This window comes from Thermotoga petrophila RKU-1 (assembly GCF_000016785.1).
Classification (GTDB): Bacteria; Thermotogota; Thermotogae; order Thermotogales; family Thermotogaceae; genus Thermotoga; species Thermotoga petrophila.
This window is the reverse complement of record NC_009486.1, coordinates 632,478-690,148: the sequence shown is the minus strand read 5'-3', so window position 1 is coordinate 690,148 and position 57,671 is coordinate 632,478. Positions and strand designations below refer to the sequence as shown.

General features: G+C 45.5%; 56 protein-coding genes (1 of these 56 only partly in view). 45 read left to right on the top strand and 11 right to left on the bottom strand.

What is annotated here, in order from left to right; genetic code table 11:
- Positions 1–60 precede the first annotated feature (60 nt).
- From TPET_RS03470 to hup, 29 genes are all read left to right on the top strand, one after another.
- Positions 61–603, top strand: a complete 543-nt coding sequence (locus tag TPET_RS03470; RefSeq protein WP_011943291.1) for a hypothetical protein — start codon at positions 61–63, stop codon at positions 601–603.
- A 39-nt stretch (positions 604–642) separates the two neighbouring features.
- Positions 643–1,755 (top strand): glucose-1-phosphate adenylyltransferase subunit GlgD, encoded by a 1,113-nt coding sequence (gene glgD / locus TPET_RS03465; RefSeq protein WP_012310694.1) that lies wholly within the window; start codon positions 643–645, stop codon positions 1,753–1,755.
- Between the two features lie 11 nt (positions 1,756–1,766).
- Positions 1,767–3,038, top strand: coding sequence for a glucose-1-phosphate adenylyltransferase (locus tag TPET_RS03460; protein ID WP_011943289.1), 1,272 nt, complete (start codon positions 1,767–1,769; stop codon positions 3,036–3,038).
- Between the two features lie 3 nt (positions 3,039–3,041).
- On the top strand, positions 3,042–4,067 hold the full coding sequence (locus TPET_RS03455; protein ID WP_011943288.1) for a DUF4899 domain-containing protein: 1,026 nt from the start codon (positions 3,042–3,044) through the stop codon (positions 4,065–4,067).
- Between the two features lie 95 nt (positions 4,068–4,162).
- Positions 4,163–4,336, top strand: coding sequence for a hypothetical protein (locus tag TPET_RS03450; RefSeq protein ID WP_012896198.1), 174 nt, complete (start codon positions 4,163–4,165; stop codon positions 4,334–4,336).
- A complete protein-coding gene (locus TPET_RS03445) occupies positions 4,333–5,184 on the top strand; it encodes a LipS2 family lipoyl synthase (RefSeq protein ID WP_011943286.1) in 852 nt (283 codons plus the stop codon). Before TPET_RS03450 ends, TPET_RS03445 begins: the two co-directional genes overlap by 4 nt.
- Before the next feature lie 4 nt (positions 5,185–5,188).
- Positions 5,189–6,496 carry an electron transport complex subunit RsxC gene (gene rsxC, locus TPET_RS03440; protein WP_011943285.1) on the top strand — a complete coding sequence of 436 codons (1,308 nt, stop codon included), beginning with the start codon at positions 5,189–5,191 and terminating at the stop codon, positions 6,494–6,496.
- On the top strand, positions 6,493–7,449 hold the full coding sequence (locus tag TPET_RS03435; protein WP_004082949.1) for an RnfABCDGE type electron transport complex subunit D: 957 nt from the start codon (positions 6,493–6,495) through the stop codon (positions 7,447–7,449). The genes rsxC and TPET_RS03435 overlap by 4 nt, the downstream gene beginning before the upstream one ends.
- Positions 7,446–8,120, top strand: coding sequence for an RnfABCDGE type electron transport complex subunit G (locus TPET_RS03430; protein WP_004082950.1), 675 nt, complete (start codon positions 7,446–7,448; stop codon positions 8,118–8,120). Before TPET_RS03435 ends, TPET_RS03430 begins: the two co-directional genes overlap by 4 nt.
- The gene (gene rsxE, locus TPET_RS03425; RefSeq protein WP_011943284.1) at positions 8,117–8,719 is read left to right on the top strand and encodes an electron transport complex subunit RsxE; all 603 of its coding nucleotides are present in this window, start codon (positions 8,117–8,119) and stop codon (positions 8,717–8,719) included. Before TPET_RS03430 ends, rsxE begins: the two co-directional genes overlap by 4 nt.
- Entirely contained in the window at positions 8,716–9,291 is a 576-nt protein-coding gene (rsxA, locus tag TPET_RS03420; RefSeq protein WP_004082952.1) for an electron transport complex subunit RsxA, read from the top strand. Before rsxE ends, rsxA begins: the two co-directional genes overlap by 4 nt.
- A 13-nt stretch (positions 9,292–9,304) precedes the next feature.
- Positions 9,305–9,598 carry an RnfABCDGE type electron transport complex subunit B gene (locus TPET_RS03415; RefSeq protein WP_048810860.1) on the top strand — a complete coding sequence of 98 codons (294 nt, stop codon included), beginning with the start codon at positions 9,305–9,307 and terminating at the stop codon, positions 9,596–9,598.
- Positions 9,585–10,598 carry a DNA-processing protein DprA gene (gene dprA, locus TPET_RS03410; RefSeq protein ID WP_011943282.1) on the top strand — a complete coding sequence of 338 codons (1,014 nt, stop codon included), beginning with the start codon at positions 9,585–9,587 and terminating at the stop codon, positions 10,596–10,598. Before TPET_RS03415 ends, dprA begins: the two co-directional genes overlap by 14 nt.
- Before the next feature lie 4 nt (positions 10,599–10,602).
- Entirely contained in the window at positions 10,603–10,854 is a 252-nt protein-coding gene (csrA, locus tag TPET_RS03405; RefSeq protein ID WP_011943281.1) for a carbon storage regulator CsrA, read from the top strand.
- Complete coding sequence (gatC, locus tag TPET_RS03400; protein ID WP_004082956.1) at positions 10,817–11,107, top strand: Asp-tRNA(Asn)/Glu-tRNA(Gln) amidotransferase subunit GatC; 291 nt, start codon at positions 10,817–10,819, stop codon at positions 11,105–11,107. The genes csrA and gatC overlap by 38 nt, the downstream gene beginning before the upstream one ends.
- The gene (locus TPET_RS03395) at positions 11,104–11,430 is read left to right on the top strand and encodes a YraN family protein (protein WP_004082957.1); all 327 of its coding nucleotides are present in this window, start codon (positions 11,104–11,106) and stop codon (positions 11,428–11,430) included. The genes gatC and TPET_RS03395 overlap by 4 nt, the downstream gene beginning before the upstream one ends.
- Before the next feature lies 1 nt (position 11,431).
- Positions 11,432–11,884, top strand: a complete 453-nt coding sequence (gene smpB / locus TPET_RS03390; RefSeq protein WP_011943280.1) for an SsrA-binding protein SmpB — start codon at positions 11,432–11,434, stop codon at positions 11,882–11,884.
- Between the two features lie 50 nt (positions 11,885–11,934).
- A complete protein-coding gene (gene rpmB, locus TPET_RS03385; RefSeq protein ID WP_008193812.1) occupies positions 11,935–12,147 on the top strand; it encodes a 50S ribosomal protein L28 in 213 nt (70 codons plus the stop codon).
- Between the two features lie 159 nt (positions 12,148–12,306).
- Entirely contained in the window at positions 12,307–12,564 is a 258-nt protein-coding gene (locus TPET_RS03380; protein WP_238374317.1) for a hypothetical protein, read from the top strand.
- Positions 12,551–13,561 (top strand): 3'-5' exoribonuclease YhaM family protein, encoded by a 1,011-nt coding sequence (locus TPET_RS03375; RefSeq protein WP_011943277.1) that lies wholly within the window; start codon positions 12,551–12,553, stop codon positions 13,559–13,561. The genes TPET_RS03380 and TPET_RS03375 overlap by 14 nt, the downstream gene beginning before the upstream one ends.
- A complete protein-coding gene (topA, locus tag TPET_RS03370) occupies positions 13,554–15,455 on the top strand; it encodes a type I DNA topoisomerase (protein ID WP_011943276.1) in 1,902 nt (633 codons plus the stop codon). Before TPET_RS03375 ends, topA begins: the two co-directional genes overlap by 8 nt.
- Entirely contained in the window at positions 15,370–16,281 is a 912-nt protein-coding gene (locus tag TPET_RS03365) for a D-alanine--D-alanine ligase (protein WP_011943275.1), read from the top strand. Before topA ends, TPET_RS03365 begins: the two co-directional genes overlap by 86 nt.
- On the top strand, positions 16,278–16,946 hold the full coding sequence (locus TPET_RS03360; protein WP_011943274.1) for a DUF47 domain-containing protein: 669 nt from the start codon (positions 16,278–16,280) through the stop codon (positions 16,944–16,946). Before TPET_RS03365 ends, TPET_RS03360 begins: the two co-directional genes overlap by 4 nt.
- A gap of 12 nt (positions 16,947–16,958) precedes the next feature.
- Complete coding sequence (locus TPET_RS03355; protein WP_011943273.1) at positions 16,959–18,167, top strand: inorganic phosphate transporter; 1,209 nt, start codon at positions 16,959–16,961, stop codon at positions 18,165–18,167.
- A gap of 13 nt (positions 18,168–18,180) precedes the next feature.
- Complete coding sequence (gene dnaN, locus TPET_RS03350) at positions 18,181–19,281, top strand: DNA polymerase III subunit beta (protein WP_011943272.1); 1,101 nt, start codon at positions 18,181–18,183, stop codon at positions 19,279–19,281.
- Between the two features lie 10 nt (positions 19,282–19,291).
- Positions 19,292–21,172: a tRNA uridine-5-carboxymethylaminomethyl(34) synthesis enzyme MnmG gene (mnmG, locus tag TPET_RS03345; protein WP_011943271.1), complete on the top strand. Its 1,881-nt coding sequence runs from the start codon at positions 19,292–19,294 to the stop codon at positions 21,170–21,172.
- On the top strand, positions 21,169–21,888 hold the full coding sequence (locus TPET_RS03340) for a pseudouridine synthase (RefSeq protein WP_011943270.1): 720 nt from the start codon (positions 21,169–21,171) through the stop codon (positions 21,886–21,888). The genes mnmG and TPET_RS03340 overlap by 4 nt, the downstream gene beginning before the upstream one ends.
- Complete coding sequence (uvrC, locus tag TPET_RS03335) at positions 21,848–23,521, top strand: excinuclease ABC subunit UvrC (protein WP_011943269.1); 1,674 nt, start codon at positions 21,848–21,850, stop codon at positions 23,519–23,521. Before TPET_RS03340 ends, uvrC begins: the two co-directional genes overlap by 41 nt.
- A 180-nt stretch (positions 23,522–23,701) precedes the next feature.
- Entirely contained in the window at positions 23,702–23,974 is a 273-nt protein-coding gene (gene hup, locus TPET_RS03330) for a DNA-binding protein HU (RefSeq protein ID WP_011943268.1), read from the top strand.
- Positions 23,975–24,002: 28 nt separating this feature from the next.
- Here hup and mnmE read toward each other — a convergent pair whose 3' ends face one another.
- The 4 genes from mnmE to TPET_RS03310 are packed head-to-tail and all read right to left on the bottom strand — an operon-like array spanning position 24,003 to position 29,090.
- Positions 24,003–25,355 carry a tRNA uridine-5-carboxymethylaminomethyl(34) synthesis GTPase MnmE gene (mnmE, locus tag TPET_RS03325; RefSeq protein WP_011943267.1) on the bottom strand — a complete coding sequence of 451 codons (1,353 nt, stop codon included), beginning with the start codon at positions 25,353–25,355 and terminating at the stop codon, positions 24,003–24,005.
- 4 nt (positions 25,356–25,359) lie between these two features.
- Positions 25,360–27,666 carry a homocysteine S-methyltransferase family protein gene (locus tag TPET_RS03320; RefSeq protein WP_011943266.1) on the bottom strand — a complete coding sequence of 769 codons (2,307 nt, stop codon included), beginning with the start codon at positions 27,664–27,666 and terminating at the stop codon, positions 25,360–25,362.
- A complete protein-coding gene (locus TPET_RS03315; protein ID WP_011943265.1) occupies positions 27,650–28,258 on the bottom strand; it encodes a vitamin B12 dependent methionine synthase, activation region in 609 nt (202 codons plus the stop codon). The genes TPET_RS03320 and TPET_RS03315 overlap by 17 nt, the downstream gene beginning before the upstream one ends.
- Positions 28,245–29,090, bottom strand: coding sequence for a methylenetetrahydrofolate reductase (locus tag TPET_RS03310; RefSeq protein WP_011943264.1), 846 nt, complete (start codon positions 29,088–29,090; stop codon positions 28,245–28,247). The genes TPET_RS03315 and TPET_RS03310 overlap by 14 nt, the downstream gene beginning before the upstream one ends.
- 64 nt (positions 29,091–29,154) lie before the next feature.
- Here TPET_RS03310 and TPET_RS03305 point away from each other — a divergent pair, with 64 nt between their 5' ends.
- From TPET_RS03305 to TPET_RS03285, 5 genes are all read left to right on the top strand, one after another.
- The gene (locus TPET_RS03305; RefSeq protein ID WP_011943263.1) at positions 29,155–30,387 is read left to right on the top strand and encodes a hypothetical protein; all 1,233 of its coding nucleotides are present in this window, start codon (positions 29,155–29,157) and stop codon (positions 30,385–30,387) included.
- A 74-nt stretch (positions 30,388–30,461) separates the two neighbouring features.
- A complete protein-coding gene (ppdK, locus tag TPET_RS03300; RefSeq protein WP_011943262.1) occupies positions 30,462–33,107 on the top strand; it encodes a pyruvate, phosphate dikinase in 2,646 nt (881 codons plus the stop codon).
- 47 nt (positions 33,108–33,154) lie between these two features.
- Positions 33,155–34,096: a class II fructose-1,6-bisphosphate aldolase gene (gene fba, locus TPET_RS03295; protein ID WP_011943261.1), complete on the top strand. Its 942-nt coding sequence runs from the start codon at positions 33,155–33,157 to the stop codon at positions 34,094–34,096.
- Between the two features lie 12 nt (positions 34,097–34,108).
- On the top strand, positions 34,109–35,320 hold the full coding sequence (gene ackA / locus TPET_RS03290) for an acetate kinase (RefSeq protein ID WP_011943260.1): 1,212 nt from the start codon (positions 34,109–34,111) through the stop codon (positions 35,318–35,320).
- Positions 35,321–35,337: 17 nt separating this feature from the next.
- Positions 35,338–36,393 (top strand): GntR family transcriptional regulator, encoded by a 1,056-nt coding sequence (locus TPET_RS03285; protein ID WP_083756013.1) that lies wholly within the window; start codon positions 35,338–35,340, stop codon positions 36,391–36,393.
- Between the two features lie 18 nt (positions 36,394–36,411).
- Here the strand turns inward: TPET_RS03285 and araA are convergent, their stop codons facing one another.
- Positions 36,412–37,902 (bottom strand): L-arabinose isomerase, encoded by a 1,491-nt coding sequence (gene araA, locus TPET_RS03280; protein WP_011943258.1) that lies wholly within the window; start codon positions 37,900–37,902, stop codon positions 36,412–36,414.
- Positions 37,903–38,094: 192 nt separating this feature from the next.
- Between araA and TPET_RS09590 the strand changes: the two genes are divergently transcribed.
- From TPET_RS09590 to TPET_RS03260, 5 genes are all read left to right on the top strand, one after another.
- Positions 38,095–38,421, top strand: coding sequence for a type 2 periplasmic-binding domain-containing protein (locus TPET_RS09590; protein ID WP_011943257.1), 327 nt, complete (start codon positions 38,095–38,097; stop codon positions 38,419–38,421).
- The gene (locus TPET_RS03275) at positions 38,418–39,398 is read left to right on the top strand and encodes an extracellular solute-binding protein (protein ID WP_011943256.1); all 981 of its coding nucleotides are present in this window, start codon (positions 38,418–38,420) and stop codon (positions 39,396–39,398) included. Before TPET_RS09590 ends, TPET_RS03275 begins: the two co-directional genes overlap by 4 nt.
- Positions 39,399–39,432: 34 nt before the next feature.
- Positions 39,433–40,317, top strand: a complete 885-nt coding sequence (locus TPET_RS03270; protein ID WP_048810857.1) for a carbohydrate ABC transporter permease — start codon at positions 39,433–39,435, stop codon at positions 40,315–40,317.
- Positions 40,317–41,168, top strand: a complete 852-nt coding sequence (locus TPET_RS03265) for a carbohydrate ABC transporter permease (protein ID WP_011943254.1) — start codon at positions 40,317–40,319, stop codon at positions 41,166–41,168. Before TPET_RS03270 ends, TPET_RS03265 begins: the two co-directional genes overlap by 1 nt.
- 120 nt (positions 41,169–41,288) lie before the next feature.
- On the top strand, positions 41,289–43,151 hold the full coding sequence (locus TPET_RS03260; RefSeq protein ID WP_011943253.1) for a glycoside hydrolase family 127 protein: 1,863 nt from the start codon (positions 41,289–41,291) through the stop codon (positions 43,149–43,151).
- 24 nt (positions 43,152–43,175) lie between these two features.
- Here the strand turns inward: TPET_RS03260 and TPET_RS03255 are convergent, their stop codons facing one another.
- The 6 genes from TPET_RS03255 to TPET_RS03230 are packed head-to-tail and all read right to left on the bottom strand — an operon-like array spanning position 43,176 to position 49,121.
- The gene (locus tag TPET_RS03255; protein ID WP_011943252.1) at positions 43,176–43,919 is read right to left on the bottom strand and encodes a LamG domain-containing protein; all 744 of its coding nucleotides are present in this window, start codon (positions 43,917–43,919) and stop codon (positions 43,176–43,178) included.
- Positions 43,920–43,924: 5 nt separating this feature from the next.
- Positions 43,925–44,701 (bottom strand): LamG domain-containing protein, encoded by a 777-nt coding sequence (locus TPET_RS03250; protein WP_011943251.1) that lies wholly within the window; start codon positions 44,699–44,701, stop codon positions 43,925–43,927.
- Between the two features lie 15 nt (positions 44,702–44,716).
- Positions 44,717–45,469 (bottom strand): LamG domain-containing protein, encoded by a 753-nt coding sequence (locus tag TPET_RS03245; protein ID WP_011943250.1) that lies wholly within the window; start codon positions 45,467–45,469, stop codon positions 44,717–44,719.
- A 16-nt stretch (positions 45,470–45,485) separates the two neighbouring features.
- Positions 45,486–46,913, bottom strand: coding sequence for a glycoside hydrolase family 43 protein (locus tag TPET_RS03240; protein WP_011943249.1), 1,428 nt, complete (start codon positions 46,911–46,913; stop codon positions 45,486–45,488).
- Positions 46,914–46,922: 9 nt separating this feature from the next.
- The gene (locus TPET_RS03235; protein WP_011943248.1) at positions 46,923–47,675 is read right to left on the bottom strand and encodes a LamG domain-containing protein; all 753 of its coding nucleotides are present in this window, start codon (positions 47,673–47,675) and stop codon (positions 46,923–46,925) included.
- Positions 47,676–47,705: 30 nt separating this feature from the next.
- A complete protein-coding gene (locus TPET_RS03230) occupies positions 47,706–49,121 on the bottom strand; it encodes an arabinan endo-1,5-alpha-L-arabinosidase (RefSeq protein WP_011943247.1) in 1,416 nt (471 codons plus the stop codon).
- Between the two features lie 251 nt (positions 49,122–49,372).
- Between TPET_RS03230 and TPET_RS03225 the strand changes: the two genes are divergently transcribed.
- The 6 genes in view from TPET_RS03225 to TPET_RS03200 are tightly spaced (at most 21 nt apart) and all read left to right on the top strand, a layout consistent with a single transcriptional unit that may run on beyond the window.
- On the top strand, positions 49,373–50,620 hold the full coding sequence (locus tag TPET_RS03225) for an extracellular solute-binding protein (RefSeq protein WP_011943246.1): 1,248 nt from the start codon (positions 49,373–49,375) through the stop codon (positions 50,618–50,620).
- A gap of 21 nt (positions 50,621–50,641) precedes the next feature.
- Positions 50,642–51,586 (top strand): carbohydrate ABC transporter permease, encoded by a 945-nt coding sequence (locus TPET_RS03220; RefSeq protein ID WP_011943245.1) that lies wholly within the window; start codon positions 50,642–50,644, stop codon positions 51,584–51,586.
- Position 51,587: 1 nt separating this feature from the next.
- The gene (locus TPET_RS03215; protein WP_011943244.1) at positions 51,588–52,442 is read left to right on the top strand and encodes a carbohydrate ABC transporter permease; all 855 of its coding nucleotides are present in this window, start codon (positions 51,588–51,590) and stop codon (positions 52,440–52,442) included.
- Positions 52,443–52,458: 16 nt separating this feature from the next.
- Positions 52,459–54,363 (top strand): alpha-L-arabinofuranosidase C-terminal domain-containing protein, encoded by a 1,905-nt coding sequence (locus tag TPET_RS03210; protein ID WP_012310660.1) that lies wholly within the window; start codon positions 52,459–52,461, stop codon positions 54,361–54,363.
- Positions 54,363–56,804: a GH39 family glycosyl hydrolase gene (locus TPET_RS03205; RefSeq protein ID WP_238374316.1), complete on the top strand. Its 2,442-nt coding sequence runs from the start codon at positions 54,363–54,365 to the stop codon at positions 56,802–56,804. Before TPET_RS03210 ends, TPET_RS03205 begins: the two co-directional genes overlap by 1 nt.
- A 14-nt stretch (positions 56,805–56,818) precedes the next feature.
- Positions 56,819–57,671, top strand: partial view of an alpha-N-arabinofuranosidase gene (locus tag TPET_RS03200; RefSeq protein ID WP_011943241.1) — the 5' portion only. It continues 602 nt past the right edge of the window; the window shows 853 of its 1,455 coding nt (coding positions 1–853); the start codon lies at positions 56,819–56,821; its stop codon lies off the right edge, out of view.

Genomic DNA, 57,671 nt, shown 5'->3' with positions numbered 1-57,671 from the left:
CCACCTCTGAAGGAATTTTAACACTTTATTTAAAGCTTTTCCAGACAGGGGGTAGGAAAAATGATTCTAACTTATCATCTTGAAAAATGGAGAGACAGAGAAATTGTGAAGTTAGAACTGATGGAAGATGAATTCAAGGGAGGATCGACCATAGTTCCCGAAAGATCGCTGGGAGAGCATTACAAGATTTTTGTGGCCGTTCTTGAAGAATATGAGGGGATTCTCAAGGAAGCAAAATCAAGTCAGATTTTTGGTCTCTTCGAGAGACTCGAGGCGCATTTTCCAGAACATCCGAAAGTGCTTTTCTCGTTATCGTGTGCCATGTTAGAACTCTTTTCCAGACGTTATGGAGTAAAGCTCAAGGAAATGTTCGATCTGCCGGACTTCGAGCCAGAAAAGCTTGATTTTCCTTCTGGTGATTTTCTGATCTTCCCCGAAATGATCGGTCACGTTCTCAGGGTGATGGGATTCATGTCTGCCATGAGAAGTTTTGGAGAGAGAGTTTATCTTGTCGTGAGGGAATATCCGGATTCTAACACCAATTTCATTGTAGATTTACTGAAAAAACTTTCGGACGGTTTTATAGAAGAAGAGTGGAGGTGATAGAATTCTTTAGTGAACGAAGGAAGAGAGGTGTTAAGAATGAGGGTGCTTGGATTGATTCTTGCTGGGGGAAAAAGTGATCGTTTGTGGCCTCTGACGAAGGTGAGAGCCAGTGCGGCGGTTCCTGTGTTTGGAAAGTACAGGGCTATAGACTTCACTTTGAGCAACATGGTGAATTCCGGCATCAGGAAAGTGGGTATCCTTACTCAGTACAATCCAAGGAGTTTGATGGACCATCTGGGTTCTGGAAAGGAATGGGACCTCGATCGGAAAAGCGGAGGATTGTTCATTCTCCAGCCCTACGTTGGGCCGAACAGAGAAGTTTGGTACAGGGGAACGGCGGATGCCATCTTCCAGAATATGACCATTCTAAGAAGGGGCGAGGAAGATCACGTTTTGATAGGTTCGGGAGATCACATCTACAAGATGATCTATAGAGATCTTTTCAACTACCATCTAAAAAAGGGAGCGGACATAACTCTCGTAGTTAAAGAACTCGATGAGACGTACAACTTGAGTGAATATGGAATAGTTCAGCTCGACGATGATATGAGAGTGGTGGAGATAGAAGAAAAACCTGCGCATCCAAAAGGGAACATCGCGTTTCTTGGGGTTTACTTCATGAACAAAGAACTGCTCAAGGAACTTCTTTATGCAACAGTTCCCCAGGGGAAGTACGATCTCCTTCTCGACATAGTGATTCCCAACCTTGATAGATTGAAGGTCTACGCTTACAGGTTCGATGGTTACTGGAGAAACGTGAAGAAGGGAATAAAAGAGTATTACAGGATAAACATGGATATATTGAAAAAAGAAGTACGCGATGAGCTCTTCTACAGAAACGGGAAGGTTTATACGAAGCTGAAGGATCTCCCCCCTCCAAAATTCACGACCACGGCTGTTGTTGAGAATTCTTTGATCGCAGATGGGAGCATAGTTTCCGGTACGGTGAGAAATTCTGTCATTTTCAGAAACGTGCGAATAAAAGTTGGGGCAGTAGTGGAGAATTCTATCATCATGGAAAGCACTGTCGTGGAAGAAGGCGCAGTTCTGAGAAACGTGATCCTGGACAAGAACTGTATCGTGAGAGAAGGTCGTGTCATCGAAGGAGACACAGAGTTACCTGTTTTCGAAAAAAGAGCAGTTTTGTGAGGTGAAATCTTATGGGAAATACCGTTGCGATGATACTGGCAGGTGGTCAGGGGACGCGGCTCGGAGTTCTCACGGAAAGAGTAGCGAAGCCTGCTATCCCTTTTGGAGGGAAATACCGTCTGATAGATTTTACTCTGAGCAACTGTGTGAATTCTGGAATCTATAGGGTAGGAGTTTTGACCCAGTACAGACCTCATGTTCTTTCGAAACACATAGGTATCGGAAGACCCTGGGATTTGGACAGGAAAGATGGAGGGGTCGAAATTCTTCCGCCTTACGTGGGTAGGCATGAGTCTGACTGGTACAAAGGAACCGCCAACGCTGTCTATCAGAATCTTGAATTTCTCGAAGAAAACGACGCGGAACTCGTTCTCATTCTCTCGGGAGATCACGTGTACGCTATGAATTACAACGATCTCATAGATTATCATCTGCTCAAAGAGGCGGATGGAACGATAGCCTGCATGGAAGTGCCCATCGAAGAGGCAAGCAGGTTTGGTATCATGATAACGAATGTGGATGGGAAAATAGTAGATTTTGAAGAAAAACCGGCAAAACCCCGATCGAATCTGGCGTCTCTGGGAATCTACGTCTTCAATTATGAATTCCTGAAGAAAGTTCTCATCGAAGACGAAAACGATCCGAACAGTTCTCATGATTTTGGAAAAGACGTGATTCCAAGAATTTTGAGAGAAAATCTCGGTTCTCTCTACGCGTTCAGATTCGATGGATACTGGAGGGACGTTGGTACGCTCAGATCTTACTGGGAAGCCAATCTGGAGCTTGTTCTTCCAGTGCCGCCTTTCAACCTCTACGATCCGAACTGGAGGTTTTTCACCCATACCGAGGAGATGCCACCCGCTTACGTGGCTCCTGGTTCGAAGGTTTCCACCTCTCTCGTGAGTGAAGGAGCAGAGGTGTATGGTAATGTTTTCAACTCTGTTATTTTCCAGGGTGTGAAGATCGGTAGAGGAACGGTGGTGAAGAACTCAGTCATAATGACCAGAGCTGAGATAGGAGAGAACTGCTATCTGGAAAACGTGATAATAGCAGAAAGTGTAAAAATAGGAAACAACGTCAGGATGGGAGTGGGTGAAGACGCTGAGAACAAACTGGATCCAAAGGTGTACTCTGGTCTCCTGACGGTGGTGGGGATGAATTCGGTGATTCCCGACGACATGGTAATAGGAAAGAACTGTGTCATAGGCATTGGTGTAGGACCTGAAGATTTCAAATCGAAAACTCTGGAATCGGGAGATTATGTGATACCCAGGGAGGAGTAGTGAGTGGATCTCTATTTTGTGAAGTTCAGGGTCACATCGAAGCTCACATCCGAGATCGTTCAGGGATATTTCCTCGGCAAACTCAATCAGATCCCTGAGTACGATTTTTTTGTGATGCCGGGTCGGTATGTTCGAAAGTATTCGGTAGATCTGAATCTCGGATTTGAGGAGTTCCTTGAAGATTTTAAAGCAAAAAAAGAACTGGCCTTGAAAGAAGTCTCAGAAGCTTCTGTCATAACGGATGAATTCCTCAATTTCTGGCTGATTCAAACCAGAAAACAGAATCTTAGACTGGTTGGGAGCGAGTTTTTCAGGCTCGTTGAAAGTGGTGATCACGAGGCACTCAAGGTCTTCATGGCCGACCTCTTCAGGGAGTGGTCTGAAAAACTGGAAGTGGAAGCGGTAGGAACCCCGCTGGACTATGAAGATGTTTCTCTTGAAGTGGTGAAAGAACATTTTGAAGAACTTTCGACTGATGAAGTTTTCAAATTGTTTCAGAGAGAAGATTTGAGAAATCTCCCAGAAGTGTTCCCAGTTCTTGATCCTTTGAACGGTGTGACCATAAGAGAGATAGAGGTAGAAGAGAAGATAGATTTTGTTATCCTGAACTACGGAAACGAAGAATTTTCGGAGAAGTTCAAAAGGTTTCTGAAGGAAAAGTTCGGAACGGAAAATGTGGCGAGTCTTCCTGGGAAGATCCTCTCGAAAGAGGTTGTAAAGACCAGAGAAGGAAATCTTTATCTTTTGAAAGTGGAATTTGAAGAAGGGATAATTGGAAAGGCCATAGTATCCCCGAATCTGAAGATAAAACGTGGTGAAAGCAGGGTGAAGATTTCCGATGAAGAGTGGATGGAAAAAATAGGAGAGATGCTCAGGGAGGGGGAAGAATCAAACCAGGAGAAATTGAAACTGAGAAAATCTCCTCAACCCGTTCAGAAAGCGGCGAGTTCAGATTTTCTTCTGGCTTTCGTACTAGCGCTTCTCGTCATGGGAATTCTTCTAATACTCTCTTATCTTCTTTTCAGTTAGGATCTCTTGTCATAGAGGTTCTTTTCGCTCTTTTCATCGTTACAATGGTCTTTTTCACGGTTTGCAGTGTTTCCATTCACGCAAGGAGGATCTTTTTGCTTTACAGAGAAAAAGGAGTGGCCGAGAGAACCGCGGATGGTGTGTTCATGAGGTTGGAAGCAAAACAGCCGATTCCTGAGTTCTTGAACGGCTTCGAGATCAGTGTGGAAGGGAGCAAGGTTCACCTGAGAAACCAAGAAAGAGAATACGAGTTTGAGGTGGAGAAATGATACTCAGAGCATCTTACGGAACGATTCAGAAAGTGAATGGAAAATCGTCTTTAGAAATGGACACCGCTTATTTCATGCTTGGGGAAAGGTGCGTTTACAACTGTCTGTACTGTGCTCAGTCACGCTCTTCCACAAGCCCGTCTCATTTTCTCTCCAGGGTTATCTGGAAAGAGATTCCGGAAGATCTACTCGACGAATTGAACGATTGTTTCAAGAGGATCTGTATCCAAGTCGTTTCTTATGCTGGGTACAGAGAAGACCTCAGATCGATCATTCCGAGGTTTCGAATACCGGTTTCGGTGAGCGTCAGAGCTATCAGTGTGGAGGAGGTTACAGAGTATTTCAAACTGGGAGCCGACAGAGTGGATATCGCTGTGGATGTTCCCAACGAAACTCTCTTTGAAAAAATCAGAGGAGGAAAATACGAGAGACATCTCCATATTCTCGAGAAAGCAGCAGAAATGTTTCCCGGAAAAATCACGACACATGTGATAGTTGGATTGGGTGAAAGTGATAAAGACATTGTTGATTTCACGGTGTGGGCAAAGGAAAGAAACATCGTGGTTTCTCTGTTTGCTTTTACACCAATCAGGGGAACGGCGTTTGAAAACAGAGAAAGACCTTCCCTAGAGCGTTACAGGAAAATCCAGCTGGCAACTTACCTTCTCGAGAAAAACCTGATAAAACCGGAGAATATAATTTTCGACTCAAATGGTAAAATTATTGACGTTGAATGGAACGGCGAGTTTCCAGAAGAGGCTTTAAGAACCCGCGGATGCCCTCACTGCACGCGCCCCTACTACAACGAAAGTCCAAGAGGCCCTATTTACAACGTTCACTGGAGGTGAAAATGTGCTCACTTTTAAGGGAGGGGTTCATCCCCCGGAATTGAAGGAGTGGTCGAAGGATAAACCCATTGAAAGGGCACCTCTACCTCAGAAGGTTTTCGTCTTTCTTTCTAATCACGCGGGAAACCCGGCGAAGCCTGTAGTTTCTCCCGGTGATGAAGTGAAGACCGGTCAGGTCATAGGAGAGCCTGAGGGTTTCATTTCCGCTTATCTTCACTCTCCCGTGACAGGAAAGGTGATCGAGATAAAAAAGATCCTTCATCCAATTCTCGGAAAGCCCATCGAGGCGATCGTTATAGAAAGAACCTCTGACGATGAGTGGGTTCACATGGAAACTGGAGATTTTGAACGTATGTCGAAAGAGGAAATCCTGGAAATCATCAAAAAAGCAGGAATTGTTGGTCTGGGTGGAGCGATGTTTCCCACCCACGTTAAACTCTCACCTCCTCCCGAGAAAAAAGTTGATACCTTGATCATCAACGGGGCAGAGTGTGAACCCGTTCTCACGATAGATCACAGACTCATGCTGGAAAGAGCCGAGGACATCCTCCAGGGAATCCTGATAATGATGAAGGTCCTGGGGGTTCAAAAAGCCGTAGTCGGTGTGGAGAGCAACAAGATGGATGCGTACCACAATTTGAAGAAGGTTTTCAAGGGGTATCCCGTCGATGTTGCTCTTCTCAAGACCAAATATCCGCAGGGTGCAGAAAAGCAGCTCATATACGCGATAACCGGAAGGGTGGTACCGAGGGGAGGCCTTCCAATGGATGTCGGGGTGGTGGTTCAGAACGTCGGTACCTGCGTCGCAGTGAAGGAAGCGGTTGTCGATGGAAAACCGCTCGTGGAAAGAGGTATGACAGTCAGCGGTGATGCCGTGAAAAATCCGAAAAATCTGGTCGTCAGGATAGGGACACCTGTGAAGGATGTTATCGATTACTGTGGTGGAATAGATGAGAACACGGAGCGTGTCATCCTTGGTGGTCCAATGATGGGAATATCCATCACAAATCTGGACATCCCAGTTATGAAAGGAACTTCTGGAATAACAGCGTTTCTTCCTGAGAAACCTCAACCCCAGAAACCCTGTATTAGATGCAGTGAATGTGTTCAGGTGTGTCCGATGAACCTTCAGCCTTATCTTCTCTATCTCCTCTCCACGAAGAAAAAGTATGACGAAGCGGTGGAGAACGGTTTGATGGACTGTATAGAGTGCGGCTCGTGTACCTACACCTGTCCTTCGAAGATAGAACACGTAAGGTACATAAAACTCGCAAAAACAGTGTATCGCGCCACAAGGAGGGGTAGAAGATGAAGCTGATAAGCGCTTACGCTCCACACCTTCGAGAAGAGGATGATGTGAGAAAGATCATGCTGGATGTGCTCATAGCCCTATCACCAGCGGTTATTGGGGCGGCTTATTTCTTCGGATGGTATGCTCTATTTCTCTGTATCGCAGGAGCGGTGATAGGTGAGCTGTTCGATATATTCGTCATGAGATACCTGAGAGGAGTGAAGGATTTCGTCCCGGATGGCAGCGGGGCAGTGACAGGACTGCTTCTGGCGATGAACGTGAGCACAAGGCTTCCTTTCTGGGCTTTTTTGTTGGGACTCGTTTTCGCTCTGGGGATCGGGAAACACGTGTTCGGAGGACTCGGCCAGAACATTTTCAACCCTGCGCTCGTCGGAAGAGCGTTTCTGCTCATTTCTTTTCCCACTTACATGACCACCTGGGTTGTACCCGGGGCAGGATTCTGGAAATCTCCAGCGGATGTGGTAACGGCAGCAACTCCTCTTGCACTTTTCAAGGAACACGGTGTTTTCACACCCTATTGGGATCTGTTCATAGGTAAGGTTGGAGGATCCTTAGGTGAAACGAGTGCACTTCTTCTCATAATTGGTTTCATCTATCTTCTCTTGAGAAAGAGAGTGAAGATATTCATTCCTGTCTCCTATATAGGAACTGTTCTTGTGTTTTCTTCGATAGCTTATTTGATGAATCCAAGGTACGGTGATCCTCTCTTTCACCTCCTCAGTGGTGGTCTCATGCTCGGTGCACTTTTCATGGCCACCGATATGGTGACGAGTCCCATCACCGCGAAGGGACAGGTGATCTTCGGGATTGGATGTGGCGTTCTCACGATGGCTATAAGACTCTTTGGAGCGTATCCTGAAGGCGTTTCATTTTCGATCCTTTTCATGAATGCACTGGTTCCCCTGATAGACAGGTACACCAGACCGCGCATCTTCGGTGAGGTGAAAAAATGAAGGATATCCTGAAGACTGGATTGATTCTGATGGTTTTCACGGCTATTTCTGGACTCTTTCTTGGACTCGTGTATGTGGGAGTCAAAGGAAAGATCCAGGAAGCGGATAACGCAGCTAAGTTGAGCGCCATCAAATTCGTTCTGAAAGATCCCCTCACGGGAGATTATCTGGTGGATGAAAAAGAAATCGAGGAAATCGTCAAAAAAACAGGCATAGAAACGGTTGTTCTGAAAGAGTACAAAGAAGGGGTAGTCCTTGGTCCCTTGTATGAATTCGTGACGAAGGATGGCAGAAACGCATACGTTCTGTCGGGATACGCACCCGGTTTTGGAGGAAACGTGACCGTTGTAGCCTGTTTTATAAAAACGGAAGATGGATTCATGCTCAATTCCGTGAGAGTAATAGATTATTCTCAGGAGACGCCTGGACTCGGCGCAAAGATAGGAGAAGAAAGTATACAGAGGCGTTTCTTTCCAGTTCCACCCGAAGGACTGAAGAACGGCCTGAGGGTCGACAAAGATGCGGGACTTCCGAAGGGTTCTCCTGAGGAGTTGAAAAAGCAGGGTATTGTGAAGGTAAGCGATGTAATGACGGGAGCAACGATCACACCAAGGGCCGTGGTGACCGCTCTGAATCTCATGTACAGGTACCTCGAGGAGGTGTCGAAATGAGCCGCTTGAGAGAATTAACTAAGGGGATCATAAAAGAAAATCCCACTTATGTTCAGGTTCTTGGAATGTGTCCCACACTCGCCGTCACCACGAGTGCCATCAACGGTCTGGGGATGGGGCTTGCTACGACAGCCGTTCTCACCATGTCAAACGTGGTTATTTCACTGATAAGAAAGATCGTTCCTGATAAGATCAGGATTCCCATATTCATCGTTGTTATCGCGTCTTTCGTTACCATGATAGATCTCCTCATGCACGGTTTTGCCTACGATCTGTGGAAGACCCTGGGACTTTTCATTCCTCTCATAGTGGTGAACTGTATCATAATGGGAAGGGCGGAATCGTTCGCTTCCAAGCATGGTGTTCTGGATTCCATGCTCGATGGCCTGGGAGTGGGTCTCGGTTTCACAGGTTCACTGGTTCTTCTTGGAAGCATCAGAGAACTCTTCGGTAACGGTACGATCTTCGGTTACAAAGTGTGGGAGTTGAAGATATTTCTTGAAATTCTTCCACCGGGAGCCTACATAACACTCGGTCTTCTCTCTGCACTCTTCACCTACATCGGCATCAGGAGAAAGAAAAGAGGTGAAGCGAAATGAAGGTGTTTTTGCTCTTCTTTTCTGCCATATTCGTGAACAACTTCGTTCTGGCGAGGTTTCTCGGGATTTGTCCCTTCCTGGGGGTCTCCAAAAGGTTGGAAACGGCAACAGGAATGGGTATAGCCGTTACGTTCGTTATGACGGTTTCTGCTGCCATCAGCTGGTTTCTGGACAAGCTCCTTATCTCCACAGGACTTGAATTTCTGAGAACGATCGTCTTCATACTCGTCATCGCTTCTTTCGTCCAGTTCGTCGAACTGTTTTTGAAGAAAACCAGCCCGGATCTCTACGAAGCGCTTGGTATTTTCCTGCCTCTCATCACCACAAACTGTGCGATCCTCGGTATGGTGCTTTTGAACAGTCTCATGAAGCTCAACTTTGTTGAGGCGGTCTTCCACGCACTGGGATCTGGTCTTGGATTCGCTCTTGCTCTTGTGATATTCGCCGGAATAAGGGAAAAAATGGATCTCTACGATCTGCCGGAGCCTTTCAAAGGCACCGCCATAGCCCTCATCACCGCGGGACTTCTTTCGCTTGCTTTCATGGGATTCCAGGGAATGGTGAAGCTGTGAGGAGGTGAAGGAGTTGGAAGTCATCTACTCGACGCTCTTGCTCGCTGTTCTGGGTTTTGGGTTCGGGGCTTTTCTTGCTTATTCTGCGCAGAAATTCAAGGTGGAAGAAGATCCACGTGTGAAGATGATAACGGAGGTTCTTCCTGGAATAAACTGTGGCGCGTGCGGTTTTGCCGGGTGTGAAGCCTACGCGAAGGCGATCGTGAAGGGTCAGGCGGAAACGAACAGGTGTCTCCCCGGAAGACCTCAGGGTGTCGAAGAGAAGATAAAGAAGATTCTCGAGGAGTACAAGAATGTCTCCTCTTGAGATGGCTCTGCTCGTTCATCGTGGTGAGTTCCATCTTCGGGAACTGGAACCGGAGTTACCTCTCGAAAAATTTCTGAAGAACGCGGATCCAAAAAAGACGAGGAAGTTTCTTGAAAAGTGCGGAAAAGAAGAATTAGAAAGGCAAAAGGAACTGATAAGGAAACACAATGTGAAGCTCGTTTCGTTCTGGGAAGATGACTACCCCCAGCACTTGAGGGAGATCAGGTATCCGCCAGCTGTTCTTTTTGTGAGGGGCAACACGGAACTCTTGAAAGAAAAATGTGTGGGAGTTGTAGGAACAAGGAGACCCACAAGTTATGGAGTGAACGTCACAAAGCGCTTTGTTAAACTGCTGAGCGAATACTTTGTGATCGTTTCCGGCATGGCGTTTGGAATAGATTCCGTTGCACACAAGGAAGCCCTGAGTTCTGGAGGAAAGACGGTGGCGGTTCTCGGCACAGGAGTGGATGTTGTTTATCCGCGATCGAACGAACGACTCTTCCATGAAATTGTGAAAAACGGGTGTGTTGTCAGTGAGTATCCAATGGGAACTCGTGCTCGAAAACATCATTTTCCAGCGAGAAATCGAATCATAGCGGGTCTTTCTGATGCGATCATCGTCACAGAGGCTCCCATCAAAAGCGGTGCACTCATAACGGTGAAGTTTGCTCTGGAAAGCGGTCGTGATGTGTTCGCCGTTCCCGGTGATATAGATAGGAAGACCAGCAAAGGTACGAACTATCTGATAAAGTCGGGTGCCTATCCCCTCACCGACGAGGAAGACCTTGAAACTCATTTTGGAATCAGAAGAATCGCTTCCCCATCGCTCGATGATGACAAAAAGAAGATCTACGATCTGTTGAGAAGTTCGCCAAAAACAGTCGATGAGCTTGTTGAAGAATTGGGGTGGAGCGTTTCGGAGGTCCTCAGGGTGATATCGGAGATGGAACTGATGGGAATGATCTGGTTCGACGGCGGTGCATACAGATTGCTGGGGTGATAACGTGCTGGTTCTCACTAGAAGAGTAGGGGAAAAGATCGTGATTGGTGAGGACATAGTGATTACTGTCCTGAAGATAGAAGGAAATTCTGTTAAAATTGGTATAGAGGCACCAAGGCATGTGAAGATTCTTCGTGAGGAACTCTACGAAGAACTCAAGAGTGAGAACATAAAAGCTTCTGAAGTTTCAAAAGATGACCTGAAGGGGGTTTTAAAAAATGATAAAGGTTACAAAGGACCTGGTACTTCATCTTGAAAATCTGGCAAGGTTAGAACTCTCCGAAGACCAGAGAGAAAGTCTGATGAAAGATTTTCAGGAGATACTCGATTACGTGGAGCTCCTCAACGAAGTCGACGTGGAGGGTGTGGAGCCAATGTACACACCCGTTGAGGACAGCGCCAAACTCAGAAAAGGAGATCCGAGGTTCTTTGAAATGCGGGACCTCATAAAGAAGAACTTCCCGGAAGAAAAAGACGGTCACATAAAAGTCCCCGGAATCCACAGATGATGGACTGGAAGGAAGCGGAAGAACTCGCATGTAAATTTTTGAAGAAAAAAGGTTACAAAATTCTTGAAAGAAACTACAGAACGAAGTACGGTGAGATAGACATAGTGGCGCGCGATGGGAGAGAGATAGTTTTCGTGGAAGTCAAAAGCGGAAGTGGGAAAGTGGATCCTCTTGAAAGAATAGATCTCAAAAAGGTGAGGAACCTGGAACAGACAGCGAGATTTTACATGATTCAGAACAAATTAAAAGGACCAGCGCGGGTTGATTTTGTGAGGGTGACCCCGGAAGGAATAGACCATTTTGAAGGTATCTGGCTGGGGTGAGATGGTGAAGGTTGTTGCCACGAACAAAAAAGCCTACACGGACTACGAGATCCTGGAAACTTACGAAGCGGGAATCGTTCTCACAGGAACGGAAGTGAAATCCCTGAGGAACGGCTCAGTCAATTTCAAGGATTCCTTCTGTAGATTCAAGAACGGGGAGCTTTACCTTTTGAATTTACACATTCCACCCTACAGTCACGGTGGAGTTTACAACCACGATCCTGAAAGGCCGAGGAAACTGCTTCTTCACAAAAGAGAACTGAAGAGACTCATGGGTAAGGTACAGGAAGAGGGAGTAACGATAGTTCCACTGAAGATATACTTCAACGATCGCGGGATTGCAAAAGTGGAGATAGCCGTTGCTCGAGGAAAAAAGAAGTATGACAAGAGAGAAGCGATAAAAAAGAGGGAAATGGAAAGAAAGATCAGGGAGTACATGAAGTATTCGAGATAGTTATGGTATACTCTTGGAGAGAGAAATCAGACTCACGGGAGGGCATGATCATGGCAAAGAGATGTGAAGTGTGCGGAAAAGCTCCTAGATCCGGAAACACCGTTAGTCACTCAGACAAGAAGTCAGGAAGATGGTTCAGACCCAATCTCCAGAAAGTAAGAGTGGTGCTTCCAGATGGAACGATTAAAAGGATGAGAGTCTGTACATCCTGTTTGAAGTCTGGGAAAGTGAAAAAGTACGTTGGACAAGTTTCGGAGGTGTGAGCGGGCTGTTGGCCCGCATTATTTATGGCTGTAATAAGATTCAGGGTCCCTTTCTGGTATAAGTTCATCATGATTCTGCTATGGGTTGTGAGCTTTGACCTCACAATTTTCCTTTTTTATAAACCTCTCCACTTGATTTTGAGGATTTTCTTCCTGATTTTGGATATAATCTTTGGTGTATGGGTGCTCACTCTCTTCAAGAAAGAGATAGTGATCGATGTAGAAAAAAACAGAGTGGTTCTGGAGAGGAAATCTTTTGATTTTTCTTCGATTGAGAGAGTCGAAAGGTACGGGATGTCGATTGTTTTCTATTTGAATGATGGAACACGTCGTGTTTTCTCTCATCCCGTGGAGGATTTTGAACTTTTGAAGAAATTGATTGACGAGAAGGGAAGTGGTTGTTTTGAAGCTCGGTGATTTGATGCCAAGAGATCTGTTAAAACAGGAACTGTTTGTTCAGGATTTGAAGAGTCGTATCAACGACAGCGTTGAAATCATCCTGAAGGTTAGGAGTAAAAAACTCCAGGAGACGAAAGACAGTAAGAAATTCCTGATCATGACGCTGGAAGACAGGACGGGAACCGTCAGGGCTGTAGACTGGTACAATGCTGAGCTCAACGATCAACGCTTGAAAGAAGGGACCGTCGTCAGGGTGAAAGGCAGAGTGGTATTTTTTGAGAACAGAATACAGATAAACGTGGATAACGATTACGGTGCTATAAAGATCCTGAAGAACGACGAGTACGATTACACAAAATTCGTCGCACAGTCGAAGAAAGACCTGGAGGTTTTGAAGAAAAAACTTTTTGTTCTTTTGGATCAAGTAAAAGATCAGCACTACAAAAAACTCTTGAAGGCTTTCTTTGAAGATAAAGAGTTCTCTGAAAAATTCTTCAGATCACCGGCGGGTATGAGAGTTCATCACGCCTACATAGGCGGTCTTCTGGAACACAGTGTCACGGTCGCTGAGATCTGCAGAGAGATCAGCAAATATTACTCTCTCGATAGAGATCTTCTCATAACTGGAGCCCTTCTTCATGATGTTGGGAAGGTGGAAGAGTACAAGATCACAGAATCCGGGATCGAAGTGACCACTGAAGGGGAGTTGAAGGGGCATATAGCGATAGGGGCGGCTATGATCAGCGAAATGGGGAAAAAGTTGTCTATTCCAGAACACAAGATCCTCGAGTTGGAGCACATAATCCTTTCTCACCATGGAGAACTCGAGTGGGGATCACCCGTGGTTCCAAAAACGATAGAGGCTTTAATAGTTCACCACGTTGAGAACTTGGATTCCAAGATAGCTCGATTCATTGAGGTTATTGAAAGTTCCGAAACGGATCAGGGATGGACAGAGTACGATAAGAATCTGGGAAGGAGAATCTTTTTAAGAGGTGAAGTAACTGATGAATAGGAAAGTGAAGAAATACATCGTCGTTGAGTCTCCTGCCAAGGCGAAGACGATCAAGAGTATTCTTGGAAACGAATACGAAGTCTTCGCTTCGATGGGTCATATCATAGATCTTCCCAAAAGTAAATTTGGGATAGATCTGGAAAAGGATTTCGAACCGGAATTCGTGGTAATAAAAGGGAAAGAAAAAGTGGTCGAAAAGCTGAAAGATCTTGCAAAAAAGGGAGAACTGCTCATCGCTTCTGATATGGATAGGGAAGGAGAAGCTATAGCCTGGCACATAGCCAGAGTGACGAACACTCTTGGGAAGAAGAACAGAATTGTGTTCTCTGAGATCACTCCTCGCGTGATAAGAGAAGCCGTTAAAAATCCTCGAGAAATTGACATGAAGAAAGTTCGAGCACAGCTTGCAAGGAGAATTCTGGATAGGATCGTTGGTTATTCTCTGAGTCCGGTACTCTGGAGAAATTTTAAAACCAACCTGAGCGCTGGCAGGGTCCAATCGGCTACACTGAAGCTCGTTTGTGATAGAGAGAGAGAAATCCTCAGGTTTGTACCAAAGAAGTACCACAAGATCACCGTCAAATTCGATGGTCTCACGGCAGAAATAGATGTGAAAGAAAAGAAGTTTTTCGACTCTGAAACGTTGAAAGAGATCAAGAGTATAGACGAACTCGTCGTAGAGGAGAAAGAGGTTTCTTTGAAAAACTTTTCACCTCCAGAACCCTTCAAAACCAGTACCCTCCAGCAGGAGGCGTATTCCAAACTGGGTTTCTCCGTTTCCAAAACCATGATGATCGCCCAGCAGTTGTATGAAGGTGTAGAAACGAAAGATGGGCATATCGCGTTCATAACCTATATGAGAACAGATTCAACGCGTGTATCGGATTACGCGAAAGATGAAGCCAGGAATCTGATAACAGAAGTCTTTGGAGAGGATTATGTTGGTGCGAAAGGAGCAAAGAGAAAAGGCAACACAAAAATACAGGATGCGCACGAAGCGATTCGTCCCACGAACGTTTTCATGACACCCGAGGAAGCGGGGAAATACCTGAATCCTGACCAGAAAAAACTCTACGAGTTGATATGGAAGAGATTTCTCGCTTCTCAGATGAAGCCTTCTCAATACGAAGAAACTCGCTTTGTCCTGAGAACAAAAGACGGAAAGTACAGATTCAAAGGAACGGTGTTGAAAAAGATTTTCGATGGATACGAAAAGGTGTGGACGACGGAAAGAAACACAGGGGAGTTTCCTTTCGAAGAAGGAGAATCTGTGAAACCGGTGGTTGTAGAAATAGAAGAACAGGAAACCAAACCAAAACCAAGGTACACTGAAGGTTCACTCGTGAAGGAAATGGAAAGGCTTGGTATAGGTCGTCCCAGCACCTACGCATCCACGATAAAGCTCCTGTTGAATAGGGGTTACATAAAGAAGATCAGAGGTTATCTCTATCCTACTGTCGTTGGAAGTGTTGTCATGGATTATCTGGAGAAAAAGTACTCCGACGTTGTTAGCGTTTCTTTCACGGCTGAGATGGAGAAGGATCTCGATGAAGTCGAACAGGGCAAGAAGACAGACAAGATCGTCTTGCAAGAGTTTTATCAATCCTTTTCCAGTGTGTTCGATAGGAACGACAGGATTGTGATCGATTTTCCAACGAACCAGAAATGTTCGTGTGGAAAAGAAATGAGACTCTCTTTTGGGAAATACGGCTTCTATTTGAAATGTGAGTGTGGTAGCACCAGAAGCGTGAGAAACGATGAAATTGCAGTCATAGACGATGGAAAAATATTCCTGGGGAGGAAAGACAGTGAGAGTGGCTCTCCTGATGGGAGGAGTATCAAGGGAAAGAGAAATCTCCCTGAGAAGCGGAGAAAGGGTAAAAAAAGCTCTTGAAAAACTTGGGTATGAATACACCGTTTTTGATGTTAAAGAGGATTTTCTCAAAGAAGTGGATCAGTTAAAAAGTTTTGATGTGGTCTTCAATGTTCTCCATGGAACTTTTGGTGAGGATGGAACGCTTCAAGCAATTCTGGATTTTTTGGGAATTAGATACACCGGGTCCGATGCGTTTTCAAGTATGATTTGCTTTGATAAACTAGCAACTTACAGGTTTTTAAAAGACATCGTCGAGATACCTGATTTCATAGAGATCAGGGAATTCATGGAAACTTCTCCCCTCGGGTATCCCTGTGTGGTAAAACCGAGGAGGGAGGGTTCAAGTATAGGAGTGTTCATTTGTGAATCGGATGAAGAGTTTCAACACGCGCTCAAAGAAGATTTACCACGATATGGGAGTGTGATTGTTCAAAAGTACATCCCTGGCAGGGAGATGACCGTGTCTATTTTAGAGACAGAAAAAGGTTTCGAGGTCCTTCCCATTCTTGAGTTGCGACCGAAGCGTCGGTTCTACGACTACGTTGCGAAGTACACGAAAGGTGAAACTGAGTTTATTCTTCCTGCTCCTTTGAATCCTTCGGAAGAACGACTCGTCAAGGAAACAGCCCTCAAAGCATTTGTGGAAGCTGGTTGCAGAGGTTTTGGAAGAGTGGATGGTATTTTCAGCAATGGTAGGTTCTACTTTCTGGAAATCAACACAGTGCCAGGTTTAACAGAAACCAGTGATCTTCCAGCAAGTGCGAAAGCGGGGGGGATCGAGTTCGAGGAACTCGTTGAAATCATCTTAAAAAGCGCCTTTTTGAAGGGAGAGGTGAGAGCATGAAATTTATAGAAAGAATGCTCCCGGAGGAGTCTCCTATTGATCTTCTCATAAATCTTTCCAGAAGAGGCGAATCGGCTGTTGTACTTCTCAAGGATGCTATCGAGGATTACTTCGCCGGAAAATTCGGGGAAGGCCACCTCAATCGTGTGATCTCTCTGGAGCGAGAGTCGGATGAGATCAAGTCAAAGCTGAAGAGGATGTATCTCAAAATGAAGTACACCTACTTCGAGAAAGATGACTTTCTTTACATAGTTCACAAAGCAGATGAGATTCTCGACCTTGTCAGGGATATCGTCATTATGCTCGATATGAACAGGGTTGAAAATGTGCCGGAGAATATCAAAGAGTTGTTCGGGGAACTCGTTGAAAACGTATTGGATACTATCAGAGAAACCACCGAAGTAATCGAACAGCTCCGCGTACTCGCGGAGAGCGATTTTTCACCTTTTGAAAAAGAAAAGGAAGAAAGAGAAATATTTGACGTGTCCATGGAGGAGAGGGAAGTCGACGCAATATCAAGAAATCTTGGTAAAAAACTCTATTCCCTCAAGAACAGTATGAATCCAATAGATCTGATGTTCCTGAGCAAAGTGGCAAGACTTATTTCGAAGATCGCCGATCAGGGCAAAGATATCACAAAGAGGATAAATTCCATCCTTAGATGAGGAGGGAATAACGTGACAATACTTATCGTAGCTGGCATACTTGGTTTCATCATGGCTTTCTCCATAGGAGCCAACGATGTGGCGAATTCCATGGCGACAGCCGTTGGGGCAAAGGCCATAACTGTACGACAGGCAGCAACTATAGCGATGTTTCTCGAGTTTCTTGGGGCAATTATGTTCGGCTCTCATGTCTCCCAAACGATCGTCAAAGGAATAGTGGAAGTGGAGAAAGTTCAACCGGTGGAACTAATGTATGGTTCGCTGTCGGCACTGATTGCAGCTTCACTGTGGATCCTTATAGCGACCAACTGGGGTTATCCTGTTTCCACAACTCATTCCATAGTCGGAGGAATGATTGGATTCGGTCTTGTGGCAGTGGGCGTAGATGGTATAAACTGGAAAACATTCCTATTCATAGTACTTTCCTGGATTGTTTCCCCTGTTTTCGGCGGTTTGATCTCTTTTGTGGTATTCAAGCTGATCTCTCTCTCAGTGTTCCACACAAAAAATCCGAAGAAATCTTCCACTATAGCTATCCCGTTTTTCATATCCCTCGCGGTTTTCACAATGACATCTCTTTTTGTAAAAAAGACGCTCAAACAGTCTCTCAGTGAATCCCTTATTCTTGGTATCATTTTTTCCATTGTAACATTTTTTGGAATTCACTTCACTGTGAGAAAACTGGTGAACAAAACAAAGAATGTGTACGATGCGGTTGAGAACGTGTTCAAACGCGCTCAGATTCTCACTTCCTGCTACGTTTCTTTCTCCCATGGGGCCAACGACGTCGCCAATGCTGCGGGTCCTGTAGCAGCGGTCATGATCGTTGCGTCAACGGGTGTTGTTCCAAAAACCGTGGAGATACCGTTTCTGGCACTTCTTCTTGGAGGAATTGGGATCTCATTGGGAGTGTTCTTCTTTGGGCAAAAAGTGATGGAAACGGTGGGGGAGAAAATAACGACGCTCACAAATTCCAGAGGATTCACCGTGGATTTTTCCACAGCAACGACTGTTTTGCTTGCTTCGTCACTTGGTCTTCCTGTCTCCACGACACACGTTGTGGTGGGAGCTGTCACGGGTGTTGGCTTCGCCAGAGGACTCGAAATGGTGAACGTTGGTGTGTTGAAAAACATCGTTATATCCTGGCTTCTCATAGTACCAACGGTGGCAGCGACTTCTGCAGCTGTTTACTGGGGTTTGAAGCTGATATTAAAATTCTAATGGGGGTGTGATGATGAAAATAACCGTTACGACTCTTGAATTGAGAGACAAAATAACCATTGCTTCAAAAGCACTTGCTAAAAAATCTGTGAAACCCATTCTTGCCGGATTCCTTTTCGAAGTGAAAGATGGAAATTTCTACATCTGTACGACCGACCTTGAAACGGGAGTCAAAGCAACCGTGAACGCCGCTGAAATCTCCGGTGAAGCACGTTTCGTGGTACCGGGAGACATCATCCAAAAGTTGGTCAAAGTTCTTCCGGATGAAATCACAGAACTTTCTTTAGAGGGTGATGTTCTTGTTATAAGTTCTGGAAGCACCGTTTTCAGAATTACCACCATGCCCGCGGATGAATTTCCTGAGATAACACCGGCTGAATCTGGAATAACTTTCGAGGTCGATATTTCGCTCCTCGAAGAGATGGTTGAAAAGGTCATCTTCGCTGCCGCCAAAGATGAATTTATGCGAAATCTGAACGGAGTCTTCTGGGAACTCCACAAGAATCTTCTCAGGCTGGTTGCCAGTGATGGGTTTAGACTCGCACTTGCAGAGGAACAGATAGAGAATGAGGAAGAGACGAGTTTCTTGCTCTCTTTGAAGAGCATGAAAGAAGTTCAAAATGTGCTGGACAACACAACGGAGCCGACTATAACGGTGAGATACGATGGAAGGAGGGTTTCCCTGACGACAAACGACGTGGAAACGGTGATGAGAGTAGTCGACGCTGAATTCCCCGATTACAAAAGAGTAATCCCCGAAACTTTCAAAACAAAAGTGGTGGTTTCCAGAAAGGACCTTATGGAATCGTTGAAAAGAGTGATGGTAATCGCCAGCAAGGGAAGCGAATCTGTGAAGTTCGAAATAGAAGAAAACGTCATGAGGCTCGTGAGCAAAAGTCCAGATTATGGAGAAGTGATCGATGAAGTTGAAGTTCAGAAAGAGGGGGAAGACCTCGTGATCGCTTTCAACCCGAAGTTCATCGAGGATGTTTTGAAGCACATTGAGACTGAAGAAATAGAAATGAACTTCGTGGATTCCACCAGCCCCTGTCAGATCAATCCACTCGACATTTCTGGATACCTCTACATAGTAATGCCCATCAGATTGGCGTGAGGTGGTTGATTTGAGACCTGAGGACGATCGTGTCTACGATGTGATCGTTGTGGGAGCTGGTCATGCAGGAATAGAGGCGGCTCTTGCGGCCGCGCGGATGGGTTTCAGGGTACTTGTTCTCGCGGTTAATCCAGACACCGTAGGATGGGCCCCGTGCAATCCCGCCATAGGTGGTCCGGCAAAGGGTGTTGTGGTTCGCGAAATAGACGCTCTTGGTGGAGAGATGGCCAAAACCACCGACGAGACGATGATAAACATACGAATGCTGAACGTGAGTAAAGGACCCGCTGTGAGGGCTTTAAGGGCTCAGATAGACAAGATCTTGTACAGCAGAACGATGAAAAGAAAGCTGGAAACGAATCCGAACATAGTACTAAGGCATGGCATCGTTGAAAAGATTCTGACGGAGAAAGGAAAGGTTAAAGGGGTTGTAGACAATTACGGGATAGACTACCTGGGAAAGGCTGTGATTGTGACAACAGGGACTTTTCTGAGAGGAAAGATATTCATCGGTCGTTCCACGTTTCCAGCAGGTCGGATGGGAGAGTTTCCGGCGACAAAACTCACGGAGAGTCTCATAGAACTGGGATTCGAGGTTGGTAGATTCAAGACAGGAACGCCGGCTCGTGTGTTGAAACGCTCTATAAACTTTTCTGTCATGGAAAGGCAAGACACTTCGGATGAACCCCTTGCTTTTTCCTTCTTTGACGAACCGAGAGTGCTTCCGAAGGATTACCCCTGCTGGCTGACCAGAACGAACCCGGAGACCCACAGTATAATAAGACAGTATCTGGAATTTTCGCCCCTGTATGGAACGGTCAAACTCATAGAAGGAGTAGGACCAAGGTACTGTCCTTCCATAGAGGACAAGGTTGTCAAATTCAAAGACAAAGAATCGCATCAGGTCTTCGTGGAACCGGAAGGAAGAGACACAGAAGAGTACTACCTGAACGGTTTGAGTACGAGTCTTCCCTATGAAGCACAAATAAAGATGATAAGAAGTGTGAAAGGGTTGGAAAACGCTATCATCACTCGTCCTGCCTATGCGATAGAATACGACTATATAGATCCCAGACAGCTCTATCCCACGCTTGAATCCAAACTTGTGGAGAATCTCTACTTCGCAGGTCAGGTGAATGGGACGAGCGGATACGAGGAAGCGGCTGGGCAGGGTATAATCGCCGGTATAAACGCTGCTCTCAAACTCCGTGGAGAGTCTCCCCTCATTTTGAAGAGATCCGAGGCTTACATTGGTGTTCTGATAGACGACCTGGTAACAAGGGGAGTGGATGAACCGTATCGACTTCTCACTTCGAGGGCCGAGTATCGTCTCCTTCTCCGACACGACAACGCTCATCTGCGACTGGCAAAGTACGGTTATCGAGTGGGACTGATTCCCAAGTGGTTTTACGAAAAGGTACTGAGTCTTGAACGTAGAATAAACGAAGAGATCGAACGTTTGAAGAAGGTCGCTGTGAAACCTTCTGACAGGATCAACGATCTTTTAACTTCTCTGGGAACCAGTCCTCTCAAAGAGTCGGTCTCTCTATATCATCTTTTGAAACGTCCTCAGTTGAGTTACAGTACGCTGAAGTTTCTGGATCCAAACCCCATGGATGATCCAGAAGTCGTGGAGCAGGTGGAAATAAACGTGAAATACGAGGGATACATCCAGAAGATGTTTGAAGAGGTCGCTGTCTTTGAAAAGTATGAAAATTACGAGGTACCGTACGATTTAGATTACGACGCGGTTCCAAATCTCTCCACAGAAGCGAAGGATAAATTGAAGAAGATCAGGCCAAGATCCATCGGTCAGGCTATGAGAATCCCGGGAATAAACCCTTCCGATATTTCGAACCTCATAATCTACCTGGACAAGAAGAAACAATGAGACTGGACAGGTATCTTTCGAACAGTGGTGTGGGAACAAGAAAAGAAGTGAAAAAACTGATAAAACAGGGCAGGGTGACCGTTAACGGGAGAGTGGTGCTCGATCCTGGTCATTCTGTGTCGGAGAACGATGTTGTTGTACTCGATGGTGAGACGGTGAACTTTCACAGAAAGGTTTACATTCTCTTCCACAAGCCTTCAGGATACGTGACCAGCACGAAAGATCCCCATTCGGAAACCATCATGGAATTTCTTCCCCCATTGAAAGGAATTTTCCCCGTTGGAAGGCTCGATAAAGATGCCGAAGGTCTCCTGATAATAACTAGCGATGGTGATTTCGCTCATCGTGTGATTTCGCCGAAATGGTCTGTAGAAAAAGAGTACATTGTGAAGGTAGAAGGAGAAGTCACAGAAGACAAGATAGAAAAGTTGAAAAATGGTGTGACTTTAAGGGACGGTTTTTTCGCAAAAGCGAAGTGTGTGGAGAAGCTGTCGAACGACACGTTGAAGATAGTTATAACGGAGGGTAAATATCATCAGATCAAACGGATGACGGTTGCTGTGGGTCTAAGAACAGTGCATTTGAAGAGAACTAGAATTGGCAGACTCGTTCTACCCGAGGACATGAAACCTGGAGAGTACAGATTCTTGAGTGAAGAGGAGGTGAAGAAGGTTTTTGAAAGAGAAGATCAGAAAGAAGATACTCCTCGCTCCTGAAGAACCTGGTGTTTACATCTTCAAGAACAAAGGTGTTCCCATCTACATAGGAAAAGCAAAGAGATTGTCCAGTAGATTGAGGAGTTACCTCAATCCCCAGACGGAGAAAGTGTTCAGAATTGTCGAAGAGGCCGACGAACTGGAAACGATCGTTGTGATGAACGAAAGGGAAGCGTTCATACTCGAGGCGAATCTCATAAAGAAGTACAGGCCAAAGTACAACGTTCGTCTCAAAGACACGAATTTCTATCCTTACATCAGGATATCCGATGACGAAATACCGTACGTTGAAATCGTGAAGAGAAAACTGAGGGATGGAACGTACTTCGGCCCCTACACCAGTGTTCAATTCGTCAGAAATCTGCTGGAAATACTCCAAAAAATAATGGGATTCAGAACCTGTAAATCTGATTTGAAAAGAATAAAGAGGCCCTGTTTTCTTTATCACCTCGGTAGGTGCACCGGCCCGTGCATTGGAAATATAGAATCGCATGGAGAAGCGGTAAGAAGGCTGAAAGAGTTCCTCTCGGGGAACATGGAAGAAGTCTTCGATTATCTGAAAGAAAAGATGGAAACTCACAGCAGAATGCTCGATTTCGAGAACGCTGCAAAGTACAGGGATCTTCTTTTGAATCTGTCGAATGTTCTGGAATCTCAGGGAGTGGTTTTTGAAGAAAGTATCAGCTGTGATGTTCTGGTCCACGCACACGATCTGTTCGTGGTTCTGAGAGTCAGAAATGGTTACCTGGTAGGGAAGATCTCCTTTGAAATGGAAGGGGGAAATGTGGAAGATTTCATCAGAGAATACTACGTATCCGGGAGAGGTGATATCCCGAAAACTCTCATTCTGGAGAGTGATCTGGATGAAATGGATTACTCGTCTCTCGGTTTTGAGTATGTAGGACCGCCGCGTTCCACCACAGAAGAAGATCTCCTTGAGAAAGCAAAGAAGAACCTGGAAAACGAGTTAAAAATGAGAGGATTGAGAAAGGAAGCGCTCGAAGAATTGATGAAGCTCCTGAACATGAAGGATTTTCCGTACAGGATAGAAGGGATCGATATTTCTCATCTTCAAGGAAAATACACCGTGGCTTCTCTGGTGGTGTTCGAAGATGGATTTCCCAAAAAGAGCGATTACAGACGTTACAAGATCGAACAGGATCATCCAGATGATTACGAATCGATAAGAACAGTCGTGAAAAGAAGATATTCGAAACACCCGCTTCCAAATCTTCTGTTCGTGGATGGAGGAATAGGGCAGGTGAACGCCGCTGTCGAAGCGTTAAAGGAAATAGGAAAGGACTGTCCCGTGGTTGGACTCGCGAAGAAGGAAGAGACCGTTGTCTTTGAGAACAGAGAAATAAAACTTCCACACGATCACCCGGTTTTAAGACTCCTCGTTCAGATAAGAGACGAAACACACAGATTCGCTGTGAGTTACCACAGAAAGCGGAGGGAGAAAGAATCACTCAGGTCTGTTCTTGACAGTGTGCCCGGAATAGGTCCCATTAGAAAGAAAAAGCTCATTGAATACTTTGGTTCTCTGGAGAATATTCGTTCTGCCTCTCTGGAAGAAATAGCAAGGGTCATTGGTAGTGCTGAGATAGCGAAAAGAATCCTGGATGTTTTGTAAATTTTCTGTAACCAATTCTAAATTTTATCTTATATTTCGAAATTCCGCTTTTTATGGGGATTTTAGAACTTTCAGGCTTCGAAGTGCTTTTGTAAAGGGACTTGCAACACCCCACTGTAAAATGGTATATTTACAAGCAGTGAGAAGGATGCTTTACAACCCTAGAAAGGAGGGGGTTTCATGAACAAAAAGGAACTCATCGACAGGGTGGCGAAGAAAGCAGGTGCGAAGAAGAAGGATGTAAGAGTGATTCTCGACACCATTCTTGAAACGATCTCAGAAGCTCTCGCAAAAGGGGAAAAGGTTCAGATCGTTGGGTTCGGAAGCTTTGAGGTGAGAAAGGCTGCTGCAAGAAAAGGCGTGAATCCTCAGACAAGAAAACCCATCACCATTCCCGAAAGAAAGGTTCCGAAGTTCAAACCCGGAAAAGCTCTCAAAGAGAAGGTCAAGTGATAGGGGAAGGGGAACCCCTTCCCCTTATTCATTTTCCAACGCAGAAATTGGAGAATATGGTATCAAGCAGGTCCTCCCTGAAACTCCTTCCCGTCACTTCATCGAGAAGACTGAGAGCTCTTTCCAGATCTATAGAAGCCATATCAACCGGCATTCCTTCCTTCAAAGACTTTATAGCGTCTTCCAGATGTCCTTTAACGTTTTCAAGCAACTGCTTTTGTCGAAGGTTCGTTATAAGGGAATCAGAACCTCTTTCAAAGATCTCCTGAGTTTCTCTGTAGATGGCTTCCTCCAGTTTTTCAAGTCCTTCTCCTTTCAGGGCAGATATCTTCACCATGTGTCTGTCTGTTCCGAGTTTGTTTTTTATCTCCTCTTCATTTATCTTCTCCACCACATCCACTTTGTTTATCACCACAAGATAGCGTTTGTTCTTTATCCTTTCGAGGATTTTTCTGTCTTCTTCGTCAAGCGGTGAAGAAGCGTCGAGCACAAACAGTACTATGTCGGCTTTCTCTATTTCCTGAAGAGTTCTCTCTATCCCCAGTCTCTCGACCAGATCGTTCGTTTCCGATCTCACACCAGCTGTGTCGACTATCCTGAAAAGTATTCCTCTTATGACGATTTCCTCACTGATAACATCCCTTGTTGTTCCAGGTATATCTGTGACGATCGCTCTGTCCTCGTTCAAAAGTCGATTCAGAAGAGTGGATTTTCCCACGTTGGGCTTTCCCACGATAACCATCCTGAAGCCTCTGTTGAGAAGAATGCCTGCATCTGCTTTTTTCAGTTCTTTAGTGAGCTTTTCTTTTATTCGCTCCAGCCTGGTTACCACTTCACCTGTGTTTGTTTCTATCTCGTCTGGATAATCGAGCTCTACCCGTATCTCAGCAAGAACTTCTATGAGTTCTCTTCTCAAGCTCTCAACAAAGTCCTTCAATCCTCCCTTGAGGTTTCTCAGGGAGAGTTTCAAACTGGTTTCGCTTTTTGCCTCTATGAGATCTCTCACAGCCTCTGCCGAAGTGAGATCCATTTTTCCGTTCAAAAAAGCTCGTTTTGTGAACTCGCCAGGTTCAGCCATCCGCGCTCCAGATTTCAAGAAGAGATCCAGCAGCTTCTTCACCACGAGTGGTCCTCCGTGGCACATCACCTCTACCATGTCCTCTCCTGTGTAACTCTTCGGCGATTTGTAGAAAATGACTACCACTTCATCCACATCTTCTCCGTTTTCGTGGATCCAGCCGTGGATTGCCTTTCTTGGAACGATTTCCGATCGTGTTCGAAGGTGTTTCTGAACGATTTTCCAGCTATCTGGACCGCTCAACCTGAGAATCGCGATTGCTCCTTTTCCGGGAGGGGTAGCTACAGCGACAATGGTGTCCACAATCTCATCTCCCGAGAGATTTCAGTATTTTTACCGCTTCGGAAGCGTTCCTTGCGTAATAGTCCGCTCCTAGCTCCTTTGCAAGTTTTTCGTTCAGGGAAGCACCACCCACTATGACGGGGATTTTCAGGTTCTTTTCTTTGAGCTTTTCCACAACTTCCTTTATTCTTCCGACGGTGGTTGTCATCATTGCAGACAGACCGAGTGCAACGGGTCTTTCTTTTTCCACGGTTTCCAATATTTTCGATGTTTCCACGTCCTTTCCAAGGTCCACCACGCGGTACCCGCTGCTTCTGATGACAGACGCCACTATGTTCTTTCCTATGTCATGCACATCACCCTTGACTGTTGCAATGACGAACGTTTCACCCTGACTGTCTGACGGAAGCATCGATGTCAGTTTGTCGAACGCGGGTTTCACCGTTTGAGCGGCGAGGATGAGTTGCGGAAGAAAGATTTTTCCCTTATCGTAGAGTTCTCCAATACGCTCCATCGCCGGCCTCAATTGTTCTTCTATTATGGAAAGAGGATCTTTTTCCTTCAGAAAATCCTCCACGAGCCTCTCGAGTTCCGACCGGTTCCCGGAGAGTATGATTTCAACCAGTTTTTCTTCCTTCACTTCAGCTCTGGGAAGTTCCTTCTTCTCTAATATCACAAGTGTAGCGTTCAAGGTCTTCATTAGTATTTCGTCGAGGGGATTCATGATGGCAGAGCTCAGGCCTTTAGATATTCCAAGAACGAGAAAAGCGGTGTTGTAATAACTTCTGTCAGGAAGTCCGAAAGACAGATTGGAAAGACCAACAGTCGTGTTGAAACCCCTGTTTGAAATGAATTCTATGGTCTTCAGTACTTCTACCGGTTTTCCTTCTGCACCGAGAGGCAGAACTCCTGGATCGAAGATCACTCTGTCTGAGAAATTGTGTCTCTCCAGGATTTTCAGAGCCTTTTCGAAGTACTCTTTTCTCTCTTCGAAGCTTTTTGGAACGTCTTTTCCCATCAAAAGTACGATGAGTGTTCCACCGTATTTCTTCAACAGGTTTATTTTCTTTTCGAGTTCTTCTTCATCCACCTTGGACGAGTTGAAAAGGGGTCTTCCCGGGTAGGTTCTGAGCGCTTTCTCTGTGAGGTCAACGCTTTGGATGTCCAAGGAGAGAGGAACGTTCGAAACATACGGAAGTGCCTGAACGATCTTTTCCACGTATCGTACGTCTATCTGGGATTCTATCCCGAAGTTCACATCGAGCACTTCCGCACCTTTTTCCACCTGTGTCTTTGCTTCGTTGATCACGATTTCTTCGTTTCCTTTCTGCATCTCCGCCCATAGCTTCTTTCTACCTGCCGGGTTTATCCTCTCTCCTATGACAACAAAGTGATCGAACGTCACGAGTTTTGAAGGAGAAGAAACAGCAAATATTCTCTTTTTCTTTCTTTTAAGAGGCTTTCTATTTCCAAGAACTTTTCTGAAGAGCTTCACGTGTTCAGGGGTGGTTCCGCAACAGCCTCCGAATATGTTCACACCGAGTTCGTAATAGGAATCTATATGAACGGCAAAGTCATGTGGTTTCAAAGGATACACGGTTTTCCCGTTTTCCACGATGGGCTTTCCCGCGTTCGGTTCAACTACGAGAAACTTGTCTGTGTACTGGGACAGTTCCTGAAAAATGGGAAGGATCTCTTCGGGCCCGAGTGAACAGTTTATACCGAGGGCATCGACATCCAGTTCATCGAACGTGATGGCGAAGTTTGCGGGATCTGTCCCTGTGAGACTTCTTCCCTTCTCATCGAATGTCATGTGGGCAATCAGGAAAACATCACGGGAGACTTCCCTTGCCGCGAGCACAGCGGCTTTCAACTCTAGAATGTCCGAGAACGTCTCAAAGATGATTCCATCCACACCTTCCTCGACCATTATCTTCACGGTTTCTCTGAAGTTCTCGTAGAATTCCTCGAACAAAGTGTTTCCGAGTGGATAGGGAAGTTCTCCCGTCGGTCCGATATCTCCAAAAACAAGCTTTTCTCCAGCTGCTCTTCTTGCGATTCTCACAGCGTTTCTCACAATAGGATCCAGTTTGTCCTCCAGGCCGTGTTTTCTCAGTTTCATCCTTGTGGCACCGAACGTGTTCGTCAGAATGACATCCGATCCACTCTCTATGTAACTTCTATGAACCTTCAGCACCACGTCGGGTGCTTTTATATTCAGCTCTTCGGGAAGGTCATCGTATCCGTACTTCATGAACTCCGTTCCGTAGGCTCCATCCAAAAGCAACACTCTCTCTGAAAGCAATTTTGAAACCTCACGTCTGTTTCTCATTCTTCTCCCTCCAGCCTACGAATGCTGTGATGGTTTTTCTGGGAACGAGCACATAGGAGTCTTCTATCACATTGACGTCCACTTCATCTTTGAAAATTTCGACGATCTTCTTGTTCAAGGAAAGTGGAAGATCACCGTAACCAGGTGAAATTCTGAAACTTCCCTCCAGGTTGGATCTTTTCATTCTGAGCTCCGCATCCACCTTTCTCAAAGCGTACTCCACCATCTCTGAAGCGATTCCATCGATGAAGAACGCGAGAAGATCCTCTCCTTTTCTAAAGTATTCCTCTATCTTTTTGTCCACCTTTTTTCCGAGGGTCGCAAGAAAAACTGTGATGATCTTACTCCCAGAAAGGTGTTTCGTTGCAAGTTCACCCGTGAGTTCCATGTTGTCGAAAGAGAGAGAACCGTCCACCTCGAAATCTCGCCACAGAACCACAGGTTTCGCCACATCGTGAAGCTCTTCATACGCCCTTTTCACCATTTTCCTGAATTCTTCGGGTATCTCTTCTGCTCTTCCAAAACCGAGTTTTGACTTCAAAACGTTGTTTGGAATCTTTATATCTTTTGGGTCTATTTCAACTTTTGGCAATTTCTACCACCTTCCTGATTTTTTCGAGATCTTTCACTATGGCCACTATGTAGAAACCATCCAGTACATCTTTTGTCTCTTCAACGAATCTGAGCACACTTTCAAAGCTTTTTTCTTTCAGGTAATCGTCTCCCTTCTCCGCGGAATTCACTATCTCATCGGGTATTTCTATTCCAGGAACGTTCGAGAAGTAGCTCATCTGTTTTGCGTTTTCAAAGAAAACTATAGAAGCGAGAATTTTCGTGTTCAGTTCTTCCTTGATCTTTTTTGCCACCTCGCTGTTGAAAAGCGGCTGGGTGACAAGGAAATCAACGCCGGCTTCAATCTTCTGTTTGGCCCTTTCTACGTCTTCATCGCTGAAGGGATTCAGCGCACCACCGACGAAGAAATCTGTTTTTCCATAGATCTTGTTTCCGGCAAGATCTGTTCCTTCGTTCATGAGCTTTGTGAGTCTTATGAGGTCTAAGATATCTATATCGTTAACGGAGGTCGTTTCAGGGTAATCACCGTGGGAAGGATTGTCTCCGGACAGAAGGAGCAGATTCTTCACTCCGAGGGCATGACAGCCCAGAAGGTCAGATTGTATTCTTATCATATTCCTTGTGTTCCTCGTAAAGTGCATGAGAACATCTTTTCCGCTTTCCACAAGAAGGTGGGAAGCAGCCCAGGGAGCCATTCTCACTCTTCCCATCGGCATGTCGGTCACCGTGAACGCGTCGATGCCAGTCTTCCAGGCTTCTTCGGTGAACTCCATGAATTTATCCAGATTTGTGCCTCTTGGTGTCAACACTTCCAGAACAACGCATTTTCCTGTCTCGAGAGATTTTCTCAACGTGCTACCTCCTTTCCTGTGTTATCATAAGTTTTGGTGAAGAAAAAAGAAGGAGGTTCTGAACATGAAGAAAGGGATAATTTTTATCCTGCTGATTCTCACGGCCCTCTCTTTTTCACAAATATTAAACTATGTACCGGAGAATTTCAAGGTGATTCGATATGTGAAGGATTTATCAGAGTTCTACTCCGAGGTCAAAAGCCTTTCTACCGGCCGTTTCCTGACAGAGAGCCTCGGTCTTGAGATGATGATACAGGGTGTTCTGGAGTCCCAGCTTATCAGCAGGGATATAGAGCCTTCCGACTTCTACGATCTCCTCTCTCACGAATTTCTCTTTGTACAGCTCGACAGCGAAGACACTTGCTTCGTTCTGGGACCGTCTGAAAAGACAAAGAAACTGAAAGACAGCATAAAGTCTCTCGTGGTTGATCTGCTGGGAATGGAAGATGTGGTCGTTGCTGAAAAAGATGGGTATCTCTTCTTGGGAACAGCTAAAGCAGTGAACGCTTCTTTGAAGGGTGGGGGAAAGATTCCCGATACTCTGAAAACCGCAGATTTCTTTGGCTACGGTTTGCTGCAAGGTGAGAAGTATTCCTTCACCGTTGTGAGCACAAAAGAATCCGCGGGTGATCATCTCTCGATAAAGGTGGAAATCATACCAATGGATGATACTTCCAGAAACTTCCTCGAAAAAGTTGGACAGCCGAGGAAAGTCCCATCCGATTACTACATGTTCGGAGAATTGACGGTGATTTTTAACACGGAGAATTACGATGGATTGTTAGACGTTCTCTCCAGCGCAGGATTTTCCATGGAAAGCGGGAATCTGCCTGTTCAACTTCCCGAATCGGACATTGAGAAAGTTGTCAAAAATCTCTTTGAAGAACTCGAGCCTCCAATGTTTTTGAGTGCGAATGTATCTTCGGCAGTTATGGACCTGATAGCCGGATCCACTCCTACCAGTATCGAAGTTGTTGCAAAAGCTATGCTGAAATCTCCTGATGCCGTGGAAAATGCTCTAAAAACCGCGGGAGTTCAGTACAGGAAGGAAGGCAGGTGTTTTGTTCTGGAAAATGGATTATCGATTTGCACAGAGGGAGACACAGTCGTTCTGAAAAGCGATCAGTTCTCTCCCAGAAATCTCGATATCACGCCTGCAAAGAACGACGTTTTCTTCCTCTTCCTCGATATGAGGACTGTCATGGAATCGCTTGTGGGAGAGGGTGAGGAGGCTTACATCTTTGCGAGGGGCTTCTACAAAGATGGGAAGATGGTTTTCTATGTTAACGTGAAATGATACCGAAGTTAATCGTGCGGTTTTGATTTTATAATAAATTCTTGGATACGAAAGGAAAAGGAGGGAGTCAGAAGATGGCAAAGAAATACGTGTACTTCTTCGCAAACGGTAAGGCAGAAGGCCGAGCGGACATGAAAGATATCCTCGGTGGAAAAGGTGCCAACCTCGCAGAGATGACCAACCTTGGAATTCCTGTTCCTCCCGGATTCACCATTTCTGCGGAAGTTTGTAAGTACTACTACGACCACGGAAGAACTTATCCAGAAGAACTGAAAGAACAGGTTGAAGAGGCAATGAGGAGACTCGAGGAGGTTACCGGGAAAAAGTTCGGTGACCCCAACAATCCACTCCTTGTCTCCGTCAGATCTGGTGCAGCCATTTCAATGCCTGGAATGATGGACACCGTTCTCAATCTTGGTCTCAACGATGAGACAGTGAAAGGTCTTGCAAAACTGACTAACAACGAAAGGTTTGCCTACGACGCTTACAGAAGATTCCTTCAGATGTTCGGTGATGTGGTTCTGAAGATACCTCACGAGAAATTCGAAAAGGCACTCGAAGAACTCAAGAAGGAAAAAGGTGTGAAGCTCGACACCGAACTGGATGCAGAAGACCTCAAAAAACTCGTTGAAAGATACAAACAGATCTACAAGGAAGAAGGAAAAGAATTTCCGCAGGATCCCTGGAAACAGCTCTGGCTTGCGATCGATGCGGTGTTCGGTAGCTGGATGAACGAGAGAGCTATCAAGTACAGAGAAATTCACGGAATCAAAGAGGGAGATCTCCTCGGTACGGCCGTGAACATCGTCGCGATGGTCTTTGGAAACATGGGAGAAGACTCCGGAACGGGTGTCGCTTTCACAAGAGACCCGAACACTGGAGAGAAGAAACCTTATGGAGAGTTCCTGCCCAACGCCCAGGGTGAGGACGTTGTTGCGGGTATCAGAACCCCCCTCAAACTTGAAGAGTTGAAGAACAGAATGCCGGAGGTCTACAATCAGCTCCTTGAAATAATGGAAAGACTCGAAAAACACTACAGAGACATGCAGGACATCGAGTTCACCATCGAAAAAGGGAAACTCTACCTGCTTCAGACAAGAAGTGGAAAGAGAACATCTCAGGCAGCTATCAGGATCGCCGTTGACATGGTCCACGAAGGACTCATCACCAAAGAGGAAGCTATTCTCAGAGTGAGACCTGAAGACGTCGAACAGGTGCTTCATCCTGTGTTCGATCCAAAAGAAAAGGCCCAGGCAAAAGTCATCGCGAAAGGGCTTCCTGCGTCTCCAGGTGCTGCAACGGGTAAGGTCGTTTTCAACGCCAAGAAAGCCGAAGAACTTGGTAAAGCAGGTGAACAGGTTATTCTTGTGAGACCTGAAACCAGCCCCGAAGACGTCGGAGGAATGGCCGTTGCACAGGGAATTCTGACCTCCAGAGGAGGAATGACCTCTCACGCTGCCGTTGTCGCGAGAGGAATGGGTAAGCCAGCAGTCGTCGGAGCAGAATCCATAGAAGTCCATCCTGAGGAAGGCTACTTCAAAGTGGGAGACGTCGTTGTAAAAGAAGGAGAATGGATCTCAATCGATGGAACGACCGGTGAGGTTCTCCTTGGAAAAGTGACAACAATAAAACCACAGGGTCTTGAAGGACCAGTCGCAGAACTTCTGCAGTGGGCCGATGAGATCAGAAGACTCGGTGTGAGAACCAACGCAGATATACCGAGAGACGCGGAAATTGCGAGAAAATTCGGTGCTGAAGGAATTGGGCTCTGCAGAACAGAACACATGTTCTTCGAAAAGGATAGAATACCCAAGGTTAGAAGGATGATCCTCGCAAAGACAAAAGAAGAAAGAGAAAAGGCTCTGGATGAACTTCTGCCACTTCAGAAAGAGGACTTCAAAGGATTGTTCAGGGTGATGAAAGGACTTCCTGTCACCATAAGGCTCATAGATCCTCCTCTTCACGAATTCCTGCCGCAAGAAGATGAACAGATCAAGGAAGTTGCCGAACAGATGGGAGTCTCCTTTGAGGAACTCAAGAACGTCGTGGAGAATCTCAGAGAACTCAACCCGATGCTCGGACACAGAGGTTGTAGGCTCACCATCACCTATCCTGAGATCGCTGTGATGCAGACCAAAGCAATAATTGGAGCGGCCATCGAACTCAAGAAAGAGGAAGGAATAGATGTGATACCTGAAATCATGATTCCTCTTGTGGGACACGTTAACGAACTCAGGTACCTGAAGAAGATCATCAAGGAAACGGCCGACGCTCTCATAAAAGAAGCTGGTGTCGAGCTCACTTACAAGATCGGAACCATGATCGAAGTTCCAAGGGCTGCTGTCACCGCCCATCAGATAGCGGAAGAAGCTGAATTCTTCAGCTTCGGTACCAACGACCTCACACAGATGACCTTCGGATTCAGCCGAGACGACGTTGGAAAGTTCCTGCCTGAGTACCTTGAAAAGGGCATCCTCGAACACGATCCGTTCAAGACGCTGGACTACGACGGTGTTGGAGAACTGGTGAGGATGGGTAAAGAGAAAGGAAGAAGCACAAGACCCGATCTCAAAGTTGGCGTCTGTGGAGAACACGGTGGAGATCCGAGATCCATACTGTTCTTCGACAAGATCGGACTCGACTACGTTTCCTGTTCGCCGTACAGAGTACCCGTTGCCAGACTTGCAGCAGCTCAGGCAGCTCTCAAAAACAAGAAATAATTGAAGGCCGGGCTTGTCCCGGCCTTTACATTGAAGGAGGTGTGACAATGCCTTATGTAAAGAGCACAAAAGAAATTCTGGAAAAAGCCAGCAAAGAGAGATACGCTGTTGGTGCGTTCAATTTCAACAACATGGAATTCCTTCAGGCGATTCTTGAAGCCGCTGAGGAAGAAAAAGCACCGGTCATCGTCGCCACATCGGAAGGGGCAATAAAGTACATAGGAAAAGGCGATATAGAGGCAGGAGCAAAACTTGCCGTTGAAATGGTGAGAACTTACGCTGAGAAACTTTCGGTTCCTGTCGCACTCCACCTGGACCACGGAAGGGACTTTAAAATCATCATGGCCGCCATAAAAGCGGGTTACTCTTCGGTGATGATCGACGCTTCACATCTTCCCTTCGAGGAAAACCTCAGAGAGACGAAGAGAATCGTGGAGATAGCTCACGCGGTTGGTATAAGTGTAGAAGCGGAACTCGGAAAACTCAAGGGAATAGAGGACAACGTGGTGGAAAAAGAGTCCGTACTTGTCGATCCAGAGGAAGCAAAGGTATTTGTGAAGGAAACAGAAGTGGATTTCTTAGCTCCAGCCATTGGAACCAGTCATGGTGCGTTCAAGTTCAAAGGGGAAGCACAGCTCGACTTTGAACGACTGAAGAAAGTGAAGGAATACACCCAGATACCACTCGTTCTTCACGGAGCTTCCATGGTTCCACAGGATGTAGTGAAACTGGCGAACGAATACGGTGCCGAGCTTTCCGGCGCGAAAGGTGTTCCTGAAGACATGTTGAAGAAAGCTATAGAACTTGGTATCAACAAGATAAACACGGACACCGACCTGAGAATTACCTTCGTTGCGTATCTCAGGAAGGTTCTCTCAGAAGACAAGTCTCAGATAGATCCCAGAAAGATTTTTGGGCCTGTCTTCGAACAAGTGAAAGAAATCGTCAAAGAGAGAATCAGAATATTCGGATCTAGCGGAAAGGCGTGAGGTGAAGAGAGAATGAAAGTACTGGTGATAAACTCGGGAAGTTCCTCAATAAAGTACCAGCTCATCGAGATGGACGGTGAGAAAGTTCTTTGTAAGGGTATCGCAGAAAGAATCGGCATTGAAGGCAGCAGGCTCGTTCACAGAGTGAACGACGAAAAGTATGTGATAGAAAGAGAACTTCCGGATCACGAGGAAGCATTGAAACTCATATTGAACACATTGGTCGATGAAAAACTTGGAGTCATAAAAGATCTAAAGGAGATCGATGCCGTTGGTCACAGGGTGGTTCACGGTGGTGAAAGATTCAAAGAATCGGTGCTTGTGGACGAGGAAGTGCTCAAAGCGATCGAAGAGGTTTCACCTCTTGCACCGCTTCACAACCCTGCGAATCTCATGGGAATAAAAGCTGCCATGAAGCTCCTTCCAGGAGTACCAAATGTGGTTGTTTTCGACACAGCTTTCCACCAGACGATTCCTCAGAAAGCATATCTTTACGCTATACCGTACGAATACTACGAGAAGCACAGAATCAGACGCTACGGTTTTCACGGTACAAGTCACAGGTACGTTTCGAAAAGAGCGGCGGAGATCCTTGGTAAAAAGCTGGAAGAACTCAAGATCATCACCTGTCACATAGGAAACGGAGCTTCAGTAGCCGCTGTGAAATATGGAAAGTGCGTCGATACCTCCATGGGATTCACACCGCTTGAAGGACTCGTTATGGGTACAAGGTCCGGTGATTTGGATCCGGCAATTCCCTTCTTCATCATGGAAAAAGAAGGTATATCCCCCCAGGAGATGTACGATATACTTAACAAAAAGAGTGGTGTCTACGGACTTTCAAAGGGCTTCAGCTCCGACATGAGGGACATCGAAGAGGCTGCCTTGAAAGGAGACGAATGGTGCAAGCTCATCCTCGACATCTACCACTACAGGATCGCCAAATACATAGGCGCGTACGCTGCTGCGATGAACGGTGTTGATGCCATAGTCTTCACAGCCGGTGTTGGAGAAAACTCTCCAATCACAAGGGAAGATGTGTGTTCTTACCTGGAATTTCTCGGAGTGAAGCTTGACAAACAGAAGAACGAAGAAACAATAAGAGGAAAGGAAGGCATAATCTCCACTCTCGATTCCCGTGTGAAAGTACTGGTTGTTCCAACAAACGAGGAGCTCATGATAGCGAGGGATACGAAAGAAATAGTCGAGAAGATTGGCAGGTAAAGGAGAGGTGATTTGCAATCCTTCCAAAATACAGAATAATTGAAAAATTTCTGATCGATGAAATAAAATCTGGAAAGTACAAACACGGAGACAAACTCCCCACCGAGAAAGAGTTAATGGAAAGATTCAACGCCAGTCGGGAAACGGTGAGAAAGGCCCTTGAAAGACTGGTAGTTAAAAACCTGGTCATCAGAAAGCCAGGACTTGGAACGTTTGTGAACATAGAAAAGAAAAACAAGGTCGTTGGCATTCTTGTCCAGCAGATCACAAGTTACATATTTCCATATATAGCACTCGGCGCCGAAGAGGTTCTGTTTGCAAACGGGTACAAGATGCTTCTTGGAAACGCTTCTGAGGACCCTCACAAAGAGAGACAGATCATAAACGAATGGCTGGAAGTTGGTGTGGATGGTCTAATAATAGACCCTGTCTACAGTGCCACCAAACGCTCCAACAGAGATTTGATAGGAGAAATAGCAAAAAGAGGCACGAAGGTAGTTTTGGTACACACCAACTGGGACATAGAGGGTGTGGGAAGTGTTGTTCTCGACGACTGGTACGGAGGAGAAAAAGCAGCGGAGATATTTTATCAGTACGGACACAGGAATGTGGCTGTGTTGTATAAAACAATACACCTTCCCAGTGTTGTGAGAGCCCAGGCCTTTCTGAAACGAGGGAGAGAACTCGGTTTTGAAAAAATCCACGAGAAATCTTTTCACGTTTCAGAATTCACAGGTATCGTTATGCAAAGTGCCTTTGAACTCCTATCTTTGCCGAAAGATCAGCGTCCAACCGCAGTTTTCTGCTACAACGATGCAACGGCCCTTCAGTTTTTCCTTGCAGCAAAAAGAATGGGTTTGAGTATACCAGAAGACGTTTCTGTCATAGGTTTCGACGATGCTCCCATAGGTGATTTCAGAGAGATTCTGACCACTTTCGAACATCCCAAAGAAGAAGTTGGAAAGAAGGCAGTTGAGATCCTTTTGAAGATGATCGATGGTGAAAAGCCCGAGAAATATGTTTTCAAACCAAAACTCATCATGAGAGAGTCGGTGACGTATCCAAAAAAATGAGGGGCCTTCGCCCCTCTTTCATCTTTTTAAAAGCCCCCAGTAGAGTTCGTTCCATCTCAGTTCTTTTTTGAAGTCCTCGAGATCCAAATTCTCATCGATGACGACGTATTCGATTTCCAATGCCTCCGCCCAGTCGATGAGGTATTCCACGTCAATGGCTGTTGAAAAGGCAGTGTGGTGTGATCCTCCAGCGAGTATCCATGCAGTAGTGGCCCTCTTGAAATCAGGCAGCGGTTTCCAAAGGACCCTGGCTGTTGGGAGTTTTGGCATCTTCCTCTCTATGGGAACGGATAAAACCTTGTTCACAACGAGTCTGAACCTGTTACCCATGTCAACGATCGATGCGTTAACGGCTGGTCCTTCCTGACCGTCGAAGACAAGACGGGCAGGATCTGCTTTCCCGCCGATGCTGAGAGGGTGAACCTCTATTCGTGGTTTTTCCTTTGCTATCGTTGGACATACCTCGAGCATGTGAGCCCCTAAAACGAGTTCGTTTCCGGGAGTGAGGTGGTAAGTGTAGTCTTCCATAAAGGAAGTTCCGCCGGGAAGACCCGTTCCCATTACCTTGATGGCTCTAACCAATCCCGCTGCTTTCCAGTCACCTTCTGCACCAAAACCGTATCCTTCCTCCATGAGTCTCTGGACCGCGAGCCCGGGAAGCTGTGGAAGATCGTGCAGGTCCTCGAACGTGGTGGTGAAGGCAATAGCGTTCTTTTCTTTCAAAAATTCTCTCAGAGCAATTTCTATTTTCGCCTGCTCTCTTATTGCCTTGAGACTGTATTCATCCTCTGGCATGATGTATTTTTCTCTGTATTCTGTGAGAAGTTCCTCTACCTCGTTGTCCGGAACGGCTTTCACTCTCTCTGCAAGTTCTCCAACTCCCCATGTGTTTATGGACCAGCCGAGTTTTATCTGGGCTTCTACCTTGTCACCTTCGGTGCTGGCGACTTCTCTCATGTTGTCGCCGAACCTGACTATCTGTCCCGTTCTTCCATCCTGTATCGCACAGGCCACTCTCATCCACTTTGCGATCTTTTCTCTGACTTCTTTCTCTTCCCAGTGTCCCACCACAACTTTCCTTGGAAGTCTCATCCTTGCATGTATGAACCCATGCTCTCTGTCTCCGTGTGCAGACTGGTTCAGGTTCATGTAATCCATATCGATCGTATCCCATGGAATCTCTCTGTTGTACTGCGTGTGAAGGTGAAGCAGGGGTTTTTTGTTTATAGAGAGTCCCCGTATCCACATCTTCGATGGGGAAAAAGTGTGCATCCAAACGATAACCCCTGCGCATTTGGGGTCTGCGTTTGCTTTCTCAAAGATTTCTGTGATTTCAGAAGAACTCTTCAAAACCGGCTTCAGAACGATCTTTGAAGGGAAGATGGGGTCATCGTTCAGTGAATCCACGATCTTACTTGCCTGTTGTTCCACCTTTTTCAGGGTTTCCAGACCGTAAAGATACTGACTTCCGACGAGAAACCAGAACTCGTACTGCTTGAGATCTATCATTCTCCGACCTCCTTTCTCATGGTTTCATCCTTTTAGTATAACATAAAAGTACGTACCTTTATACGTATCATGTTCGCTTTTGCGGATATTTATGTTAACTAATTGACTATAGGATAATTCTTTGTTGACAGATATGATATACTACCATCGGTACGTACCGTTATCCACTATTTTTAGGCAGGGGGGATTTGTATGAAGAGATTTTTACTGTTGATCTTTCTCATCATCACCTCGTTGATCTTCTCGGTTAAAATCTCCGTTCTCTGTTCTCCAGACAACGCGGACGCCCTGAAGTGGCTTGCCCAGGAGTTCATGAAACAGAATCCCGAAATTCAGGTTGAGATCGTACCTCTTTCGTGGGAAGTGTTGTATCCAAAACTACTGCAGGATCTCAGATCTCAGGCTGGATCGTTCGATGCTTTCACTTACGATGTGATGACCACTGGAGCCGTCTCTTTCGGACTGGTTGACCTTGGAGAGTTCATGAAACAACATCCAGAACTTGTTCCTATGATTTGAACGATTTTATCCCACAGGTTCTGGAAGAATCTGGAAAATGGCAAGGGAAACTCATAGGCCTTCCGTTCTACAACAACACAATGCTCTTCTATTACAGAAAAGATCTCTTTGAAGATCCAAAGATAAAACAAGCGTTCAAGGAAAAATACGGTAGAGAACTCACCCTCCCGACCACCTGGGAAGAAGTTGTAGAAATAGCGGAATTCTTCACCAAAAAATACAACAAGAGCTCTCCAACAGACTACGGAATCGCCCTCATGTTCCCGAGAACCCACACACTCTTCTACATGTATCTGCTGTTTTTCGGTGAGTACAGGAACGCACCACTCGGTATCATGAGGCACGGAACTGCGGATCTTGAATTCGGTGAGTATTTCACAGCGGATCACAAACCAGCCTTCAACAGCGAAGAAGGATTGAAAGCACTTGAAATGATGAAAAAACTCATGCCTTACAGTCCAGATCCACTCGGTTCTGATTACGGTGAAACGATTGAGTACTTCAACCAGGGACTCGTTGCTATGGTACCTCAATGGACGGGACCGTATCTGATCTTCAAGAACACACTCGGGGAAGACAAAGTTGGAATCATACCTATGCCCGGTCGGTCTGTGAGCGGTCAATGGGCACTTGGCATCAACAAGTTCATACCTGAAGACAAGAAGCTCGCTGCGTTCAAATTCATCATTTTCGCCACCAGCAAATGGGCTGACAAGAACAAATTCCTGAGATTCGCGGTTGCACCGGCGAGGATATCGACACTCAAGGATCCAGAAGTGAGAGCGGCCGATCCCAGAGTACCAGCCCTCGAAGTGACTTACGTTACACAGACCCACAGACCAAGAATACCGGAGGAACCAAGACTCGAAGACATCACCGTTGAGACCTTCTCCAAGATCCTCTCCGAAGAACTCCCGCTCTCCATGGAAACCCTGAACGATCTCGCAAAGAAGTGGGAAGAGATTCTTGGAAAATAAGGAGGTGAAGAGGGGGCACTCGCCCCCTTTCCATATGAAGAGAAGAATCGTTCCCTGGCTGATGGTCCTTCCTGTTCTCGCTCTTTTTCTTGCCATGACGATATATCCATTTGGTTTCATGATCTGGGCTTCTTTCAGGGATTACGATCTTTCAAAGAGTGCGGAGACTCACTTCATAGGTCTCTCGAATTACTTTCAAATTTTCAGAGATTCAACTGCTATTGAATCTATGAAATTCACAGCAAAGCTCCTTTCGATAGCAGTCCCTATTGAACTTGTCCTCGGTGTTCTCATCGCTTTTCTGATAAGGGGCGTCAGGGGAGAAAAAATAATCAGATCTTCCCTCCTCATTCCCATGATGATTCCACCGGCAGTTTCCGGGGTTGCCTGGAAGATGTTGTACAACTTTGCCTTTGGACCGGTGAACTGGTTCCTGTCACTATTCGGTGTCTCCAAAATTTCTTGGCTTGGAGATCCATTCTATGCACAACTGGGAATCATTATCATAGACGTCTGGCAGTGGACTCCTTTCATCTTTCTCATGATATACGCAGGTCTTCAGTCGATACCTCAGGATCTCATCGACGCGGCCCGGGTGGATGGAGCCGACTGGGGAAGAGTCTTTCTGCACGTGGAGTTTCCTCTTCTAAGACCTCTGATTCTGGTCGCTCTTGTTTTGAGAATCATAGACTGTCTGAAGACCTTTGATATCGTCTTCATGACAACCTGGGGTGGCCCAGGTTCCGCGACCCACACCTACAGTTTCTACATCTACAAGGTGGGTATTTCCTTTGGATGGAACATCGGTTACGCCTCTGCGTTGAGCGTTCTGCTATTGATTGTGGCAATGATCCTCGTGAATATGGTGTTCAGACTCGTGAGAATGAGACAACAACTGGGGTTTGGGGGTGAAGAGTGATGAAAAAAATCCTGACCATCGTGAGATACATTCTGATCGCCGTTTGTTTGATATTTTTTCTTTTTCCCGTTTACTGGCTTGTGATCACGGCTTTCAAGCCTTCAAACGAGTGGTTCACCATGCCTCCTAGATTCTTTCCGACAAGACCCACCCTTTCCAACTTCTTTGGAACAAAGGAGACAGAAGTTTTCGGCGGAACAACCGGTTCTATTGAAAACATCTTTCCGTACTTGAGAAACAGTATAGTGGTTGGTGTCTCTGTAGCACTCATAGGAACGGTGATCAGTGCCCTCGCTGCCTACGCTATAGCCCGCTACAGGGTAGGAGGTCCGTTCTTGGCGGAGTGGATCATCTCCATCAGAATGCTCCCACCTATTGTGTCAGCTGTTCCCCTGTACGTGATATTCACGAAACTGAGACTCATCAACACCTGGTGGGCTCTCATTCTGTCACATCTTGTTATAGTCGTGCCTCTTGGAGTCTGGCTCCTTATCAGCTTTTTCAGAGAGATTCCAAGGGAGATAGATGAAGCGGCCTATGTAGATGGAGCTACTCCCTTTCAAACGTTCTTCTACGTGATTCTTCCACTCAGTGCCCCAGGACTCGCAGCGGTTGCAGTACTTTCTCTCATTCAAAGCTGGGGAGAGTTCCTTCTGGCTCTTGTTTTAACGAACGATGCACGTGCTCAAACGTTACCCATTTTCCTTGGGAGATACATCACTGGCTGGAGAGTTGCCTGGGGACCACTTTCCGCGGCCGGTATAGTCACCTTGCTTCCCGTTGTGATTTTCGCTCTTGTTGCCCAGAGATATCTAATCAGAGGTCTCACCTTCGGCGCGGTGAAGGGATAGTTTGTGAAAGCGTGAAAAAAACTTCTTGATTTAACAAAGGTGGGCAGTGTAGAATTCACGTAAAGGATAATATACGTACCTAAATGTATAAAATTGTATGATTAGGGAGGAATATCGCTTATGTCCAGAATCGTAGAAGTTTCCAAAAGCCCTTATGCAAAGCTCAAAACGATACCTGTCGGTTCTGTGAAGGTAGATGGATTCATGGGTAAATACATTGAAACTCTCGTCAACGTGACTCTTCCCACACAGTACGATCTTCTGGAAAGCACGGGAAGGCTCGACAACTTCAGAATCGCTGCTGGAAAGATGGAAGGATCTTACAAAACATTTTTTCCGTTCGACGACACAGACGTGTACAAATGGACTGAGGCAGTGTCCTTCGCTTTAGCGAACAGGAAACTTCCGGAGCTGGAGAAGATCCTTGACAGCGTGATAGAAGAGGTGAAAGCTGCTCAGGATGAAGACGGTTACCTTGGAACCTATCTTTCTGGAGAGAGAAAAAAAGAGCGATGGACGAACCTTGCGTGGAATCATGAGTTGTACAACGCAGGTCATTTGATTCAGGCTGCCGTTGCGCACAGAAGAGTGACAGGAAAGAACTTCCTCTTTGAAGTGGCAAAAAGATTCGCAGATCACATTTGCAACACTTTCGGTCCTGGAAAAAAAGAAGGGGCACCGGGGCATCCTGAAGTGGAAATGGCACTTGTAGAGCTCTACAGAGAAACAGGAGACAGAAAATATTTGGACCTTGCAAGGTACTTCATTTACGCACGTGGAAAAGGGCTTGCCAGCGTCCCAAGAAATCCTGGACCAGAGTACTTCATCGATCACAAACCTTTTGTGGAGCTAGAAGAGATCACAGGCCATGCGGTGAGAGCTCTGTATCTCTGCTCTGGTGCTACCGATCTTTATCTTGAAACAGGTGATGAAAAGATCTGGCAGGCCCTCAACAGACTCTGGGAGAATTTTGTGACGAAGAAGATGTACATCACAGGAGGAGCGGGCTCCAGGCACGACTGGGAATCCTTCGGAGAAGAGTACGAGCTTTCAAACAGAAGATCTTACGCTGAGTCCTGTGCTTCAATAGCGAATTTCATGTGGAACTTCAGGATGCTTCTTGCAACAGGTGAGGGAAAATTTGCAGATGTGATGGAACAGGTTCTGTACAACGGACTTCTCTCCGGTATATCCCTCGATGGGAAGCACTACTTTTACTTCAATCCACTTGAAGACCTCGGAAGAACAAGAAGGCAGAAATGGTTCGACTGTGCGTGTTGCCCACCAAACCTTGCCAGGTTCATAGCTTCTTTCCCGGGATACATGTACACTACATCGGACGATGGTGTACAGGTTCATCTGTACGAGAAAAGCACATCGAAGCTGAATTTCAAGAACTCAGTTGTGGAGATAGAACAGGAAACGGACTATCCATGGAGTGGGGAAGTGACCTTCACCGTTGAAACGGACATTGAAGAACCGTTCTCCATATCTCTCAGGATTCCTTCCTGGGCAGATGATTTTGTTCTCAGGGTGGACGGAAAAACGGTGACAGCAAATCCGCAGAACGGCTATGTGAAATTGAGCCAGAGCTGGAAAGGAAAACACACGGTGGAACTCTCACTTCCTATGAAAGTGGAGTTCATCGAAGCACATCCCTTCGTGAGAGACAACCTTGAAAAGGTTGCAGTGAGAAGAGGCCCCGTTGTCTACTGTATAGAACAAGCAGATAACCCGGATTTTCATGTTTGGACACTGGTTCTGAATTCGGAGAACCTGAAAGAAGAAAAAGGGAAGATACTGGACAGAGAGGCCGTTTTCCTCAAAGGGACTGGAAGAGCATTGGACGTTTCTGAGTGGGAGGGGAAACTGTACAGGAGGCTGACTGAAGCCAGGAAAAAGACAGTAGAGTTCACTCTCGTTCCTTATCACATGTGGGCTAACAGAGAACCGGGTCCTATGGCGGTGTGGTTGAAGAAATGAAAAAGAGCCCCAGCAGGGGCTCTTTTATCTTTTCTGGAAAAGTTCCTTTACCTCTTCCGCTGTCAATGGCCGATCGTAGATTCTCAATTCGTCTATCATTCCTTTGAAAGGTGGATCCCAGAAATTTACACCCAGTGAGAATACTCCACCAGGTCCCACAGAGAACACGTCTGGTACCAGTCCATTGGGATCAGGTTGTCCGTTGATCTGTACTTTCAGAGGCACTTCCTTTCCGTCTACGAACATGTGTGCTTTTCCTTTGTCTACGACTATTACAACGTGATACCACCTGTCTTTTTCTAGATTGAATGGAGGAATTCCATCGAACCAGATATTTTTCCTGTCATCTCTGGCCCACAGAAGGGTTCCATTGTTCCAGCCATACGGCACAAAACTCAACCAGTGGAAGTAGTTTTCTTCGTCTATATAACATCCAAAGAATGTAGTGGTATGTTGTGTGAAATCTTCGATTTTGAGCCAGAAAGAAACAGAATAGTCGTAATCGGTTATGAGATCATCCCCCAGAACAACGCCCTTTTTTCCATCGAAGACCAAAGCTTGTCCTACCACTCCTTCACCAAACTTGGGATTTCCAAGTGCCGGAACATTTATCCTATTTCCAACGAGATACCCTTCTTCGAAATTTCCTGTTTTGTCTTTTAAATCTCCATCGAACGGATAGTATGCTACCAGTCCTTCATTGATATCCTCTGATACAGCGATCACAGATGAAAGTACCAGGATAGCGATAAAAAGATATTTCCTCACGATGATCACCTCTTTCCATAGAGTACCTCAATCTCCGCTTTCGAAAGGGATCTGTCGTAAATTCTCAGATCATCAACTACTCCATTGAACGCGGGATCCCACCAGTTGACACCTACTGTGAATATTCCACCGGGTTTCTTCCTAAAGACGTCGGGAACTTTTCCTGTCATATCTTCAACACCGTTTATCTGTATCTTCGAAAGAACATATTTACCGTTCACATAAATTCTCGCTCTTCCGTTGTTTACAACGGCAACGACATGGTACCAGGTACCGGGTTTGAAAGAAACGTTGAGGATTCCATCGTACCAGTAGCCATTGAAGGACCACAGAAGGAAGGATCCACCAGCCACCGCTGAATGGTAAGGAGGAATACTGATCCAGCTGTTCGGATCGTAAGCACCAAAGAACACCGGTGTGAACGGGGTAATATTCCCTTCCCATTTCACCCAGAACGAGACAGTGTAGTCGTAGTCTTTTATGAGATCATCCGGAAGCTGTATGCCCTTTGTACCATCGAGGTAGACTGCTTGTCCAGAAACACCTTCTACGAATTTTACCGTTCCATCCGCTGCTTCTTTTCCTATTTTGTCTCCTATTACCCTGCCCGATCCGAATTTCCCTGTTTTGTCAGCAAGATCGCCGTCAAAAGGAAACCACGCTATGAGTGTTTCGTCTCTGTCTGGATCGAACGATTCCGTCGTCTCTTCTCTAAAACACTGAACTGCGAGGGTCAACAGAACGGTGGAGGCTACAAGGATCACCAGCGGTAATTTTTTCATCTAATCACCTCCTTATCATTCACCGTAACCGAGATTGTAAAGCGTCAGTATTTCGGATCTGCTGAGGGCCCTGTCGAAGATGAAGAGTTCGTCGATCATCCCCTGGAAGGGAGTGTCCCAGTAGTTAACACCAACCGCAATGGTAGAGGTGGCATCTGTAAAGATATCAGGTAGTGGGAGATTTTCTAGTGATGATAGGGAGACCGTGGCACCGTTCACATAAGCTCTTGGATCTCCATCGTCAACAACGATGGCTACGTGGTACCATGTGTTCGAACTCAGCACTGTGTCCATTTCATAAGTAGACCACTGCTCACCAGAGAGTGACCATATAGCCGGTTCTCCTGGGTTTCTCCACCACGGTTTCGGTACCATGTAACTTATCCACCCTGCTTCAGAGGAACCGAACACTGTCGGGGTGTGATCTGTAAAGGCGTGTATGTTCACCCAGAATGCGATTGTGTAATCGTAGTCGTTTACAATATCGTCAGGTAACACCACCCCACTGGTTCCATCAAAGACAGCGGCTTCTCCTTTTTTTCCTTCAGCGTACGTGATGGTTCCCCCTGGTGTGCCGATTGTGGATCCGCAAGTGATAGCAGTGGTTGTGGCGCCTTTCACAATACCTTCCAGAGTCCCGTCAAATGGGAAATAAGCCAGAAGAGACTCATCAGTGAGAGGATTAAAGCTCACCGGTTGCTGAATTAGTGCGCAGGCTCCCAGTAGTATGAGGAGTCCCAGGGTTACAATCCAGAAGGACTTCTTCATGAGAAACACCCCCTAGCTACTCAGAAGTTTTTATACCCCACACTGAAACTCCCTTCTGTGATAGAGCGGAAAACACTGTCACCCACTTTTTCTCGGAATAGTGCCACTGTTTCAAGGTCACTCCTTTGTAGATCTCTCCTTCGAGTTTCAGAGTTATATAATGTCCCTTCTTCTCCCATTCACCAGTCTGAGCTCCAGTGACAGTTCCGTCCGGATTCAGAGCGATTCTCACGGGTTTCCTTATCTCGTTCGTCATTTCCTTATCATGTATTAATAGTTGATATTCCCCTGCTATCTCTTGAAAAGATAGATCTTCAATGGTCTCACCGGCATATGGGAAAGGAGCCATGACGAACCATCCGTCTTCGTTGAGGAAGAGCTGATGGACCCTGAGCTGGTACGTCTCTCCTCTGCCGGGGAACCTCGTGTGGAAGAAGATGAAGTACTTCCCAGTTTTTGGATCGTAATAGGCAGAGTTGTGCCCCGGAGATACGTATCCGAACACTCGGAAGTCTATGGTGTTTCCTTCGCTCAGGGTGAAGTTACCCACCAGTTTCACACCGAAAGGTGCTATGTAAGGATCGTTGCCTTCCAGGAACGACGGGCCGTAACAATCTATCATGTTTCGACCTTCTGCGTCATAATAAGGACCGTCGGGGTTTTTGGACCTTGCAACCCTGATGTTGTATCCTCCCCTGTAGTCGAGCCCTCCAAAGCTCAGAAAGAGATAGTAATAATCTGTATCAGGACTGTAGAGGATAAAGGGACCTTCGATCCTGCTGTGATTTCCTCCTGTGAGTTTCTTTCCGTACCCCTGTCCTGGGAGAGGAAAACCCGTCTCTGGGTCGAGCTTTAGTATGTAAATGCCACCGGAGTAGGACCCGTAAACCATCCAAAGATTACCTTCTTTGTCGTAAAAAACATGTGGATCCACAACGTTTGGATGGATTCTCGCATCGTATGGTACTCCTTCTTCACACATTCCTTCTCCGGGGCGATACCCAGATCGCAGAATTATCCCGAGGTTTCTGTAAGGGCCCTCGATGTTATCGGAGACTGCGATCCCCATTGCTGATCGTGGCGAATCTCCTCTGCACGCACAGTAGTAGAAGTAGTACCTACCATCTTGAAGCTGAATCACATGGGGTGCCCAAAGAGTGTTTGTTTCAGCCCATTCGAAAGTTTCTTTCAGCTCGGTGAATATATTTGGGATTATGGGGTTGTTGTTATAAACCCCTACGTTCACCTGTGTCCAGTGCATCAGATCGTTCGATTTGGCAATTTGAAGGTGTGAGCCAAAAACGTAGAAAGTATCGCCAGCTTTTATAACAGATGGATCGTGGACTGTAGCCCATCTGAAACTTGGAATATTATCCTCAATTCCTAAAACAAGACAACCACTCGGCAAGATAAGAAACAAAGTAGCCATCAAAAGGATTTTCATATGTGTTTATCACCTGCCATAATTGTATAGTGCCCTTATTTCGGACGGTTCCAATGCTCTGTCATAGATTCTCAACTCATCAAACATCCCATCGAATGGGGCATCCCAGTAATTGGCTCCGAGAGCGAACACTCCTCCTGGTTTCAGACTGAATACATCTGGGAGTTTTCCGTTGAGATTTTCCTGTCCGTTTATCTGGATCCTCGTGAGGACCTGTTCACCGTTGATGTAAACTCGAACAATGCCGTTCAATACAGAGATTGCAACGTGATACCACTTTCCAGGTTCAATATTCTTACTGAGAATGCCATCGTACCACACGTTCTGGGCTTCATCTCTTGCCCAGAGCATTGTACCGTTGTTCCAGCACAGAGGAACAAAGCTGATCCAGTGGATTTTCAGGTCTTTGTCTATGTAGGCTCCAAAGAACGTCGTTGTAAATCTTGTGAGATTGTTGGCATACACCCAGAACGCTACCGTATAATCGTAATCTTTTATAAGGTCTTCAGGAAGAAGAAGTCCTCTACTTCCAGGAAGTTTCAAAGCCTGCCCAACAACACCATCTACAAATGTTATCTGTCCTCTCCCTACGCTTCCTATGGTTCTACCAGTCTTGACGGCTTCTCCGAAATGACCTGTTGCATCCTTCAAGTTTCCATCGAACGGAAAGTAAGCAATTAGAGAAGGATCGTTGTTGGGATCAAAAGCAAACCCCACACCGAGTAGCACTGTCAGTGCAAACAAAAACAATGCCTTTCTCATGACCTAACACCTCCGTTTAGAGTATTGGGATCATTCTTCCACTCTTATTCCCCACACAGAAACTCCTTGGTTGGAAAGAGCTGTAAACACCGTCACCCATTTTTTCTCCGAATAATGCCACTGTTTCAGGAGTACTCCTTTGTAAATAACAGTTGTATTTCCTTCGATGATTTTCAAGGTAATGTAGTGTTCCTTTCTCTCCCACCTTCCTTCGACAGCTCCGGTTATGCTTCCATCGCTGTTTAGTTTTATTCTCACAGGCTGTTTGATTTTATCGGTTATCTCCTTCCCATGATTAATGAACTGATATTCACCTACTATTTCTTCATTGGGCAATTTTGAGACTGTTTCGCCACCATATGGGAATGGAGCCATAACAAACCACCCATCTTCGTTGAGGAAAAGCTGGTGGACCCTGAGCTGGTAGGTCTCTCCTCTACCGGGGAACCTCGTGTGGAAGAAGATGAAGTACTTCCCAGTTTCTGGATCGTAATAGGCAGAGTTGTGTCCAGGAGATACGTATCCAAAAGCTTTGAAATCGATAGTATTACTCTCACTCAAGATAAAATTACCAACTAACTTTGCCCCATAATTTGATATCACTGTTTTACTTCCCATACAGTTTTCCATACTCTTTCCCTCGGGATCGTAGTAAGGTCCGTTTGGGTTCTTGGATCTTGCAACTCTGATGTTGTATCCTCCTCTGTAATCAAGGCCCCCAAAACTCAGAAAGAGATAGTAATAATCTGTATCAGGACTGTAAAGGATGTATGGCCCCTCCATGGAACTGTGATTTCCACCCACTAACCTTTTACCATAACCCTGTCCAGGAAGGGGAAGGCCTGTGTTAGGATCGAGCTTTAAAATATAAATTCCTCCAAACCAGGACCCGTAAACCATCCACAAATTCCCTTCTTTATCATAAAAAACGCCAGGATCGAGTGCATTGGGATGTTTTCTGGAGTCGTATGGTGTCCCATCTTCACTCGGACCGTCCACAGAATACACCTGACCGGATTTCACAATAACTGCGTAATGTTTATACGGACCTTCTATATCATCGGAGACTGCGATTCCTATGGCAGATCTTGGTGAACCAAAGGTGGAAGCGCAGTAATACATGTAGTATCTTCCATCGGAAAGTTGGATAACCTGAGGCGCCCAGATGTCGTTTCGAGTCCTTGCCCAACTCAGGGTTTCCTTTAGCTCTTCATTTATATTAGGAATGATGGGGTTCTTGTCATGAGCACTCGTATTTATTTGTTCCCAATGCATTAGATCTTTCGATTTTGCGACTTGAAGATGTGTTCCAAAAACGTAATACATGTTTCCTACCTTAATAATTGATGGATCATGTACTACTGCCCATCGAAAGGTGGGTTGTTCGTCGGCGAGAATATAACCTGTCAATGCTGTTAGCGTAATCATCAGAAAAAGAAATCTCATTGCTGCACCTCCTCAATCCATTTTGTACGTACATATATTATATAGACTGTGACATCTCGGTTCAAAATATTGAACGAAGGTGAAAAAATGAGAAATCGGGGAATAATTATTTCTAGTTGTCTGCAGTTGGCTCTAAAAGAAAATATTTCCAAAAAATTCACCTTGAATTGTTTGAGATGGAAAGGTTATAATTACAACCGAAAATTGGTACGTACCTATCTTTGAATATACTCGAATGGAGGTGAACTTTCATGAGGAAGTTACTGGTATTTCTGGTAGTTCTTGTTTTAGCTCTTCCACTCATAGCCAAGATTCAAATTACGTTCATGACGCCACTCTCCGGTGCTGATGGAGCGTATATGGATCAGATCATTCAGAAGTTCAACGAAACACATCCTGATATTGAGATTGTTCATCTTGTCGTAGGAAGTTCTCTGGAATACAAACAAAAGCTTGCCACAGGTATTTCCACGAAATCTGCTCCCCAGGTTCTGTTTATTAGAAAACATGACATGCCGCTGTTTCTTGATCACTTCAGAACCTTCACAAAAGAAGAACTCCAACAGTGGGGTATCGATATCGATGATATTTATCCCTCTGTCCTTGAAGGACTTGTAACAAAAGACGGTAAGTATTATGGAATACCAATTGACGTCTGGATTTTCTACATGGCTTACAGGAAAGACAATTTCAAAAAAGCTGGTCTTGATCCAGACCTTCCATTGAAGGAAGGGCCACTCAACAGCGAACAGTTTGTAAACGTTCTGAGAGCTCTCAGAAAAGTCACACCAGAAGGTTCATTCCCATGGTGTGAGTCTCCAAGCTGGGATTGGGAATTTGTACATTTGCTGTGGCAGTTTGGTGGAGATATTCTGACACCTGACTTCAAGCGTCCTGCATTCAAAGAAGCTGGTATAAAAGTTCTCAAATTCCTCCAGGAACTTCAAAAAGAAGGATTGTATCCTGATCAACCTATCGATGCAGGGCCAACCTTTGAGTCTGGAGCAGGTTCTATCTTGATAACAGGTATCTGGACAATCAATCCATGGCTTGATCTGCTTGGAAATGACTTTGGTTACGCACCAGCTCCTCAGCTTGGAACAACAAAATCCGTGTTTGGTGGTTCACATGTGATCGCAATTCCAAAGGTCATGGTGGAAGATGAAAAGACCTTCAACGCCGTGATGACTTGGGTTAAGTATCTGTGGGATCACGCAATCGAATGGTATGCGGCTGGTCAGACACCCGCCAGGAAATCCATAGCTGAGAGCGAAGAATTTAAAGAAAAGTTCCCACATCTGTACGTCGCTGCTCAACAGGTATCTTATGTTAAAACCTTCCAGATGTTCCCGTACATAGCTGAGATCCTTGCCGAGATAGTGCCATACATTGAAGAAGTGCTTATCAATAAGAGCATGACGCCTGAGGAAGCAATGGAGGAAGCCGAAATGGTTGCTCAGGAAATAATTGATGATTACTGGGCAACAGTTGGAGAATGAGCGGGCTGGAGGGTTGAAAGGATGGCAGAAAAAACTGATATTCTCATGGAAAAACAATTAAAGAAGATGAGAATGAAGCGTGTTTTGAAGAGGGAGCTGGGAGCATGGGGGTTCCTGCTCCCCCACTTCTTTTTCTTCGTTCTTTTCATAGTTATACCGGTTGTTTATGGTTTCGTAATGAGCTTTTACAGATGGTCGCTTCTGGGAACAACACAATTTGTGGGACTGGATAACTACGTGAGAATCTGGAACGATTCCAGATTCTGGCAATCCGTTAAAAATACAGTGATGTTTGCTATCATAAGCATTCCCCTCGTCATGGCTGTTTCGATGATATTTGCTCTTCTGTTGAAAAAGAAATGGTACGGTAAGCTGTGGCTTCTGGTCGCTTTTGTTTCGCCCACATTTTTCAGCTCTGTTGGTGTTCTGACAACTTGGAGGTGGATTTTTTCATCCGCTCCGAACGGGTTGTTGAACTACTATCTCACCAAGCTGGGTCTTCTCAAACAACCAATTTCATGGTTCGCAACACCTGCACGTGCCTGGGTATGTATCATTGGTGTCACTGTCTGGTGGATCATCGGGTTCAGTATCCTACTGTACCTGGGAGCGCTTCAGAGAATCCCTCCAGAACAGTACGAAGCGGCAAAAATAGATGGAGCAGGTCCATGGGCTCAATTCATACATATCACACTGCCCTGGATGAGGAATGTGTTGTTTTTCGATGTTGTGCGACAGGTCCTTCTAGCTTTTGGGTTGTTCGATCAGGTGTATTTCTTCACCGCTGGAGGGCCTGCGGGAAGTACAAGAACAATGGTCTATTATCTCTACATGGTTGGCTTTGAAAGGCAACAACTTGGTCGTGCAGCGGCAATCTCCTGGTACATGTTCATCATTATCTTCGGATTCGCATTGATAAATCTCTTTATTCTCACAAAGTCAATCCGTGGTGCGGAGGGAGAATGAGATGTCGAAGAAAAAGAATAAACTGTTAAGAGTTATCATCTCTGTTGCTTTATGGCTTTTTGCTGCTCTCTGGTATGCACCCATATTCTGGATGTTTTCCACGTCTTTGAAAGAATCAACAACGGCAACCTCTGAGTATCCACCCAAGTGGATCCCTGATAATCCCACGCTGGATAATTATAAGCGAATCTTTGCACCTGCGAGCGGTATAAGTGTTTCAAAGGGAATAATCAATAGTTTGATTGTCTCCATTCTGGGAACATTGGCAGGATTGGTAGTGGCTGTCCCGGCTGCTTATGCTCTTTCCAGATTGAAGTTCAAAGGAAAGAAAGTCGTATTTTGGAGCTATGTAGCGGTTCTTGCTTTTCCCGGGATCATCTTTCTAATACCTCATTATTTTATTATCTATCGTTTAGGGCTCATGGATACACTTGCGGCTCTCATTCTTCCAGGACTCGGAGGAACTTTTGGGGTCTTTCTCCTGAGACAGTATATGCTTGGCATACCCAGAGAACTGGAGGATGCCGCATGGATAGATGGTTGTTCAAAACTCAGATTTCTTGTGACCATAGTAGTGCCGTACATCAAACCCGCAATGATTGTTCTGGGATTGATGTCTTTCTTAGGATACTGGAACAGTTTTCTCTGGCCTCTCCTTGTTCTTTCTTCACCTGAGAAATTCACACTGCCAATAGCTCTCGTTCGATTCAATGCAGGATGGGGTGATCCTTACAGAGGAATAGGAACTCTTATGGCTGGCGCATTCATTTCTGTGGCTCCCGTTCTTGTGATATTTATCGTTTTCAGGAAGTATCTCATGCAGGGAATCTACCTGGGATCCGTTGGAAAAGAATGATTTGAGGGGTGAGAAAGTGAAAAGATTCCTGTTTGTTTTGACTTTAACAATTTCGGTCCTCCTCGTCGGAGAGGTTCAACATGTGTTGAGGATTGACTTTTCTCGGCAGGGGCCGGAAATTCCAGAGACATTTCATGGAATATTTTTCGAAGATATAAATCACGCAGTCGATGGAGGACTTTACGTAGAACTTGTGAGAAACAGATCGTTTGAGCAGAAAACGAGAAAGTACGAAGGGTGGCAGATCGAAAGAGGAGATTCTGTGAAATCTTCCATAGAAGAAACGTATCCTCTCAACGAAAACAACACTCATTATTTTGAATTGAAATTTCCCGAAACAGATAGAGCGACTCTCACGAACCTGGGATACGGTGGAATTGTGGTGTTTCAGGGTCAGGAATACACCTTCTCCACCTATCTCAGTGGTGATTTCACAGGAACGATCACCGCTTTGATCACTGATGACAACGAAGTTCTGGCTTCAGGGAATGTTTTGCTTCATCAACCGGCTGGTGGCTGGAAAAAGTACATGTTGAATCTCATTCCCACAAAGACATCCACCAACTCGAGACTTTCGATTTCCATTCTGGGCAGTGGAACCCTCAGAATCGACATGGTTTCTCTGATGCCCAGAAAGAACTGGAACGGCATGAGAGAAGATCTTTTGAGAATGCTCGAGGATCTAAAGCCAGGTTTTATAAGGTTTCCGGGAGGATGTCTGGTTCAGGGTAACACCCTGGAGAACGCGTACCGATGGAAAGAGAGCATTGGATCAGTTGAACAGAGGAAGACAAAGTGGAATTTCTGGGGATACTATCAGACACTTGGTATCGGTTTTTACGAGTATTTGCTCCTCTGTGAAAGACTGGAAGCAGAACCTGTTCCTATATTCAATCCTGGTATATCTTTCCAGATAGAATCACCGGAATACGCTTCCGAAGAAGAGCTCAAAGAATGGATTCAAGACGTTCTAGATTTCCTCGAGTTTGCCAACGATGCAACAGACACGTACTGGGGAGGTGTCAGAGCGTCTCTTGGTCATCCAGAACCCTTCAACGTGAAATACATTGGTGTTGGTAATGAAAACTGGGGGCCAAGATACTGGGAGAATTTCGAAAAGTTCAGAGAAGCGATAAAAAAAAGATATCCCGATGTAAAGATCATATTCAGCGGACCGCCTTCCTACGAAGGAACCGATTTCAGACAGGCGTGGCGCTGGGCAAGGGAAAACAACGTGGAAATCTTCGACGAGCACATCTATGCCTCACCGGAATGGATGCTGGCAAACACTGATAGATACAACAGATATGACAGAAACGGTCCGAAAGTTATGCTTGGAGAGTACGCGGCGCATACAGATGGAAAGAGAAACAACTGGCAGGCAGCACTCGCTGAAGCAGCTTTTCTTACAGGAGTCGAGAGGAATTCCGATGTTGTCATAATGGCTTCCTACGCTCCCCTCTTCAACAGAGTGGGCTGGTCTCAGTGGGTACCGGATCTGATCTGGTTCGATGGATACAGGGTTTTCGGTACACCGAGTTACTATGTCCAGAGAGTTTTCGCTGAGAACAGAGGAGATGTGGTGATTCACTCCGAACTCACCAACGAAGAGTACAGGATGTTCGGCTACAGATACAAACATCTCTATCATGTAGTAACGTACGATGAAAAATCTAAGGAATTGATCATAAAAGTTGTCAATCCCTGGCCTGAAGATAGGACCGTTCGTCTGGAAATTCAGGGAATTGGGCTCGAAGGAAATGGAAAGGAGATTCTCATCAGTGGTGGCCCAAAGGATGAAAACAGTTTCGATGAACTAAAGATCGTTCCAAAAGAAAGAATAATAACCGGTCTCAACACTTCCTTTGAATACACCTTTAAAGCTTACACAGTGACGGTTTTGAGATTGAAGGTGAGATAATGAGGTGGTTGATGTTGATACTTTGTTTTTCCACGCTGGTTTTTGCTGATGAACTCGTTTTCGATCTTTCTCGAACAAATGGGCCCCTTGGCTTTGGAGCGGTTGGTGCCCACTATGCCCTTTCCGAACCCGATGTTCCTTCTGTCATCTCTCTGGTACCTATAAGGGTAAGGACGGTGAACCAGAAACCTCCGTATGGTTTACAGCATCCCGGTGCTGATGCTTTCAGGGTCATGGAGAGCTTTGTAAAGGCAGGGGGAGAATACCTCCAGGTTTATCTTCAGGATATTTACCTAAATTGGCCATATGAAAAAAATCCTGACAACAACAGGGATTATGTGCCAGATGATTACCTCGAGAAAGTAAGGGAGTCTGTACGAATTTTAGAGATGCTACCGTACAGAGATAAGATTGTTTACGTTCCTTTCAATGAACCTGATGCGATCTGGTATGGAGGTCTTTTCTGGTCCTCTAAAAGGATGAAGGAGTTCTTCACAGCCTGGAAGGCCGTCTACAATACGATAAAAGAAGTAGCACCGAGTGCGAAGATAGCAGGTCCGAATACAACTACTTACAACTCGAGATTCATGAAGAAATTCTTCGAATTCTGTCTCCAAGAGAATTGTCTTCCTGATCTGATCACATGGCATGAACTGAATCTTATGGACGCAGAAGCAGGACACGCTTATTACCAGGATTTCCGAAAAATTGAAAAAGAGCTTGGCATCAGATCTCTTCCCATCTGTATAAACGAATATGCCCTTGGAAAAGAACTATCCGTTCCAGGAAGGCTTATGAAATGGCTTGCAAGATTTGAACAATCGAAGGTTGATGGATGCCTTGCTTACTGGCATGCTGCGGGTAACTTTTCGGGGCTCGTAGAAGGGAATGTACCAAATAGTGCATGGTGGTTGTTCAGAGAATATGTGAACATGTCTGGAGAACTGGTTTCAGCAACACCAAGTTATACTTCCATTTCTACACTGGCTGTGTACGATCGAAACACGAAGACTTTGAAAGTTCTCCTGGGAGGAGATGATCAGGAAGAACTCACTCTCACGTTCAGGAACACTCCATTCAAAGAAAGGGTTTATTACGAAGTCTGGGAGATCGAATGGTCTGGTTACACAGGTATCTACATTTCACCAGATCTTCTGGAAAAAGGTTACACCGAGGTTCTCAATGGAGGATTCTCTTTAAAACTCCAGAATTTGAGTGAAATGTCTGCTTATCTTATCCTGGTAAGGAAAGATGAAGGTTCCAGACAGATCTACCAGTCTGTATGGAAGTGGAGACAAGAGGCTGAAAATGCTTTCTTAGAAAACTGTACGGTAGAGATCCATGGAGGAGGAAACAATCCACCTTATTCTGGAGAAAAAGTGGTGTTTCTTGATAATACTAAGAGTGCTCTTTCCTTCAAGGTTGAAGTACCAAAAGATAGTTTGTATCTCCTCGAGATATGGTACCTGAACGGTAATGCTAAGTCTGTAAAACACAAACTGGAGATAAATGACGAAACTTTTGAAGTGATTTTTCCTCCTACGCTCTCTGGAAGTTACGTTGGAAAAGTTGAAATACCTGTTTGGCTTAAAAAAGGGATGAATACAGTGAAAATATCCAGAGAAAGTGGTTCTCAGAGTGTTGGTGTTGATCGCGTGGGGTTAAGACTTTATCCGAAAGAGCAAAAGTTCCTGATATGTGATTACCTGACCACCAAGGATGGTTTTCTCGATAGCGAAAAGATCACTCTGAAAAGAAACGATGAAGTCGAGTTTTTTGTGGTAGTGGAGAACGATGGTTATTATTCTGTGAAGCTGAACAATGATGCAATCAGAGAATTGGAAGTAGAAATCAACAGAGTAGCCAGAGAGAAAGTAACGAGCAATCAGTTCACCGTTTTTCTTCAAAAAGGTGTGAATCTATTAAGGCTGAGAAATCCTTCTGATAATGCGATCGTTTTGGGTTCTATTTCTTTCGAGAAAGTGGAAAAGGACGTGAAAACCTATGAAGCAGAAGAAGGTACACTAACAGGAAATACACGCGTGGAGAATTCTGAGTATGCTTCATCCGGTAAGTTTGTCGCTGGTATTGGAAGAGGAAAAGAAAATGCTCTTGAAATACGGTTCGAAGTACCTGAAGGTAATTATTACTCTCTCGTAATTCGCTACAGTAACGAGGAAACGCTGGGGACTCATGCTTATAACCTCAACGTGGTGGACAGGTACTGTAGATTGATCATCGATGGGGAAGAAAGGGATCTCTTTTTCAGGTATACCGGAGGAATGGACGGCTTTTCCACAAGGATTCTGTACCTCTATCTTGAAAAAGGTGTTCATACTTTGAGATTTGAAAATCCAAACACTGAAGTTTCACCTGCTTATGTGTCTGTTTATGGACCCAATGTAGACTGTATTTCTATAACACCAACTTTTGTGAAGTGAGGAGGGAAAAGAGTATGTCCTACAGGATAGTGGTTGATCCAAAAAAAGTTGTCAAGCCGATTAGTAGACACATCTACGGTCATTTCACGGAACATCTGGGAAGGTGTATCTACGGCGGAATTTATGAAGAAGGTTCTCCGCTCTCCGATGAAAGGGGTTTCAGAAAGGACGTTCTGGAGGCTGTAAAGAGGATAAAAGTTCCGAACTTGAGATGGCCCGGTGGAAACTTTGTGTCGAACTACCACTGGGAAGACGGAATAGGTCCCAAAGATCAGAGGCCTGTCAGGTTCGATCTCGCCTGGCAACAGGAAGAGACGAATAGATTTGGAACGGACGAATTCATTGAGTACTGTCGTGAGATAGGAGCAGAACCTTACATCAGTATAAACATGGGAACTGGAACACTCGACGAAGCTCTCCACTGGCTTGAATACTGCAATGGAAAGGGTAATACCTACTACGCTCAACTCAGAAGAAAGTACGGTCATCCAGAACCTTACAACGTAAAGTTCTGGGGAATAGGCAACGAGATGTACGGGGAATGGCAGGTAGGCCACATGACGGCGGACGAATACGCAAGAGCCGCCAAAGAATACACGAAATGGATGAAGGTTTTCGATCCTACAATTAAAGCGATCGCCGTGGGCTGTGACGACCCTATATGGAATCTCAGGGTTCTTCAAGAAGCAGGTGATGTGATTGACTTCATATCCTACCATTTCTACACAGGGTCCGAGGATTACTACGAAACAGTTTCCACGGTTTACCTTCTCAAAGAAAGACTCATCGGAGTGAAAAAGCTCATTGATATGGTGGATACTGCTAGAAAGAGAGGTGTCAAAATCGCCCTTGATGAATGGAACGTAT

Excerpts from the sequence above, each read along its gene's own strand:
- TPET_RS03470 (WP_011943291.1), top strand. The coding sequence starts at position 61 with ATGATTCTAACTTATCATCTTGAAAAATGGAGAGACAGAGAAATTGTG.
- glgD (WP_012310694.1), top strand. The coding sequence starts at position 643 with ATGAGGGTGCTTGGATTGATTCTTGCTGGGGGAAAAAGTGATCGTTTG.
- TPET_RS03460 (WP_011943289.1), top strand. The coding sequence starts at position 1,767 with ATGGGAAATACCGTTGCGATGATACTGGCAGGTGGTCAGGGGACGCGG.
- TPET_RS03445 (WP_011943286.1), top strand. The coding sequence starts at position 4,333 with ATGATACTCAGAGCATCTTACGGAACGATTCAGAAAGTGAATGGAAAA.
- TPET_RS03435 (WP_004082949.1), top strand. The coding sequence starts at position 6,493 with ATGAAGCTGATAAGCGCTTACGCTCCACACCTTCGAGAAGAGGATGAT.
- TPET_RS03430 (WP_004082950.1), top strand. The coding sequence starts at position 7,446 with ATGAAGGATATCCTGAAGACTGGATTGATTCTGATGGTTTTCACGGCT.
- rsxE (WP_011943284.1), top strand. The coding sequence starts at position 8,117 with ATGAGCCGCTTGAGAGAATTAACTAAGGGGATCATAAAAGAAAATCCC.
- rsxA (WP_004082952.1), top strand. The coding sequence starts at position 8,716 with ATGAAGGTGTTTTTGCTCTTCTTTTCTGCCATATTCGTGAACAACTTC.
- dprA (WP_011943282.1), top strand. The coding sequence starts at position 9,585 with ATGTCTCCTCTTGAGATGGCTCTGCTCGTTCATCGTGGTGAGTTCCAT.
- gatC (WP_004082956.1), top strand. The coding sequence starts at position 10,817 with ATGATAAAGGTTACAAAGGACCTGGTACTTCATCTTGAAAATCTGGCA.
- TPET_RS03395 (WP_004082957.1), top strand. The coding sequence starts at position 11,104 with ATGATGGACTGGAAGGAAGCGGAAGAACTCGCATGTAAATTTTTGAAG.
- smpB (WP_011943280.1), top strand. The coding sequence starts at position 11,432 with ATGGTGAAGGTTGTTGCCACGAACAAAAAAGCCTACACGGACTACGAG.
- rpmB (WP_008193812.1), top strand. The coding sequence starts at position 11,935 with ATGGCAAAGAGATGTGAAGTGTGCGGAAAAGCTCCTAGATCCGGAAAC.
- topA (WP_011943276.1), top strand. The coding sequence starts at position 13,554 with ATGAATAGGAAAGTGAAGAAATACATCGTCGTTGAGTCTCCTGCCAAG.
- TPET_RS03360 (WP_011943274.1), top strand. The coding sequence starts at position 16,278 with ATGAAATTTATAGAAAGAATGCTCCCGGAGGAGTCTCCTATTGATCTT.
- dnaN (WP_011943272.1), top strand. The coding sequence starts at position 18,181 with ATGAAAATAACCGTTACGACTCTTGAATTGAGAGACAAAATAACCATT.
- TPET_RS03340 (WP_011943270.1), top strand. The coding sequence starts at position 21,169 with ATGAGACTGGACAGGTATCTTTCGAACAGTGGTGTGGGAACAAGAAAA.
- hup (WP_011943268.1), top strand. The coding sequence starts at position 23,702 with ATGAACAAAAAGGAACTCATCGACAGGGTGGCGAAGAAAGCAGGTGCG.
- TPET_RS03320 (WP_011943266.1), bottom strand. The coding sequence starts at position 27,666 with ATGAGAAACAGACGTGAGGTTTCAAAATTGCTTTCAGAGAGAGTGTTG.
- TPET_RS03305 (WP_011943263.1), top strand. The coding sequence starts at position 29,155 with ATGAAGAAAGGGATAATTTTTATCCTGCTGATTCTCACGGCCCTCTCT.
- ppdK (WP_011943262.1), top strand. The coding sequence starts at position 30,462 with ATGGCAAAGAAATACGTGTACTTCTTCGCAAACGGTAAGGCAGAAGGC.
- fba (WP_011943261.1), top strand. The coding sequence starts at position 33,155 with ATGCCTTATGTAAAGAGCACAAAAGAAATTCTGGAAAAAGCCAGCAAA.
- ackA (WP_011943260.1), top strand. The coding sequence starts at position 34,109 with ATGAAAGTACTGGTGATAAACTCGGGAAGTTCCTCAATAAAGTACCAG.
- araA (WP_011943258.1), bottom strand. The coding sequence starts at position 37,902 with ATGATAGATCTCAAGCAGTACGAGTTCTGGTTTCTCGTCGGAAGTCAG.
- TPET_RS09590 (WP_011943257.1), top strand. The coding sequence starts at position 38,095 with ATGAAGAGATTTTTACTGTTGATCTTTCTCATCATCACCTCGTTGATC.
- TPET_RS03270 (WP_048810857.1), top strand. The coding sequence starts at position 39,433 with ATGAAGAGAAGAATCGTTCCCTGGCTGATGGTCCTTCCTGTTCTCGCT.
- TPET_RS03265 (WP_011943254.1), top strand. The coding sequence starts at position 40,317 with ATGAAAAAAATCCTGACCATCGTGAGATACATTCTGATCGCCGTTTGT.
- TPET_RS03260 (WP_011943253.1), top strand. The coding sequence starts at position 41,289 with ATGTCCAGAATCGTAGAAGTTTCCAAAAGCCCTTATGCAAAGCTCAAA.
- TPET_RS03250 (WP_011943251.1), bottom strand. The coding sequence starts at position 44,701 with ATGAAAAAATTACCGCTGGTGATCCTTGTAGCCTCCACCGTTCTGTTG.
- TPET_RS03245 (WP_011943250.1), bottom strand. The coding sequence starts at position 45,469 with ATGAAGAAGTCCTTCTGGATTGTAACCCTGGGACTCCTCATACTACTG.
- TPET_RS03240 (WP_011943249.1), bottom strand. The coding sequence starts at position 46,913 with ATGAAAATCCTTTTGATGGCTACTTTGTTTCTTATCTTGCCGAGTGGT.
- TPET_RS03235 (WP_011943248.1), bottom strand. The coding sequence starts at position 47,675 with ATGAGAAAGGCATTGTTTTTGTTTGCACTGACAGTGCTACTCGGTGTG.
- TPET_RS03230 (WP_011943247.1), bottom strand. The coding sequence starts at position 49,121 with ATGAGATTTCTTTTTCTGATGATTACGCTAACAGCATTGACAGGTTAT.
- TPET_RS03225 (WP_011943246.1), top strand. The coding sequence starts at position 49,373 with ATGAGGAAGTTACTGGTATTTCTGGTAGTTCTTGTTTTAGCTCTTCCA.
- TPET_RS03220 (WP_011943245.1), top strand. The coding sequence starts at position 50,642 with ATGGCAGAAAAAACTGATATTCTCATGGAAAAACAATTAAAGAAGATG.
- TPET_RS03215 (WP_011943244.1), top strand. The coding sequence starts at position 51,588 with ATGTCGAAGAAAAAGAATAAACTGTTAAGAGTTATCATCTCTGTTGCT.
- TPET_RS03205 (WP_238374316.1), top strand. The coding sequence starts at position 54,363 with ATGAGGTGGTTGATGTTGATACTTTGTTTTTCCACGCTGGTTTTTGCT.